The sequence below is a fragment of the Clostridium sp. LY3-2 genome, assembly GCF_024705715.1.
Classification (GTDB): Bacteria; Bacillota; Clostridia; order Clostridiales; family Clostridiaceae; genus Clostridium.
Genome location: NZ_JAMDLQ010000014.1, coordinates 1 through 57671, shown reverse-complemented (window position 1 = coordinate 57671; position 57671 = coordinate 1). Strand labels below are relative to the sequence as shown.

General features: G+C 28.0%; 59 protein-coding genes (1 of these 59 running past the window's edge). 11 read left to right on the top strand and 48 right to left on the bottom strand.

The features are described 5' to 3' along the window. A protein-coding gene (locus tag M4I33_RS04190; protein WP_257915631.1) for a LytTR family DNA-binding domain-containing protein crosses the window boundary here: on the top strand, window positions 1-237 show its final stretch. 489 nt of this gene lie to the left of the window's left edge; 237 of the gene's 726 nt are visible here — the last part of the coding sequence; its start codon lies beyond the left edge, outside the window; it ends in the stop codon at window positions 235-237. A 13-nt stretch (window positions 238-250) separates the two neighbouring features. Here M4I33_RS04190 and M4I33_RS04185 read toward each other — a convergent pair whose 3' ends face one another. From M4I33_RS04185 to M4I33_RS04175, 3 genes are all read right to left on the bottom strand, one after another. Further along, window positions 251-1960 (bottom strand): GHKL domain-containing protein, encoded by a 1710-nt coding sequence (locus M4I33_RS04185; RefSeq protein WP_257915630.1) that lies wholly within the window; start codon window positions 1958-1960, stop codon window positions 251-253. A gap of 259 nt (window positions 1961-2219) precedes the next feature. Beyond that, window positions 2220-2390, bottom strand: a complete 171-nt coding sequence (locus M4I33_RS04180) for a Spo0E family sporulation regulatory protein-aspartic acid phosphatase (RefSeq protein WP_257915629.1) — start codon at window positions 2388-2390, stop codon at window positions 2220-2222. A gap of 18 nt (window positions 2391-2408) precedes the next feature. Next, a complete protein-coding gene (locus M4I33_RS04175) occupies window positions 2409-4379 on the bottom strand; it encodes a GGDEF domain-containing protein (RefSeq protein WP_257915628.1) in 1971 nt (656 codons plus the stop codon). Between the two features lie 321 nt (window positions 4380-4700). Between M4I33_RS04175 and M4I33_RS04170 the strand changes: the two genes are divergently transcribed. Further along, window positions 4701-5834: an NAD/NADP octopine/nopaline dehydrogenase family protein gene (locus M4I33_RS04170; protein WP_257915627.1), complete on the top strand. Its 1134-nt coding sequence runs from the start codon at window positions 4701-4703 to the stop codon at window positions 5832-5834. 48 nt (window positions 5835-5882) lie between these two features. Here M4I33_RS04170 and M4I33_RS04165 read toward each other — a convergent pair whose 3' ends face one another. The 4 genes from M4I33_RS04165 to M4I33_RS04150 all read right to left on the bottom strand — a co-directional run bounded on the left by M4I33_RS04165 (window position 5883) and on the right by M4I33_RS04150 (window position 9971). Next, window positions 5883-6716, bottom strand: a complete 834-nt coding sequence (locus tag M4I33_RS04165; protein ID WP_257915626.1) for a metallophosphoesterase — start codon at window positions 6714-6716, stop codon at window positions 5883-5885. Window positions 6717-6749: 33 nt separating this feature from the next. Further along, entirely contained in the window at window positions 6750-8048 is a 1299-nt protein-coding gene (locus M4I33_RS04160) for an ATP-binding protein (RefSeq protein WP_257915625.1), read from the bottom strand. 82 nt (window positions 8049-8130) lie between these two features. Then, window positions 8131-8772 (bottom strand): response regulator transcription factor, encoded by a 642-nt coding sequence (locus tag M4I33_RS04155; RefSeq protein ID WP_257915624.1) that lies wholly within the window; start codon window positions 8770-8772, stop codon window positions 8131-8133. An 83-nt stretch (window positions 8773-8855) separates the two neighbouring features. Further along, on the bottom strand, window positions 8856-9971 hold the full coding sequence (locus tag M4I33_RS04150) for an NADH:flavin oxidoreductase (protein ID WP_257915623.1): 1116 nt from the start codon (window positions 9969-9971) through the stop codon (window positions 8856-8858). Between the two features lie 145 nt (window positions 9972-10116). On the opposite strand from M4I33_RS04150, the gene M4I33_RS04145 reads away from it, so the two are divergent. Further along, the gene (locus M4I33_RS04145) at window positions 10117-10449 is read left to right on the top strand and encodes a helix-turn-helix domain-containing protein (RefSeq protein ID WP_257915622.1); all 333 of its coding nucleotides are present in this window, start codon (window positions 10117-10119) and stop codon (window positions 10447-10449) included. An 8-nt stretch (window positions 10450-10457) separates the two neighbouring features. Here M4I33_RS04145 and M4I33_RS04140 read toward each other — a convergent pair whose 3' ends face one another. The 7 genes from M4I33_RS04140 to udp all read right to left on the bottom strand — a co-directional run bounded on the left by M4I33_RS04140 (window position 10458) and on the right by udp (window position 15378). After that, window positions 10458-10847: a VOC family protein gene (locus M4I33_RS04140; RefSeq protein ID WP_257915621.1), complete on the bottom strand. Its 390-nt coding sequence runs from the start codon at window positions 10845-10847 to the stop codon at window positions 10458-10460. Window positions 10848-10907: 60 nt separating this feature from the next. After that, on the bottom strand, window positions 10908-11174 hold the full coding sequence (locus M4I33_RS04135; RefSeq protein WP_257915620.1) for a hypothetical protein: 267 nt from the start codon (window positions 11172-11174) through the stop codon (window positions 10908-10910). Next, the gene (locus M4I33_RS04130; RefSeq protein ID WP_257915619.1) at window positions 11171-11503 is read right to left on the bottom strand and encodes a hypothetical protein; all 333 of its coding nucleotides are present in this window, start codon (window positions 11501-11503) and stop codon (window positions 11171-11173) included. Before M4I33_RS04130 ends, M4I33_RS04135 begins: the two co-directional genes overlap by 4 nt. Before the next feature lie 17 nt (window positions 11504-11520). Beyond that, a complete protein-coding gene (locus M4I33_RS04125; RefSeq protein ID WP_257915618.1) occupies window positions 11521-12246 on the bottom strand; it encodes a nitrite reductase in 726 nt (241 codons plus the stop codon). 150 nt (window positions 12247-12396) lie between these two features. Then, the gene (locus M4I33_RS16910) at window positions 12397-13122 is read right to left on the bottom strand and encodes a metalloregulator ArsR/SmtB family transcription factor (protein ID WP_374707688.1); all 726 of its coding nucleotides are present in this window, start codon (window positions 13120-13122) and stop codon (window positions 12397-12399) included. A 232-nt stretch (window positions 13123-13354) separates the two neighbouring features. Then, the gene (locus M4I33_RS04110; RefSeq protein WP_257915617.1) at window positions 13355-14545 is read right to left on the bottom strand and encodes a phosphopentomutase; all 1191 of its coding nucleotides are present in this window, start codon (window positions 14543-14545) and stop codon (window positions 13355-13357) included. Between the two features lie 47 nt (window positions 14546-14592). Next, window positions 14593-15378 carry a uridine phosphorylase gene (udp, locus tag M4I33_RS04105; protein ID WP_257915616.1) on the bottom strand — a complete coding sequence of 262 codons (786 nt, stop codon included), beginning with the start codon at window positions 15376-15378 and terminating at the stop codon, window positions 14593-14595. A gap of 238 nt (window positions 15379-15616) precedes the next feature. Here udp and M4I33_RS04100 point away from each other — a divergent pair, with 238 nt between their 5' ends. Next, complete coding sequence (locus tag M4I33_RS04100) at window positions 15617-16348, top strand: GntR family transcriptional regulator (RefSeq protein WP_257915615.1); 732 nt, start codon at window positions 15617-15619, stop codon at window positions 16346-16348. A gap of 40 nt (window positions 16349-16388) precedes the next feature. On the opposite strand, the gene M4I33_RS04095 is transcribed toward M4I33_RS04100, so the two are convergent. The 8 genes from M4I33_RS04095 to chbG all read right to left on the bottom strand — a co-directional run bounded on the left by M4I33_RS04095 (window position 16389) and on the right by chbG (window position 24270). Continuing rightward, window positions 16389-17702, bottom strand: coding sequence for an amidohydrolase (locus M4I33_RS04095; RefSeq protein ID WP_257915614.1), 1314 nt, complete (start codon window positions 17700-17702; stop codon window positions 16389-16391). 93 nt (window positions 17703-17795) lie between these two features. Continuing rightward, the gene (locus tag M4I33_RS04090) at window positions 17796-18560 is read right to left on the bottom strand and encodes an EFR1 family ferrodoxin (protein ID WP_257915612.1); all 765 of its coding nucleotides are present in this window, start codon (window positions 18558-18560) and stop codon (window positions 17796-17798) included. A 69-nt stretch (window positions 18561-18629) separates the two neighbouring features. After that, window positions 18630-19352: an ABC transporter ATP-binding protein gene (locus tag M4I33_RS04085; protein WP_257915611.1), complete on the bottom strand. Its 723-nt coding sequence runs from the start codon at window positions 19350-19352 to the stop codon at window positions 18630-18632. Window positions 19353-19363: 11 nt separating this feature from the next. Continuing rightward, window positions 19364-20290 (bottom strand): glycine betaine ABC transporter substrate-binding protein, encoded by a 927-nt coding sequence (locus M4I33_RS04080; protein WP_257915610.1) that lies wholly within the window; start codon window positions 20288-20290, stop codon window positions 19364-19366. Further along, window positions 20274-20936: an ABC transporter permease gene (locus M4I33_RS04075; RefSeq protein ID WP_257915609.1), complete on the bottom strand. Its 663-nt coding sequence runs from the start codon at window positions 20934-20936 to the stop codon at window positions 20274-20276. Before M4I33_RS04075 ends, M4I33_RS04080 begins: the two co-directional genes overlap by 17 nt. Window positions 20937-21007: 71 nt before the next feature. Further along, window positions 21008-22222, bottom strand: a complete 1215-nt coding sequence (locus M4I33_RS04070) for an MFS transporter (RefSeq protein WP_257915608.1) — start codon at window positions 22220-22222, stop codon at window positions 21008-21010. A 55-nt stretch (window positions 22223-22277) separates the two neighbouring features. Beyond that, entirely contained in the window at window positions 22278-23459 is a 1182-nt protein-coding gene (locus M4I33_RS04065; RefSeq protein WP_257915607.1) for an MFS transporter, read from the bottom strand. Window positions 23460-23535: 76 nt separating this feature from the next. Beyond that, window positions 23536-24270, bottom strand: a complete 735-nt coding sequence (chbG, locus tag M4I33_RS04060) for a chitin disaccharide deacetylase (protein WP_257915606.1) — start codon at window positions 24268-24270, stop codon at window positions 23536-23538. Window positions 24271-24371: 101 nt separating this feature from the next. Here chbG and M4I33_RS04055 point away from each other — a divergent pair, with 101 nt between their 5' ends. Then, window positions 24372-24836 carry a GreA/GreB family elongation factor gene (locus M4I33_RS04055; protein ID WP_257915605.1) on the top strand — a complete coding sequence of 155 codons (465 nt, stop codon included), beginning with the start codon at window positions 24372-24374 and terminating at the stop codon, window positions 24834-24836. A 12-nt stretch (window positions 24837-24848) separates the two neighbouring features. Here M4I33_RS04055 and M4I33_RS04050 read toward each other — a convergent pair whose 3' ends face one another. The 11 genes from M4I33_RS04050 to M4I33_RS04000 all read right to left on the bottom strand — a co-directional run bounded on the left by M4I33_RS04050 (window position 24849) and on the right by M4I33_RS04000 (window position 36079). Beyond that, window positions 24849-25685 (bottom strand): MurR/RpiR family transcriptional regulator, encoded by an 837-nt coding sequence (locus M4I33_RS04050; protein WP_257915603.1) that lies wholly within the window; start codon window positions 25683-25685, stop codon window positions 24849-24851. 17 nt (window positions 25686-25702) lie between these two features. After that, a complete protein-coding gene (locus M4I33_RS04045) occupies window positions 25703-26368 on the bottom strand; it encodes an N-acetylmannosamine-6-phosphate 2-epimerase (RefSeq protein ID WP_257915602.1) in 666 nt (221 codons plus the stop codon). A gap of 173 nt (window positions 26369-26541) precedes the next feature. Then, window positions 26542-28218, bottom strand: a complete 1677-nt coding sequence (locus M4I33_RS04040) for an immunoglobulin-like domain-containing protein (protein WP_257915601.1) — start codon at window positions 28216-28218, stop codon at window positions 26542-26544. A gap of 124 nt (window positions 28219-28342) precedes the next feature. Beyond that, window positions 28343-29410, bottom strand: a complete 1068-nt coding sequence (locus M4I33_RS04035; protein WP_257915600.1) for a deaminase domain-containing protein — start codon at window positions 29408-29410, stop codon at window positions 28343-28345. An 88-nt stretch (window positions 29411-29498) separates the two neighbouring features. Then, window positions 29499-30848: an MATE family efflux transporter gene (locus tag M4I33_RS04030; RefSeq protein ID WP_257915599.1), complete on the bottom strand. Its 1350-nt coding sequence runs from the start codon at window positions 30846-30848 to the stop codon at window positions 29499-29501. A gap of 4 nt (window positions 30849-30852) precedes the next feature. Beyond that, window positions 30853-31644, bottom strand: a complete 792-nt coding sequence (locus tag M4I33_RS04025) for an ABC transporter ATP-binding protein (RefSeq protein ID WP_257915598.1) — start codon at window positions 31642-31644, stop codon at window positions 30853-30855. 22 nt (window positions 31645-31666) lie between these two features. Continuing rightward, window positions 31667-32674: an iron ABC transporter permease gene (locus M4I33_RS04020; protein ID WP_257915597.1), complete on the bottom strand. Its 1008-nt coding sequence runs from the start codon at window positions 32672-32674 to the stop codon at window positions 31667-31669. Window position 32675: 1 nt separating this feature from the next. After that, window positions 32676-33689, bottom strand: a complete 1014-nt coding sequence (locus M4I33_RS04015; RefSeq protein WP_257915596.1) for an iron ABC transporter permease — start codon at window positions 33687-33689, stop codon at window positions 32676-32678. Between the two features lie 67 nt (window positions 33690-33756). Beyond that, the gene (locus M4I33_RS04010) at window positions 33757-34698 is read right to left on the bottom strand and encodes an iron-hydroxamate ABC transporter substrate-binding protein (protein WP_257915595.1); all 942 of its coding nucleotides are present in this window, start codon (window positions 34696-34698) and stop codon (window positions 33757-33759) included. Between the two features lie 239 nt (window positions 34699-34937). Continuing rightward, window positions 34938-35099 (bottom strand): hypothetical protein, encoded by a 162-nt coding sequence (locus tag M4I33_RS04005; protein ID WP_257915594.1) that lies wholly within the window; start codon window positions 35097-35099, stop codon window positions 34938-34940. A 17-nt stretch (window positions 35100-35116) separates the two neighbouring features. Then, a complete protein-coding gene (locus M4I33_RS04000; RefSeq protein ID WP_257915593.1) occupies window positions 35117-36079 on the bottom strand; it encodes a tRNA-dihydrouridine synthase in 963 nt (320 codons plus the stop codon). Between the two features lie 128 nt (window positions 36080-36207). Between M4I33_RS04000 and M4I33_RS03995 the strand changes: the two genes are divergently transcribed. Next, complete coding sequence (locus M4I33_RS03995; protein WP_257915592.1) at window positions 36208-36528, top strand: DUF3784 domain-containing protein; 321 nt, start codon at window positions 36208-36210, stop codon at window positions 36526-36528. Window positions 36529-36658: 130 nt separating this feature from the next. Here the strand turns inward: M4I33_RS03995 and M4I33_RS03990 are convergent, their stop codons facing one another. From M4I33_RS03990 to M4I33_RS03975, 4 genes are all read right to left on the bottom strand, one after another. Beyond that, a complete protein-coding gene (locus M4I33_RS03990) occupies window positions 36659-38896 on the bottom strand; it encodes a glycoside hydrolase family 3 N-terminal domain-containing protein (protein ID WP_257915591.1) in 2238 nt (745 codons plus the stop codon). Between the two features lie 13 nt (window positions 38897-38909). Further along, on the bottom strand, window positions 38910-39731 hold the full coding sequence (locus M4I33_RS03985) for a MurR/RpiR family transcriptional regulator (RefSeq protein ID WP_257915590.1): 822 nt from the start codon (window positions 39729-39731) through the stop codon (window positions 38910-38912). Between the two features lie 45 nt (window positions 39732-39776). Beyond that, window positions 39777-41087 carry a PTS sugar transporter subunit IIC gene (locus M4I33_RS03980; RefSeq protein ID WP_257915589.1) on the bottom strand — a complete coding sequence of 437 codons (1311 nt, stop codon included), beginning with the start codon at window positions 41085-41087 and terminating at the stop codon, window positions 39777-39779. Between the two features lie 197 nt (window positions 41088-41284). Continuing rightward, a complete protein-coding gene (locus M4I33_RS03975; RefSeq protein WP_257915588.1) occupies window positions 41285-41836 on the bottom strand; it encodes a hypothetical protein in 552 nt (183 codons plus the stop codon). Between the two features lie 208 nt (window positions 41837-42044). On the opposite strand from M4I33_RS03975, the gene M4I33_RS03970 reads away from it, so the two are divergent. The 5 genes from M4I33_RS03970 (at window position 42045) to M4I33_RS03950 (ending at window position 43716) form a co-directional block, all read left to right on the top strand. Further along, entirely contained in the window at window positions 42045-42539 is a 495-nt protein-coding gene (locus tag M4I33_RS03970) for a hypothetical protein (protein ID WP_257915587.1), read from the top strand. A gap of 24 nt (window positions 42540-42563) precedes the next feature. Then, window positions 42564-42821 (top strand): hypothetical protein, encoded by a 258-nt coding sequence (locus M4I33_RS03965; protein WP_257915586.1) that lies wholly within the window; start codon window positions 42564-42566, stop codon window positions 42819-42821. An 86-nt stretch (window positions 42822-42907) separates the two neighbouring features. After that, entirely contained in the window at window positions 42908-43231 is a 324-nt protein-coding gene (locus M4I33_RS03960; RefSeq protein ID WP_257915585.1) for a hypothetical protein, read from the top strand. A gap of 55 nt (window positions 43232-43286) precedes the next feature. Further along, window positions 43287-43430 carry a hypothetical protein gene (locus tag M4I33_RS03955; RefSeq protein WP_257915584.1) on the top strand — a complete coding sequence of 48 codons (144 nt, stop codon included), beginning with the start codon at window positions 43287-43289 and terminating at the stop codon, window positions 43428-43430. Next, window positions 43420-43716, top strand: coding sequence for a hypothetical protein (locus M4I33_RS03950; RefSeq protein ID WP_257915583.1), 297 nt, complete (start codon window positions 43420-43422; stop codon window positions 43714-43716). The genes M4I33_RS03955 and M4I33_RS03950 overlap by 11 nt, the downstream gene beginning before the upstream one ends. Window positions 43717-43730: 14 nt before the next feature. Here M4I33_RS03950 and M4I33_RS03945 read toward each other — a convergent pair whose 3' ends face one another. From M4I33_RS03945 to M4I33_RS03895, 11 genes are all read right to left on the bottom strand, one after another. Then, window positions 43731-44507 (bottom strand): dimethylarginine dimethylaminohydrolase family protein, encoded by a 777-nt coding sequence (locus M4I33_RS03945; RefSeq protein WP_257915582.1) that lies wholly within the window; start codon window positions 44505-44507, stop codon window positions 43731-43733. A 110-nt stretch (window positions 44508-44617) separates the two neighbouring features. Further along, on the bottom strand, window positions 44618-45463 hold the full coding sequence (locus M4I33_RS03940) for a MurR/RpiR family transcriptional regulator (protein ID WP_257915580.1): 846 nt from the start codon (window positions 45461-45463) through the stop codon (window positions 44618-44620). Between the two features lie 12 nt (window positions 45464-45475). Further along, entirely contained in the window at window positions 45476-46555 is a 1080-nt protein-coding gene (locus M4I33_RS03935) for a MupG family TIM beta-alpha barrel fold protein (RefSeq protein ID WP_257915579.1), read from the bottom strand. 66 nt (window positions 46556-46621) lie between these two features. Beyond that, complete coding sequence (locus M4I33_RS03930; RefSeq protein ID WP_257915578.1) at window positions 46622-47986, bottom strand: PTS transporter subunit EIIC; 1365 nt, start codon at window positions 47984-47986, stop codon at window positions 46622-46624. 104 nt (window positions 47987-48090) lie between these two features. Next, a complete protein-coding gene (gene murQ, locus M4I33_RS03925; protein WP_257915577.1) occupies window positions 48091-48996 on the bottom strand; it encodes an N-acetylmuramic acid 6-phosphate etherase in 906 nt (301 codons plus the stop codon). Window positions 48997-49229: 233 nt separating this feature from the next. Further along, window positions 49230-50657, bottom strand: a complete 1428-nt coding sequence (locus M4I33_RS03920) for a glycoside hydrolase family 1 protein (protein WP_257915576.1) — start codon at window positions 50655-50657, stop codon at window positions 49230-49232. 15 nt (window positions 50658-50672) lie between these two features. Beyond that, on the bottom strand, window positions 50673-52532 hold the full coding sequence (locus M4I33_RS03915; protein WP_257915575.1) for a beta-glucoside-specific PTS transporter subunit IIABC: 1860 nt from the start codon (window positions 52530-52532) through the stop codon (window positions 50673-50675). A 2-nt stretch (window positions 52533-52534) separates the two neighbouring features. Further along, entirely contained in the window at window positions 52535-53380 is an 846-nt protein-coding gene (locus M4I33_RS03910) for a PRD domain-containing protein (RefSeq protein ID WP_257915574.1), read from the bottom strand. 189 nt (window positions 53381-53569) lie between these two features. Further along, entirely contained in the window at window positions 53570-55039 is a 1470-nt protein-coding gene (locus tag M4I33_RS03905) for an amino acid permease (RefSeq protein ID WP_257915573.1), read from the bottom strand. A 41-nt stretch (window positions 55040-55080) separates the two neighbouring features. After that, complete coding sequence (gene hdcA, locus M4I33_RS03900) at window positions 55081-56043, bottom strand: histidine decarboxylase, pyruvoyl type (RefSeq protein ID WP_257915572.1); 963 nt, start codon at window positions 56041-56043, stop codon at window positions 55081-55083. A gap of 414 nt (window positions 56044-56457) precedes the next feature. After that, on the bottom strand, window positions 56458-57671 hold a 1214-nt coding region (locus M4I33_RS03895), incomplete at its 5' end, for a DUF11 domain-containing protein (protein ID WP_257915571.1).

Genomic DNA, 57671 nt, shown 5'->3' with positions numbered 1-57671 from the left:
AAAGCAAATGGAGAAACCTTTAGTTTTTATGATAAATTAAATGAAATAGAAGAAATTTTATCTACTAAATCATTTGTAAGATGTCATAAGAGTTACCTTGTAAATATGCATTATATAGACTCTATTAATGGCACTAACATAATTACAACTAAAAATCTTGAAATTCCTATTAGTAGATTTTATTTGAAATCAACTAAAGATTCATTTTTAGATTATTTCTCTAAAAAAGTAAAATGAGATTAAGCAAAATTTATTGCTTAATCTCATTTTTTAATAGTGCCGTTACTTTAAACCATTCATCACTAAATTCAAATTTAATGTTACCATCATATTTTTCTACGCTCTTTTTAACACTTTCTATTCCAAGTCCGTGAATAGCCCCATCTGTTTTAGAAGATACAAATTTCCCCTTTGACTTTACTATATCGTTAGTTTTACTATTTAAAACCTCTATATATAAGTATTTATTCATTACCATACTTTTAACGTTTATATACTTTTCTTTATTTTTTTCATTTAAATTTGCCTCAATAGCATTATCTAAAAGATTTTTAAATATTACACAAAGATCAAAATTATTAATATTTAATGTTTTCGGAACCTTTATATCTAAAATTAAATTTATATCTTTATCGCTACAAATTTTTTGTTTGTTAGCTAATATTGCATCTAATATACTATGCCTAGTAATTGACTTACTTCTGTTTGAATCTATAGTATTAGACATAGATGCTAAATACTTTTTACATTCATCATACTCTCCTTTTTCTATTAATGTATTAAGTAAGTTTGTATGATGCTTCATATCATGCCAAAGCCTTCTTACTTCTTCTTGATACTTTATTATATTGTTGTAATGCTCGTATTGATAGTTAAGTTGATTGCTTAATATATCAATATTTGAAGAAAGCATTTCATTTCTAATTCTTTTATTTCTGTTTGCAATCCCGATTATAATAATTACTAAAATTGAGATTATAATAATTATTGTAACTATATATGTTAAATTCTTGGATTCTAATTCTAATATTTTGTTGTTGTATTTAGTGTTTTGTAATTCTATATCACCTAACGATCCTATAAGGTATTGAGTTCCTTTTAAACTTGATACCTTTCTAATACATTCTCTATATTCATTTATCCAAGATATCATCTCATCCTTTTTCCCTGTTAATCTGCATAATTCTAAAATCTTTTCTAGGTCTAGTAATTGACCTCTATAATCCATAGTCTTGCTTAAATAAGTATATTCTTCTTCCCTAATTTTTAAAGCTTTTTCATAATCCCCTTTAGCTTCTTCTAAATCTCCAATTATTCTATATTTGTAGCTTAATTCGTTTTTATTTAAAGAATTATCTAAATAAGAGTTTAAAATCTTTTCAGCAGCTTTTGGATTGCCTGTATTTATGTATGCTTCTGCAAGGTACATATCATTTAAAAAATAAAGGATTTCTATTTTGTTTCTTTTATCCATCTTACTTTTTAAATCTAATGAAAGTTCTATAACTTTTTTATAATCTTTTTCATAAAGATTATATTTTATTTTACTATTTATAGTATCAAAATAATTAGAAAGACTATATTCTTTTTCTAATTTTTCCGCTTCTTCAAAGTTCTTTTTAGCTAAATCACTTAACCCTAAATCACCTTCTATACTAGCTTGAAGGTATTTAGTTGAAGTTAATAGTTCTAATACATAATTACTTTTATTTTTTGAATACAGTTCACCTGCAAGTTCATTAGCTTTATATATATTTACATAGGATTTATTATAATCATATGTCTGACTATACATAAAAGCTATATAAAAGTAATAATATGAAAGATGAACATACATTTTTTCTTTTACTAAAATTCTTTCTGTTTCATCTGAAACCCTTTTTATTTCATCAAAATCTGGAAAAACTAAGTTGTATACTATATAAGCTACGTAATAACTTCCCTTTTCACGGTCACACATACTATTATCTTTTATTTTTTTTAATAATTCATTTTTGATTCCTTTTTTATCGGTACCATACTCCTGTGCTAAACTTAAAACAATTCCTCTATACTCATCAGTATCGAAAAATTTAGAGTTTTTAAAAGGAACTGTAATTATAAGTGCAATTAAAGAGATACAACTAATAAAAATGCAAATTCTCTTCAGTTTTTTTCCCCACCTTTTATCCTTTTTAAATATAACTTAACATCTTTTTAAGCTTTTTTCTATTAATTATTTAATTATTTTTATTTTTTATTATAAGTGATTTACATTTTCCTAATTGCTTTTTAACTATAAGTTCGTCGATAAGTTGGCTTAAACGCACTACTTCATCAGTTGTACCGTTTTTTACATATAATTCACCTAAAATATCTTGCAATTCCCTCATAATTTTATCATTGATCATAATTTCCTCCTTAAGTATTTAAAAACTAATTTTATTCCTCCCCGTACTTTTAGACTCATATAATTTCCTATCAGATTCTTTAATTAGATTCTCGCCCTCTTCAAAGGAAGTTATACACCCTTTACTAATCCCCATACTTAAAGTAATTCTGTCACTTATACTTGAAAATTCATGTACAATATTTTTTTCATGCAGTCTTTTATTAAAAATTTCTAAATCTCTTATAACAAAATCAAAATTTCTTTCTGAAATTATTGAAAATTCTTCTCCACCATACCTAAATACTAAGTCTTCTTTAAACACATCCCTTAGTAGATTAGAAACTGTAATAAGAGCTTCATCTCCTTGCATATGCCCGTAATTATCGTTATAGCTTTTAAAAAAGTCAATGTCTAACATAACGAAAACTATGTTTTTTCCTATGTTTTTCTCTAAGATTTGATTTAAATATCTCTTATTATAAGCCCCTGTTAAACCGTCTGTGATATTATCTCTCTCTAATTTCTTATTTGATTTGGATATTTTAACATTTATATTATAAATTGTAAACACCACTGCTATAGCTAAAATAAGTAATATTATTAATCCATATATTTTATATTTATCAATATAAGCTTCTCTCTTTTCTACATATGTGTTTAAATCAGCTATAACGCTATCTGTATCAACTGTAATATTTACTTCATTATATATTTCGTAAATTTCTTTAGAATATTTATACAAATATTCATTATCTTTGTTTAAATAACTTAAAGTTGAAATTTCCCAAACTAAATCGTAATATAAATTAAAGCCACTTTCTTTCTTTTTAATTTCATCTATTATATTTTCATATTTTTTAATTGCTTTTTTATAATCTTTATCTTTAGTATACTGTCTTTTTATTTCTAATTTATCTAATAATAATTTAGTATTTATATGAACCTTATTATTATTTTTCGAATATAATTTTTTTGCCATTTTTAAATGATTATCTGAAACTTCAAAGTTTCCAACTAAAAGATTAGAATCAGAATATAATACATGAAGCCACATAACTTCTCTAACCCTTGCATTTGGGTTTAAACTATTTACAGTTTCTAAAAACTTTTCTTTATATTCTTCACCTTTTTCTAAATTACCAGTTTTTAAATTACAATCTATAAGATAACCATATAATTTAAGCTTGTCTTCTGGGTCTTTAACCATATTTCCATCTATAATAGTTTGTAATAAATTTATAGCTTTTCTATATTGCCTTTTTGTATAATAATTTTCTGAAAGGCTAATTAAGCACTTCCCTAGGTATTCATCATTTTTTGAGTCTAATGCTATTCCAATAGCTCTTTGGTCATAAATCAAAGCTTGATTATAGTCTCCCCTTAATCTATTTAAAGTAGCTAAAAGTAAATATGATTTCATAACCCTTTTATGGTCTTGTATTAAATTTAAAGAATTTTCTAACAATTCTATGCAATCTTTAACGTTATAATCTAAATCAATTCGCTTTGAAACTAGTTCATAATAAGCATCTGATACTTCATTTCCAAGTCCATTACTACGCCCAAGTTCTTCTGCCTTTTTAATATATTTATTTGATTCACGTAGATCTCCTATATATGTATAATTCATAGCTAGTTTTACTAATATATCAAACTCTAACTCTTTATCACTTTCTAGACTATAGCCTTCACTTATTTTTAAAAATTCTATTGATTTTTCATAATTCTCATTTAAATACTCAATAACCCCTAATGAATAATTTGAAAGTTTTGTATTCTTTGCTTTTTTTGAATTACCCTTTTCAATTAAAATCTGTTCTTTAAAACTTTTCAAATCATTCTTTTCTAATTTAAAAACCTTTTCTTCTTTAACTAAATTAATAAACCTAGTTGTGTAAACTCTTCCTTTTTCCTTTTGAAAAATAGAAAAAATAAATATTATCATAAGAATTATTGATATACCATAAATGAAGATTTTTATATTTCTAGTTTTAGTTTCTTTAAGCATTTCAAGCACCTCATTTACTCTCAATTTGTACTTTAATACTAACATCAATCTTGAATTAATATCTTCTTTTGTAATTTATTGCAAAATTCATGTCCTTTTTAATCAAATCTTTAACTTTATTATATTTTTTACAAATAACGTAAAATAATGTTATTTTTTAAGTTATAGTATACTCGTTTTTTCTATCAATTTAAATTAATAAAATTTTATAAAATAAAAGCTTATAATAACAAATTTATAATATAATTTTACTATTAATTCTTTACTAAAAAATTATAAATAAGTAAAATTATTTTAATATCTACGAAAGGATGTGCTTAAATGAAAATAGCAATTATAGGCGCTGGAAACATAGGAACCTATTTAGCTACATATATTTCTTTAAAAGAAAATACTGAAGTTTTTTTGCATACTTCAAAAACTGAAAGTTTTTGTGATGAAATAGAACTTATCGAAGAAGAAAAAAATATTGTATCCAATACTAAATTAAAAAAAGTGTCTTCTAGTTTTAAAGAATGCGTTGAAAATGCAGATTATATCTTAATAACTCACCCTTCTTTTATGGCTGAATCTACAATTAAAGAAATTATTAAATATGCAAAAGAAGGTTCTATTGTCGGTACTATTCCAGGCTTTGGCGGAAAAGAATTTTATATAAAAGACCTTTTAGATAAAGGTATAATCTACTTTGGAACACAAAGAGTTCCATCTATAACTAGATTAAATTCTTACGGCAAATCTGTTACTTTAAAACAAAAAAATAATTTTATGAAGATATCAGTAGTACCAAAGGAATATACAAATAAAGTTTGTAACGATATGACAAACTTTATAGATATACCTTGTTTACCTTTAAAAAGTTATCTATCAATAGCACTTTCACCATCTAATCCTACAATGCACCCTTCAAGGCTTTATGAGTTATTTAAAGATTATAAAGACGGTGTATTTTATGATGAAAATCCATTATTTTATGAAACTTGGGGCTATATCGCCTCTAAAACATTACTAGATTTAGATGATGAACTTAAAAATATTTTTGATAAATTTAATGAATATAATGATTTTTACGAATATGATTTTGAAAAAATAAAAATTAGATATAATATAGAGACTCCAGATGAGCTTTCTAAAAAAATAAATACAGCGCCTGGATTTTTAGGGATTTACTCTCCTATGATAAAGGTTGATGATAAATATATCCCAGACCTAAATTCAAGATATTTTACAGAAGATATAGATTTTGGGCTTTGCATTTTAAAATCCTTTGCTGAAATATTAGAAGTAGATACCCCTACTATAGATAAATTAATTATTTGGGCACAAAACCTTTTTAATAAAGAATTTATTGTAGATGGTAAATTAATTGGAAAAGATGCAAAAAAATTAGTTACACCTATAACTTTAGGCATAACTAATAAAAAAGATTTAATAAGCTTTTATAAAAATTTATAATATGGCCCTAGAATAAAAACATACCTCCGTTTTTATTCTAGGGGATTTTTATATAGTTAAATCAAAACATACTACTTGCGGTACGTTATTAAACCTATATGGTAGTTTAGTATTTCCAAGTCCACTGCTTACATATAATTTAGTATTGAATTTATTTCCTAAATCGTATAAGCCTTTAGTATATTTTTCTGATAAAACATTTTTAACTACAGGTCCATAAAAAGGTAAGTCTATCTGCCCTCCGTGACTATGCCCAGATAATATAAGGTCTACTTTATAATTTAAGAATTTTTCACTTAAATCTGGTTCATGTAATAATAAGATATTTATATCATCTTTATTTATTTTACTCATAGTTAGCCTTGAATTAAAACTACCCATAAGACCATCATCTGCACCTAAAATCCTAATATTTTTACCTTTTACTTTTATTAAATGGGAATCATTTTTTAATAATTCAAAACCTGATTTATTCATTATTCTACTATAATATCTTACGGCGCCTCCCCCGTAATCGTGATTTCCATAAATAGCGTATTTTCCGTATTTACTATTTATTTTAGTTAAAACTTTAGATACTTTATCTATATCTTTATATTTAGCTGCATTATCTATTAAATCACCTGTAAAAACAACTATATCAGGATTTAATTTATTTATTTTTTCTACTGCTTTTTCTAAATTTTCTAAGGTATAAAACTCACCTAATTGAGTGTCTGTAAACTGAACTACTCTAAGCTTTTCTGATCCTTTATCATTAAAATCTAAACTAATCTTTTTTACTGTAAGTAATTCTCTTTCTATGTATTTTGTATAGATAAAAAGAGAAACTGGAATAATTATAAATATTATAAATATAATTATTGGAAATTTCTTTTTCATAGTATCACCTTTTCTTTAGTCTTTAGTGATACTTTATATTTTCTTTGTTACACCATTGTTACATATATCAAAATAAACAATAAATTCTATATTATTATCTTTTGAAATAATTTCAAGGCTAAACCTGTGTGCTTTGCAGATATTATTAACTATAGTAAGTCCAAGCCCCGTTCCTGAAAGTTCTTTATTTCTAGATTTATTTAATACATAAAATGGCTTTATTAAATCATCTGTATTTGAAATTTCGTATTTGTTCCCATTTTTTATTTTTAAATACTTTTCATCTTTATTTAAATAGATATCAATTTTATTATTATCTGTATATTTTATCCCATTAGATAAAAGGTTTGATATTAATAGATTAATTAAAGACTTATCTCCCTTTATATTTAAACTTTCTAAATTTTTATAAATCTCTATATTATTATCTTTAATTAATGCACTGTATTTATTTAAAGTTTCTAATATGATTTCTTTTAAATTTAAATCTTCAAAATCTAAATCTTTAGTTTCTGTTTTAGCCCAAACTAAAAGCTCGCTTACAAGGTTATTTAAATCATCAACCTCTTCTTCTATAGTATCTAGATAAGTCCCATCATCAAGTCCGTCTTTTATTCCTCTACTGTAAATTTTAATTAAAGATAATGGAGTTTTAAATTCGTGAGAAATACCTGAAATTACTCCTTTTAACATCTCGTTTTTATAGTTTATTTTCTTATTTGCACTTTCTAGGTTTTCACTCATAGTATTTATAGCTATAGATAATTCTTCTATTTCATCACCTGTTTTAATCTCTTCTTTTCTAAAGTTTAAATTAGATATATCTTTAGCTAAATCTTTTAGGTTTTCTAAAGGTTTTACAAGCCTTTTTGAGAAGAAGTAAATTAAAATAGTTATTATTATAATAGATAATATAAGTAATATAATATTAAATTTATTTACTATCCCTAAAGTTTCATTTACAAATTCCATAGGAACTCCAATTACAAATATATAATCTTCTTTTATAAATACACTTGCAAATACTTTATATTTTGATTCGTTTTGATAATATATTTTATTTACTTTGCTATCTTTAGACTTTAAAAGGGTATCTTCTGTTATCCAAAACTTATTTAACTTTATTCCCTTATTGAAAAATTGATCTTTAATCTTTTCATTTATATCATCAATGTTTTTACTATGCTTAGTGTATGCTATTTTAACTCCGTATTTATCTTCTAAAAACTTTATATCATCTACAGTTTCCTTTAGAGTAAGCTTTGATATATTTTCATATACTTTATTTATAACTTTACTTTTTTCATATATGTAATATTTAGAAACAAACATAGTATTAATTAGAGATGAGAATCCTAAAACAAAAATAATTACTAAAGATACAACTAAAGATATCTTTTTATTTATCTTAATTTTAATCCACCTCCAAAGAATAACCGATTCCTCTATATGTCTTAATTAAGTCTTCGTATGTCTTGCTTCTAAGCCTTCTTATGTGAGTATCTACAGTTCTATAATCACCTTCGTACCCTATTCCCCAAACTATCTCAATAATCTTATCTCTTGATAAAATTATTCCTTTGTTTTTTATAAACATATTAAGTAAATCATATTCTATTTTAGTTAGTTTTAATACTTCGCCTCCTTTATAGGCTTTCATTTCTTCAGTATTTATAACTATATCTTTTACTTCTAACTTTTCTTTTTCATTTAATAGCTTTTTAGCTCTTAAAATTAAAATCCTAGGGTCAAATGGTTTTTTTATATATTCATCAGCACCTGAATTTAATGCTTTAAATTCGTCATCTAAATCATCTTTTGCAGTTAGCATTAAAACCTTTGTGCTACTATTTTCTTTTATATATTTACATACTTCTATCCCATCAATTTTAGGCATCATCCAATCTAAAATAGCTAAACTTATGTTAAATTCAAAAAATTTATCTAAAGCTTCTTGTCCGTCATATGCTTCAATTACATTAAATCCTTCATTTTTAAAGTATGCTTTTAAAATTTTAACCATTTTTTCTTCATCATCAGCTATAAGGATATTCATATTGCACCTCCAAATTCTATATCATAAATAATAACACAAATATATAAAGGGATGTTTACTAGAAAATTAAACATCCCTTTATATTATAATCTTTTTGCACCGTTTAATATGCATCTTTTACCGTAGGTACTATAACACCCGTTACAAGATACGCATCTTGGTTCTTTTAAGTTTCCGCTTTCCCAAATATTAATTAAATTAGGCTCGCAAGTTAAAGGTCTAGACATACTAAAATATTCTATGTTTGAATTATTTAATATATCTTCCATAACATCTAAATGCCTGTTTCCTCCAATTAAAATTACTTTCGTATCTACTTCTTTACTTAATCTAATTGCATAATCTTTAAAGTATGATTCATTATCTTTTGATAATTTAACCTTAGTTCTAGCTGCCCCTAAATTATTTTTAGCTACCTCTGTTATAGATTCATTTCCTCCTGTAACTTCAATTGCATCAATTCCAAGTCTACTTAGCTTTTTAGCGACGTATAAACTGTCTTCTATAGTTAAACCACCTTCTTTTACGTAATCAGAAGAATTTAATTTTATTAAAACTCTAAAGTCGTCTCCTACCTTTTTTCTTATACTTTCATAAACCTCAAATATTATTCTACCTCTATTTTCTATAGAACCACCGTACTCATCCTCTCTCTTATTATAATAAGGAGATAAGAATTGACTTAATAAATATCCGTGCCCTGCGTGTATTTCAACTCCATCAAATCCTGATTTTTTAACTCTAAGTGCAGCTTCAGAAAATGCATTAACTATATATTTTATATCTTCTTTAGTCATTTCTTTTGCAAAAGTTTTTGTTTGTTCGTTTTGAATGCTTGAAGGGCCAAATATAACTCTATCTTCTGTATTAAAATTTGTCATAAATCCGCCGTAAACTATTTGCATTATTATATTAGAGCCTAAACTGTGAATTCTATCTGTGAATTTTTTATATTCTTCTATAAATGAATCATTATATATTCCCATCATCCTAGGATTTGGCTGTTCTTCTTCTGTTATAAATGCATATCCTGTAATGATAGTTGAAACTCCACCTTTTGCAAGTTCTTCATATACATTTATAAGTTCATCTGTTAAATGCCCTTTGCTATCTGCAAGTTCTTCCCACAAAGCACCCCTTATAAATCTATTTTTCATACTCATTCCATTTAAACTTGTTTTATCAAATAAACTTTTCATATTATCTATCTCCTTAAAAATTCTTATGTGTTTAGTATAGTTCTATTAATAGATTTATATAAGTACGCACTTTTTAGTAACCATATAATTTTAATTTTTTTCTGTTATTATATAATATAAGAAAAGATTTTTAGGAGATATTTTTATGATAAATTATAAAGATAAAAGTTATGTTTGTTTATTAGATTTAGCTATGGAACTTATACGCGGCAAATGGAAAGCTGTTATTTTATGCCACCTAGATAACGGTGAAAAAAGATTTTTAGAACTTCAAAGAATAACACCATCTATAAGCCACAAGGTTTTAACAGAAAAGTTAAAAGAACTTGAAGAAGATGATTTAATAGAAAAGATTGATTACCTAGAAAATCCTCCAAGGGTAGAATATTTACTAACTCCTAAAGGAAAAGATTTAGCTAAAGTATTACACTCTTTAGAGGATTGGTCAAAAAAGTATTTCAGTAAAATAAAAGAATAAGGCTATCCTTATTCTTTTATTTCATATAACTCTAAAGGTAATCCGTCTGGATCGCTAAAGAAAGTGAATTTTTTTCCTGTAAACTCATCAATCCTTATATCTTCTACAGCTATATCATTATTTTTTAAAAATTCAACTTCTCTTTCTATATCAGAAACTTCAAATGCTAAATGTCTAAGGCCTAAAGCTTCAGGGTAGCTAGGTCTTTTCGGTGAATCTTTAAAAGAAAATAATTCTATTTTATTATCATAAAGTTCTAAATCTAGCTTATAAGATTCCCTTTCTTTTCTATAAGCTTCGTGAACTATTTTAAATCCTAATATATTTACATAAAAGTCTTTAGACCTTTCATAATCTTTGCAAATTATAGCTATGTGATGTATTTTTTTAATTCTCATATATGTACCTCTTTTTAAAATAATATAATTATTATAACAAAAATAGCCTAGAAAAAATATCTAGACTATTTTATACCAAAGCTTATTGCTTCTTGGAAATTCTATTTTTTGAATATCTTTTAAATACTTTTTTACTTCTTTATAATCTAAGTTTTCAAAAGTCGTATCTCTAAAACCTTTTTCTACAATAGTAAAGCCTTCTTTAAGTTTAATTATTTCAACCTTTCTATCTTTTTTAAAAGTTTTAAATTGAACCTTAGAGTTTTCACTAATCCTTTTTAATGAAGTCATAGCTACATTTATAAATTCTAAATTACTAACCATCATTTAGATACACCTCTTGACTTACTTAACTCTTTTAAAAACTCATTTTTAATTAAAACATTAGATATAAAAAATATAGCTATCTCATCTTCATCATAGATATATGCTACTCTCCAAGCTAAAAATTTATTATATATTAATTTAAATTCAAATATAGTTTTCCCAAAGAATTTTAGTCCTCTACAAGTTTTAATCTTGTAGGGCTTTTCTTCTATAAGTTTTATAGTATCATTTTTTATTTTATCTCTTATAAAATTTTCATATTCTTTATTTTTATTAAAAAATTTATCTAATTCTTTAGTTTCTTTTATAACTACTTCTTTATATTTCATCTTTAACACATCTCTTTTTATATTTCATCTTTAAATTTTTTAATTATCTCATCTTCTACCTTGTTTTCCCCAAGTCTTTCTATAACTTCTGCAAATCTTTCTTTTTTTATAGCATTTTCATTGAAAAACTCTATAGTTTTATCTAAAAGTCTAATTAAATCTTCCTCTTTAAACTTCTTTTTCATAGGGCTAGCTTTTCTAGACTTCCTTCCAGCTCTTCCCCCTAAAAATACTAAAAAGTCCATTTCGTTCATAGCTATATTAAACTTTGGAATCACAGCAAAATCATTGCTTTGAGCTTTCCCGTAACTATTCATACAACCAAATATACCTATCTTAAATTTAGATGGGACTTCTCTTCCTAAAAACTCATCTTCTATTTCTTTAGAAAGCTTTCTAGTATCTATCATTCCATGCTTACAAACAGTCCCCTTACAAGAAACTATTGCACGAACTGTATTACCTGCACCACCAATTCTTAAATTTTCTTCTTTTGCTCTATCTATAACTTTATTTATATTTTCTTCTTTTATAAACGGAATCTCTATAGTTAATCTACTAGTTAAGCTTATTTCACCTTTTCCAAAGTCTTTTGCTATCTTAGCTAAAGCTTCTATTTGCTCTGCTTTAAAATAGCCAACATCACTTAAAAATCTGACTGAATAATACTCTTCTTGTTTTTGATTAATAATTCCAATCTTTTTTAAATTTGCTTTTTCTTCACTTGTTAGTTTGTTACCCATTTTAAAATCTCCCTATAATTAACTTTAATTTAATTATATACCTAATCCGCTTATAAATAATATATATTGTTTTTATAATAATAATAAGCTTTTACTTATAAATAAAAAAAATCCTAAAAGTTATATATAACTTTTAGGATTTTTTTAAATTTAATGAGTGCAGTTATGACTACAAGTATGAGTACTTGAAAACTCTTGTAACTCGTTTAATTCTAAAGCTTTAATATTTGATTCAATATCACCTGATACTGCTTTATAAACCTTTATTCCCATTGAATTTAATTTAGTTATAGCACCAGCACCAATACCACCTACTATAACAGCATCTATATCTTCTCCGCCTAAGGCTTTCATAGGTTGACACTTTCCGTGTTCATGACCTAAATCTCCATTATTAATAGTTCTAACCTCTTTCTTTTCTAAATCACAAATTACAAAAAGAGGTGCAGTACCAAAGTGTCCATAAGGCATACTGCTCATTCCTTCATTTTCTTTAACTGGAAAACATACTCTCACAATAATTTCCTCCTCTATTTTATTATTTAAACATTTAATATGTTTACAATCACTAATACATAATTTACTAACTGATTCTTTTTTGTGCTTTTTATCTAAATTAACTATGCTACGAATCATATTTGATGCTTTCTCTAAAACGTCTATATTTAAATCATAGATAATATGATATCCGATTTTATATCCTACTATTAAATTAGATTCTTTTAAAACTTTAATATGCTGGGATACCGCAGATTCAGTTAGTTTCACTTCTCTTGCAATGCCTTTTGCGCACATGCTCTTTTTTGAAATTAGGAGCAAAATCTTAACCCTAGTTTCATCACTTAGCGCTTTAAAAACTTTAATTTCTTCTATCATAGCCCCTCCAGATTTAATTAAGTAATTACTTAATTAAATTATACTACTACAATTTACCTTTTTCAATAAAAATAAAAACGAGCCAAAATGGCTCGCTCTTAAAAAACTACAATTATTTATCTTTCGTTCTAATTAAATCTTATCTTTTGTTTCTTTAAATTCATCCTTTGTTTTTAGTTATTTTATCTTTTGTGTATTTTAAATTTTTCTTTAGTTATTTATCTTAATGTAATTATTTAAGCTTTTCTAATACTGATGAACCTATAGTTCCTTTTGGCATTTGAACTTCGAAGTTATCAGCGATTGTTGCACCTATATCTGCAAATGTTTTTCTTTCTTCTAATTCACCTGAATCTTTCATTGAAGGTGAGTAAGCTAAGAAAGGTACTCTTTCACGAGTGTGGTCTGATCCTTTATAAGTAGGGTCATTACCGTGGTCTGCTGTTATTATTAATAAATCATCATCATTTAGTTTTTCTAATACTTTACCTAAGTTAACGTCGAATTTTTCTAATTCTTCAGCATATCCTTTAGGGTTTCTTCTGTGTCCCCATAAAGCATCAAAATCAACTAGATTTACAAAGCAAAGACCTTCAAAGTCTCTATCCATAATTTCTAAAGTTTGTTCCATACCATGAACTGAACTTTTTGATTTATTTCCTTCTGTTATTCCTTCTGAATCAAATATATCTTTGATTTTACCTACTGAAATAACTTCAAGACCTTTATCTTTTAAAGCGTTTAAAGCTGTTTCTCCGTATGGTTTAAGAGCGTAATCGTGTCTGTTACTAGTACGTTTAAACTCACCTTTTTTGTTTCCAAGGTAAGGCCTTGCTATAATTCTACCAACTTTCCATTCATCTTTTAAAGTTAGTTCTCTTGCTATCTCGCAGCATCTATATAATTCATCTAATCCAAAAGTTTCTTCGTGTCCACATATTTGTAAAACTGAGTCTGCAGAAGTATAAACTATCATATCTCCAGTTTTCATTTGGTGCTCACCAAGTTCATCTAAGATCTCTGTTCCACTTGCACTTTTATTTCCAACTATTTTATGACCAGTTCTAGCTTCTAATTCATCTAATAATTCTTTTGGAAACCCTGTGTCAGTAAATGTTTTAAAAGGTTTAGTTATATGAAGGCCCATCATCTCCCAGTGACCTGTCATAGTATCTTTACCTACACTAGCTTCGTTTAATTTAGTTCTGTATCCAATAGGTTTTTTTACAGAGTCTACGTGCTTAACTTTGTGTAAGTTTCCAATCCCCATCTTTTGAAGGTTTGGGATATTAAAACTATCAACTGATTCTGAAATATGTCCTAAAGTATCTACATTTATATCTCCATATTCTTCTGAATCGTTCATTGCACCTACTCCTAAAGAGTCAATAACGATTGTAAAAATTCTTTTATATTTTTTCATAATGTTACTCCTTATAGTCTTTAAAAATATATCTTACTAATGATATATTATATTACACCATTTGCTTTGTCTAATTTGATTAGGTTTCTTATTCCTTCAATACCTACTTTTATTGCACTTTCAGTATCGTGAACTTGAGCGTTTTCCATTCCTCTTTTTTCTCTTTCTTGGTTTGCAACAACTAAGAATGCTGCACCAACTCTAACTCTTAAGTAGCTTCCTACTATAAATAAAGCAGCACCTTCCATCTCTGAAGCTAAGCATCCCATTTTGCACCAAGCATCCCATTTGTTTTGAAGTTCATAACTTACTGGTTTAGTTTCTGGTGAATGTTGTCCATAAAATGAATCTTTTGCTTGAACTACACCTGCGTGATAAGGTAGTTTTAATTCTTTAGCTCCTTCTACAAGAGCGTTTATAACATCTAAGTTTGCAACTGCTGGGAATTCTATAGGAGCGTACTCTCTTGAAGTTCCTTCTGCTCTTATAGCACCTGTAGCTACTACTATATCTCCACCTTTAACGTCTAAGTCCATTCCACCACAAGTACCTACTCTGATGAAAGTATCAGCTCCACATTTAACTAATTCTTCTAAAGCTATTGCAGCTGAAGGACCACCGATACCAGTTGAAGTAACACTTACTTTTACTCCATCTAAATATCCAGTATAAGTTACATATTCTCTCTTATCTGCAACTAACTCTGCATTATCTAAGTATTTAGCTATTTTTTCGCATCTTTTAGGATCTCCAGGCATGATAACATATTTACCAACCTCTCCTTTTGCTACATCTATGTGATATTCTTTTGCTGAACCTTGTGAATAAATCATTTTATTTCCTCCTAATCTCTCGTTAAAAATTAATTGTACAACCACAACTTGTCTGCTTAGTTGTATGTTCTTTATGAATATATAATATCATACTTTTATCTTATTATCAAACGTTTACATATAATTTTTTATAAATTTATTTGTATTTATTAGAAAATCTCTTATAATTTAAATGTAGAGTTGTACTATTTAAAGCATAACTTGTCTACAACTTGTCTACTTTAGAAAGGTGATTAATATGGATACACTTATACCAAATAAAAGCAAAGAGCTTTTATATGTAACAGTTTATGATAAATTATTTAAAATGATAACTGAAGGAACTTTCCCTAAAAATTCAAGGCTTCCATCAGAACCTGATTTAGCTAAAAGGCTTGGGGTTAGTCGTAGTACCCTTCGTCAATCTTTAGCTCTTCTTCAAGATGATGGACTTATAAAAAACATACGAGGAAAAGGGAACTTCATCACAAATGATAATTTTAAAAGTTCAAATGGATTAGAAAAGTTTGGACATCCAGTTTATAAATGTTTAAATGAAGAACCAGATGATTTAGAGATGGAATTTAAAATTGATCCTCCTTCTGATTATTATTTAAAGGTTTTAAATAGCGCTTCTGTAGCTACAGTTTGCATAGATAGATGGTATTTAAAAAATAAATCTTCTCTTGCGTATTCCTATACGATAATACCTATAGAAGAAATTTCTAAATTAAACTTAAATTTAAATGACAAAGAAGAATTTAAGAAATTTATAGAAGAAGATATCTATAACGATTGTACTAAGATAGAAATAAAAATAAAAATATCTAAGTCTGGAAATTTTGTAACAAAGAATCATCCTATAGCAGGTGAAGATACTTTTTATTTATTAGAAGAATCTATTTATAAGTCTTCAAATTCTCCTATAATACTAAATAAACATTACTTACCAGTAAAAACTAGTACAATTAAAATCAATCCTACTAGATAGATTTTAAAAGGGATATTAAAAATTTAATATCCCTTAATTTTTAACTTATTTTTTTGTAGTTTTTAGATAATTCATCTACTATGTTTAAATATGTTTTTATTGCTTTAAACATATCTTCTTCATTAAAATCAAATCTTACAGAGTGATGCTCTCCTTTTAATTCTGTTCCAAACATCATATAAAGAGCTTTTCCTCCGTTATCTTGAACTCTTTTCATCATATAACAGATATCTTCACTAGCACCAAAGCTTGCTTTTTTTATAACTTTATCGAACTCTTTCATGTTTTTTGCAATATTTACTGCAAAATCTATAAGTTCTTTATCACTATCTGCATTAATAGATTTTCCTACACATTTTATTTCAACATCAGTGTCATGCATCATTGCAGATGATTCTAGTATCCTGTTTGCGTAATCTTCCATATATTTGTTAAGTTCAGTTGTTTCACCTCTAGTTTCTATTTCCATAAAAGCTCGTCCAGGGACTACATTTCTTCCGCTTCCAGCTACAAGTTTACCTACGTTTATTCTAGTTACGCCCTCACTATTTCTAGGGATAGCATCTAAATTCAATACTGCTGTAGATGCAGAAAGTAAGGCGTTATGCCCTTTTTCAGGTGCAACTCCAGCGTGAGCTGACTTCCCTTTAAATTCAGCGTTGATTTTTGAAGTTGCAAAGAATCCGTCTGTTCCACAGATAATTTCTCCAGACTTTCTAGCTTTTATTCCTATATGTCCACTAACAATATAATCTACATCATCTAAAACCCCGGATTCTGCTATAGACCTTGCACCGCTAACCCCTTCTTCTGCTGCTTGAAAAATGATTTTTATAGTTCCTTTAAAATTTTTAAACCTTGAAATTATTTCTGAAACTCCAAGCCCTATAGAGATATGACCATCGTGACCACAGCCGTGCATTATTCCTTTATTAACTGAAGAAAATCCAAATTTAAAAGGCTTATGATCTTCTTCTTCACATTCGTTATTTTTAACAGCATCTATATCGAATCTTAAAGCTATAGTTGGGCCTTCTCCATTTTTTAAAATCCCACAAACTGCAGTGAATCCGCCTTTCATTTTTTCCATAAATTCTGGTATTCCACCTTGTTCTAATGCCCTTTTATAATTTTGTTTAAGTTCTTTTTTTGAAGGTAAATTCATTCTGTATTTTTCATTTATTATATCTTTTCCATATAAAACTTGAAAACCTAATTCTTTTAATCTTTTAATAATTAAAGATGCAGTTCTAAATTCTCCCCAAGCAGCTTCAGGGTATTTATGAAAATCTCTTCTAAAATTAATAATCTCCTCTTTAATACCTTCTAGTGCCTTGTCTACGTTCGTATCCATATTCTTTTGTTTCCTCCAAAAGTCCTTAATTGGCCTTATTTATATCTATATTTTACCACTCTTTTTTTCTTCTATTCCTATTTAAACTTATTACTAATTTAAATAATATTCTATCTCTCTTCTTTTTAAGTAATTGGCCTCAAGATATTCTTTTATCTTAGAGTCATCAAAATCTCTAGCGTGACTTTTGCAAACTTTAACGCATCTCATACAATTTATACAAAGAGATTTATCGATCTCTCTATTTTCACTTATTGCTGAAACTGGGCAAAGCTTAATACAAACTTTGCAATTATTGCATTTATCTTCTTTGAAGCTTTTTAAAATATTACTTCCTGGTTTTTCTTTTAAAGTTTCTATATCCCTGTTTCCTGGGAGATTAACTTCACTTAAATCATTATTTTCTAATTTTTTTAATATTTTATCTCTAAATTCTAAAATAATTTTTGAGTCTTCAATGTCTGGCCTGTTTGCACCTAACTTTTTAGAATATATATGAGGAATTATAGGTGCTATCCCTCCAATTACTTTAAATCCTCTTTTAGATAGTATAGTTTTTAATTGAATTAAAGCATCATCATAATGCCTATTTCCGTAAGTTGCCATAACTATCAAAGGAGTATTATCTCCTTTTAAATTAGAAAATAAATCTGTAACCATAGGAATTCTTCCAGCATAAACTGGCGCTGCTACAACTACTAAATCACCCTTTTTAAAAACATAGTCTTTCTCTCTATTATCTTTAACTGTTAAGTCAATTTCTGTATAATTTTCATCTATGTTTTTAAGAAGAACATCTAAAGCTTTTTTAGTTCCTCCTGTAGGACTAAAAAACACACCATAACTTTCTATTTTCATAAATAAATCACATCCCCTTAATTCTTTTTTAATTAATTATATCATTAAAAATCCCCTAGAAATTTCTTTCTAGGAGATTAATTCTTTTACAAATTCATTTTTAGGATTATTTTTTATATCAGAGCTAGTCCCACTTTGAACTATTTTACCTTCATTCATAACAATAACTCTAGTTCCAAGCTTTAGAGCCTCTTTTATATCGTGAGTTACAAAAATAATAGTTACATCTAACTCTTTATAAATATTTAAAATCTCTTCTTGAAGCATTTTTCTAGTTATTTCATCTACAGCCCCAAAAGGTTCATCCATCAAAAGTATTTTAGGCTTTGAAGCTAAAGCTCTAGCTATCCCGACTCTTTGCCTTTGTCCTCCTGATAATTCGTTTGGATACTTTTTTAACATTTCCTTTTTAAGTCCTACTTTTTCTATAAGTTCTAAACTTCTTAAAGACATAACCTTTTTATCTTCTTTTTTTAAGTTTAGAACATACTCTATATTCTTTTTAATACTCATATGAGGAAAAAGTCCTATCCCTTGTATTACATACCCTATATTTCTTCTTAAATTAATTTTATCTATAGTTTTTATATTTTCACCGCACACAAAAATTTCTCCACCATTAGACTCTAAAAGTCCGTTTATAAGCTTTAAGACTGTCGTCTTACCTGAACCCGATGTGCCTATTATAGTTAAAAACTCTCCGTATTTTATATCTAAATTAAAATTTTCTAATACTTTTTCATCTCCATAGAATTTATTTATATTTTTAAAACTAACAATATTTTCGCACATTTTTAATACCTTTAATCCTTTTTAATAAGTCCCTTTTCCTTTAAAAAGTTAATTGCAATTTCTTTTTCATCTTTTCCATTTGATTCAACTTCATTATTAAGCTTAGACATTTCTTCCTCTGTTATGATGTTATTCATTTTTAATAAGACACCTTCTAGATCTTTATATTTTTTTAAAGTATCTTCACGAACTACAGTCCCTGAGTAGTATGTTTGATAAAAATTCTTATCATCTTTTAAAACAACTATATCAGATGTAGAAAGCTGTCCATCTGTTGTAAATATATTCATTACATCTATCTCTTTTGAATTTATAGCTTTATGTTTTAGCCCTATATCTAAATCTACTGCTTCTTTAAATTTGAAGTTATATTTTTTGCATAAAGCATCATAACCGTCATCTCTTTCATAAAAATCATATTCTGCACCGAATTTTAGATCTTTTGAATACTTTTGTAAATCAGAATAAGTTTTTAAATTATATTTTTTTGCTATATCTTTTCTTACAGCTAAGCCAAATGTATTATTAAATCCATAAAGTCCAACCCACTTTAATTTATAATTTTCCATATATTTTTTATTTAAATCTTCAAAAAGTGTCTTATCGTCTGGTATATGTTTTTCTTTTAAAACAAAGCTCCATCCAGTTCCTGTATATTCAGGATACATATCAAACTCACCCTTTACTATAGCCGGGTGGATGTTACTAGTTCCCCCTCCGATTCCTTTAGTTATCTCAACATTAAGATTTGTATTTTCTTCTATTAAAGCTTTAAGCATTTCACTTAATATAAATTGTTCTGTCATAGGTTTTGTTGCAATCTTTATAGTTCCTCCACTTTTTTCTTCTACTTTTTTTGAATCATTATTACATGAAATAAAAGTAAAAGGTATTCCTATAGTTAAAGCTAAAAGTGCTATTTTAATAAACTTTTTCATTATTTAACCTCCATTTTCTATTAATAATTTTCCATATTCCCCCTGCTAAAAAATCTCCTAAAAGAGCTAGTAATGCTATAAGCAAACTACCAACTAAAGTCATAGCAGCATTGTTTGTAGTAATTCCCCTATATATAGCTACTCCAAGGCCTCCGGCCCCTATAAATGATGCTATACCTGAAAGTGCTATTGTCATAACTATCATATTTTTAAACCCTGAAAGTATTATTCCTGTTGCAAGAGGCAATTTAATCTTAAATAGTATCTCTGACCTTTTACTTCCCATCCCCTTTGCAGCTTCAATAATTGAACTATCTATACTCTCTATTCCTGTATATGTATTTCTAATCATAGGCAAAAGCCCATATACAGTTAAAGCTATTATTGCTGTCTTGTTACCTATTCCAGATAGGGGTATTAAAAATCCAAGTAACGATATTGATGGTATTGTGTAGATAAAATTTGTAATGCTAATTACTATTTTTGAGGATTTTTTATATTCACTAATTAAAACTCCTAAAGTTATTCCTATAACTCCAGCTAAAAGTATAGCTATACAAGATATTTTTAAATGCTCTATAGTTAGTTTTAAGAAAAAATCCCACCTATCTATAAGTAAATTAAACGCTTCTCTTATATAAATCACCTTCCTTAAAATTAATATCTTTACAATAATATTCTTAAATACAAAAAAAATTCTCTAAATCTTAGAGAATTTTAATAAAAAGCTTTTTTATGTAATTTTAGATATATTAAAAAGATAAAAATAGAAAATATTAAAAGTCCAAAAAACAAAAAGTTTTTATTTATTTTATATATGTTTGAAGAAATTATAGGTCCTATTGCATAGCCTATAGATTCTGACGCTCCGACTACTCCAAACACAAAACCTTTTATATCTTTAATTTTTGAAAACCCTAATAGTGAATTTTGAAGTGCAGCATTTAAAAAGGTTGCACCTAAAAAATATATAGTTATAACTACAGCAAAAATTATTTTTCCTCTAACTACTCCTAAAGTAAATAAAGCTACTATCATAACTAAAAAAGAAATAAACATTTGCCTATCTATCCCTATTTTGTCACTTACTATTCCAGCGATTGGTGCAAATATCCCAAAAACAAATAGATAAATCGATATTATAGTAGATGTATAAAAGGAAGTGGCATGTAAAACTTCAAGCCCGTAAAAAGGGAAAATAGACCCGACGCACCCGTAAATAAAATCACCAAGTAGCGCAACAAAGCAAAGTAAAATAACTTTACTTAAAAGCTTCTTTTCTGTAAGGTTGTTTTTTATAACTTTGAGCCTACATAGTATAGGTTCTTTTGATTTCTCACATTTTTTTGATTTGTTCGTATCTTTTTTTATTTTAAAAATAATAAAAACTACTGTTATTAAAATTGAAATAAATGAGATCGAAAATACAATATTAAAATTATTAGTTAAAGATAGTATATATCCTCCTATAAAGGCTCCAATTCCTCCACCTAAAGTAAATACAGCTGATGCAAATCCTGTAGATTCTCCTATATGTTTCCCGTCTAAAGATCTTCCTAAAATCGAGAAAACTGCAGGAGCTGCAAGACCTAATATAGCTCCTTGAACTATATATAAAGAGCCACAAAGTATGTTGTTATTTATAAATATATAAGTTATAGGAACTAAAGCTAAAAGCGTTGTAGATATAACTAAAACTATCTTATCTCCTAAAGTATCTGTAATAATTCCAGAAGGGACTTGAACTAAAGCTTTAGAAAGTCCGTAAAGAGACATAAAACAACCTATTATAATAGTATCTAAACCAATATTATCAAAAAATAAAGGTAACACAGGAATAGTAAAACTATAGCTTATTCCAAAAATCAATCTATAAAAACAAAAGTTTCTAAGGTCCTTATTTTTAAATAATACACTTTCTTTTAAATTCATATAGTTTCTCCTTATGTTTTTCTAAGGTTATTTTTAGCCAAAAACTTAATAACTATTACTTCTTTAGATTTAAAAAATAAAATAAAGAAACTATTAGAGTTACAAAAAACAAACTTAAAAATAAAAGGTCTTTACTATAACTGTATAAATATGATGATATTAAGGGTCCTACAGCAAACCCTAAAGATTCAGCCCCTCCAACTAGCCCAAACACAAATCCTTTAGTAGATTCGTTTTTTGAGGCTTTAGATAATTCACTTTGAAGGGATGCGTTTAAAAAGGTTGCACCTAAAAAATATATTATTATAATTATTAAAAAAATTATTTTATTTCTTATAAAGTACAAACCTAGTAAGCTTAAACTCATCACAAAAAAAGATAAATTTAAATTCTTTTTATTTCCTATCTTATCTGAGACCATTCCAGCTATTGGCGCTCCTATTCCAAAAACTAAAAGATAAACTGATATTATAAATGAAGTGTAAGCTGTTGTTCCTTTTAAAACATCTGTACCATAAAAATGTATTAAAGATAAAATGCACCCATATATATAATCTCCTAAAAAAGCAATAGATGCTAAAACTAATGTTTTTCTAATAATTTTTTCTTTTTTTAATTCTTTTATTATAGACCTATTTTTAATTTTCTCACTTGAAGTCCTATAATTATTTTTAGGAACTAAAAATAAAAGGTAAATAAAAGATATAAATATTCCAAAAGAAGCTATATAAAAGACTAAGTCAAAATTGTTTAATCTGTTTACTATGACCCCAGAAATCAAGGCTCCGATTCCTCCACCTAAAGTAAATACTGCAGATGCAAAACCAGTACTTTCTCCTCTTCTTTTAGTATCTAAAACTCTAGCTAATATAGAGTAAGTTGCAGGGGCTGCCATCCCTAGTATTCCGCCTTGCAGTACATATAAACTTGCTGCAATAAAAGAATTTTTACTATAAACATATCCTATAGGTAAGATAGACATTAAAATAAGTGCAAACTTCAAACTTTTTTTATCTCCAAGTGTATTTGTAACTACACCAAAAGGGAGCTGAGTTATTGTTTTACTTATTCCATAAAAAGAAGCTATAGTACCAATTAAAATAGTATCAAAACCAATCTCTTTAAAGTATAGTGGGATTATAGGTAATATCATAGTATAGCTTATTCCAAATATTAATCTATAAACGCAAAAATTTCTTAAATCTCTATTTTTAACTATCAAATTATCTTTAAACATAAAAATCTCCTAAAATAAAATTTACTTAAAATACTTTAATTAATCTTATTCTGGGAGATTACATATTATAATCTTTTTAAATGTTTTTATAACTTATAAGTTCTATATTATTTGATTTTATAAACTCTTTTATTTCTTTAGATGTTAGTATTCTTAGCTCCTCTGCCCTTTTAATATTATAACTACTACCATTTAATAAAATAGAATCTACGTAAGCTGGATGTGTCATAATTTCAATCAAATCTTTATCTTTATTATTTTTAAATATCTCTTTTAGATTTTTTAAAGATACACCTTCATCATAAAAATCTACTATAAAGTTTTTAGAATGTTTAACCCCTTCTTTTTCTAAAAGCTTTTCGTAAAATTCGTTCATCCCTCTAAGCGGAATATTAAATTCTTTTGCTATTTCTATAGCTATTAAATATTGATTATATGTTGCACCAACGTGAAAATCTATATGAGTTGGTTTAAATCCTGTATCTAAAAATTTATTTATTTGAGCCGTGTACTCCCTTTTAATTTCTAAAACATCTGCTTTTTCTATAATATTCATATCTCTTATAAAAAAGCCATTTTTATCTACTATAGTTTTATGCCCTTTTATAATAGGTTTAGAAGCAGTCATAACTAAATGTATACCAACACTTAAATCACTGTTTTCTTTCATTAATTTTATTGCATGTTCAAAGCCTTCCATATTTACCATAAGTGACGTTGAACTTACAATCCCATCTTTAAATGATTCTAGTATTCCAATATTTTGTCCCTTGCTATACCCGAAATCATCTGCGTTTACAATCGCTTTCATCTTATCCCCTCCAAACATATTTTAACATATTCTCATTAAGTTCACTTTAATATCTTTATTATGCTATAATATTTTAGTAGAAATTTGTGGAGGTAATACTTATGCATAATACACTTACTAGAGAAAACATGGAAAAATTAAAAGAAGAATTAGAATATAGAATGACAGTTAAGAGAGCTGAAATAGCTAAAGAAAAACTTGTAGCTGCAGCTCATGGTGATAGATCTGAAAATGCTGAATACAAAGAAGCTTGCGCTAACTATAGAGAAAATGATAACAGAATACAATATCTTTTTACTATGATTTCAACAGCTACTGTAGTTGATGAACCTGTAGATAAATCACAGCTTGGAATTAATTCTAAAGCTAGAATTAGGTTTGTTGAAGATGATGATGAAACTGAAATAACTTTAGTTACTACTATGGATTTAGACCCTGAAAATATGCTAATTAGTATAGAGTCTGATTTAGGTAAAGCTTTATTAAATAAAAAAGCTGGCGATATAGTAGAAGTTTTAGCACCTGGTTACAATTACACAGTAGAAATAATAGAGCTTTTAGATTAAAAGCTCTATTTTTTATCTTTCTATAGAGTTTGTAGTTTTGATTTTATTTTCTATAGCTTCTTCGTATACTTCTTTTATTACTTCTGCATAGATTAATTCAACTAAAAACCCTTGAGGTAATTTTGACATAATAGACCCTGTCTCAAACTTTGTTTCTACTCCTACATAGCTTAAATTTACATCTGACATATCCATAATTGTATTTCTAACATTTGAAGTTATCGATATAATTTTACCTTTATTTTCTTTAACTAAATTTAAAGCTTCTATAAGTTCTTTAGTTTCACCTGTATGTGAAATACAAAAAACTAAATCATTTCTTGAAATTAAAGAGGACATCATAAGCATAGTGTGATTGTCAGTAACAGTAGTGGTATTTAAACCTATTCTCATAAATTTATAATTTGCATCCATAGCGGAAATTCCAGAGTTTCCAATTCCAAAGAAAAGTATTCTTTTAGAACTTAAAATCAATTCTCTAATTTCTACTATTTTATTAAAATCAAGTTCTTCAAAAGTCTTATCTAAAACCATTTTATTGCTCTCTAAAATAGTTTTTGAAGTGTTTTGAATACTTTCGTTTTTATCTACAGCTGCGCTTATTATACTTTTACCTTTTTCTTTTGAAATAACTTTAGCAAGGGTTACTTTAAATTCTTGAAACCCACTAAATCCAAGCTTTTTTGTAAACCTAGTAATAGTAGCTTCTGAAGTTTTTGCACCCTTTGCTATCTCTGAAATAGATTTATATACGCACTCACTTCCCTTTTCTTCTATGTATTCTTCTAATAATATATCGTTTTTACTTTTCTTATAATCATTTTTCTTTATTCTATCTATTATTCCCAAAGTCTTCCCCCTTAAACTTAATTCAAAGCATCTACAAATCTTTTTGTAATTTCTTGAGGTCTAGTTATAGCACCACCAACAACTGCTGAAAATGCTCCGCTTTTATAAGCATCTTCTAAATCTTTTGGACTATGTATTCTTCCCTCTGCAATTACTGGAATTTTTAAATTTTTATTTAATTTACTAATTAACTCTAAATCAACTCCTTTATTTTTATTTGAATAATCTGTATATCCTGAAAGTGTTGTTGAGACACAATTTGCGCCTAATTTTTCAGCTAAAATCCCTTCTTCAAAGTTTGCTATATCCGCCATGACTAAAACACCTTTTGAATGAATTAAATCTATTAAATCTTTAAGTTTTTCACCATTTGGCCTCTTTCTATTTGTACAATCTAAAGCTATCATCTCGCAGCCTGTACTTAATAACTCCATAACTTCTTTTTTAGTTGGAGTTATATAAATATCAGAATCATCATAAGCTCTTTTTATTATTCCAATTACAGGTAAGTTAACATTTTTCTTTATTTCTAGAATATCTTCTACACCTTGCGCTCTTATACAAACTGCGCCTCCCATTTCTGCTGCAATTGCCATCCTTCCCATTATCATAGGACTATGCAAAGGCTCCTCTTTAAGGGCCTGACAAGATACTATTAAACCACCTTTTATTTTATCTAACATAACCTCTCACCTACTTTACATTTTATACTTACATAATAAACGTAAACATTTTCATTTGCAACTATTTTTGAAAATATATTTTCATTTTTATCTTATTATGAAATTTATTTTCATATGTTTTATAATTTTCTGTATATAAAAAGATGCTACAAAAATTGTAGCACCTTTTTAATCTATCCTATTAACTTCCACGAACTATCACTTCCTGGAACAGAAGTTGTCCACCACAAAGCTTCATAAACCTTTCCTTCATACCTCACTTTCATTCCTGAGGTGCAGACCATTCCGTCTTTATAATCTACAGTACCGTCTGGATTTTGTGAGTTTACTTTTTCCCATGCAGCTGATGTATCTGGGGCTTCTCCTTTAACCCACCATTTGCAAACATACTCTTCTCCTTTAAATATAACTTTATCTCCTGTGTTATAGATTTTATTTGGATCGTAATTATCTTTGCTTGGGTCTGGTTTTGCTTTTACTTCTATAGTAATTTTCAAAGTTGTTTCAAGACCTTTACTATCAGATACTTTATAAACTATATCATAATATCCAGCTTTCCCTGTATCAACCTTTCCTGTAATTTGAATCTTTGAAGTTAAATCCCCATCTTCTTTATCTATAGCCTTAACCCCGTCTAGAGGATTAAAATTATCTCCTACATATATAGTTTTACTTTGAGCTCCACTTATAACAGGTTTATTATTAACTTCTACAGAGCCTCCATCTGTAAACTCTTTGCAGATATTAGTAAACTCATATTGATTTTTTACTCCACTGTTATTATCAAGTTTAGCATCTCTATTTAATGACCAAAATGAAACCATTCCAAGTCCATTTAATTTTGCATGATCTACTACTAGCTTTGTCCAATCTGTAGTAAATACTGGGTGAGCTGAACCTTCAAAACCTATAGATGGTGTAGTACCAATCTTTCTATAACTCTCTGCATCTGTTAAATCTATATTTGCATACTTTCTAAAGTAATTTTTTAATTGATCTTTAGTAGAATCAACAGCTCTTAAAGATGCAGTTCCATAGTTTTCTCCAGGGTTTAAAGAACTTGAGCCGTAGCACATAGTCATAATATTTACAAGTTCAATTTGTACTCCTTGACTTAAGTAAGCTTCTAAAACATCTAACTGTACGCTTGTTAAACCGCTAGGTAAAACTGGCAAAGTTAAAACTATATCTACTCCTGTCTCAGCTTGAACTTTCTTTATAGCTTTTGCATTTGCTATATTTTTCGTTTTATCTTGCGCTCCACCTTCTATATCTAAATCTAATCTAGTTAATCCATATCCTTTAACTAATTCCATATAAGTATTATATAAAACATCTACATCTTGAGTAACTTCCCAAAAAGGAGTTCCGTTTAATCCCCCGAAAGATACAGTAACATCTCCGCCTACATCTCTAAGTTCTTTTATAGACTTTTTAATTCCATTATATTGGCTGTTTTCTCCCCCGCTTTCACTTAAAACAGAGTATCCACCCCATCCCCAGTTTACTTTTCCATTTTGTACTCCTGAAGTCCCTTGAATAAATCCTAAATTAAAAAATTTTACTCCAGTGTCTTCGTATATTTTTTTCAAATTAACAGTTCCGTTATTTGAGTAATCAGGATTGTTAATCCAAGATACCATATCAACATAAGGCGAATAAACCTGACTTGGCCACTCTATACCTTGTCCCACACCAAAGCTTTTGTAAGCTTCAGCTTTTTCTAGTGAATAAGCTTGCTTATCTTCTGCATAAGCCTTGTCCTTTTCTAATACTGGTAAAATTCCTGTAAAAACAACTGAAGTCACAATAGTTACGGCAATGATCTTTTTTAATTTTTCTTTTTTCATTTAAATCCCTCCATAATTATTCTAAAGTAAACCTTTCCATTTAATTATAATATAGTAAATTTTTCCATTCAATGGTTTTTTCAAATATAATTTAATTTATAAAAAAAAAACTATGGTTTAGGGTTTACTTTTCACCATAGCTTTTTTGATATTTTATATTTACTTTTATTTTAGGATATCTTTCTTTAAATTGACTTATAACATAAAGGCAGCTAGGACAAGGCTCCCATTTACTATATAAATCTATCACTCCAAAGTCTTCTAATTCCTTTTTATCTATTTTTTTAGAAATAGCTTCAAAAATCTTTTTTTCACTATCATTTATCCTTCTATAACCTACTCCTAATTCCCCAAGCTTATTTACCTTAGAACTAAAAAATATAGCGTTTTCTTTAGATACTACTTTGCAATAAGACTCTATATCGTTTTTTCCACTAACTGCTTTAAATTCTTTATCATTAAATTTTGCAACAGCAATATTTATAGAATCACCTAAGGTTTTACTTTGATTTATCTCATGATATTTTTCTTTTTTTATAATATATTTATCTAAAGATTTTATAAGCCTTTTGATTCTAGGAATATCAGATTTTAAACTGTTATGATATTCTACTGTTCCTAAATCTGATTTTATGTAATTTTCATTTAAATCTTCTAAAATATTTATTTTAACTGTATTTATCTCTTTTTCTTTATCATATAAAGATTCTTTAAAAGAAGTTTTAGGAATCATTTTTTTTATAAGTTCTATATCTTTTGAGTAAATATAATCTTTATCAATTTCTCTTTCTAAATCTCTTATAATTAAAAAATCTTCTTTTAGAGTCATCTTTTCAGTAGAACTTTTTATAATTTCTATTTTACTTAAAATCTTTGATACATCTTCTCTTTTTGAAATTTTTCTCTCAAACTCTACTCTATTTATATTTAAAATATCTATATCTTTAAATATTTTATTTAATTTTTTATGTTCTTTTTCAAAAATCAATATATTATTTATATATAAGAAAAAATCTTTTATATCATCTACTTTGTAAGTTATACCTTTTTTAAAGTCTTTATAAATTCTTTTTATAACTTCCTCTTCTAAAGTAAAATCTTCTTTAAACTTTTCTAAAGTATAGCCGCACCTTTTTATATCTTCTAAGCTACCTATCTTTATCCTATTTCTTTTTTTATTTATCTTTTCCATAAGCTTTACTATCTTTCTTTAATTTTCTTTTGCAAAACAAAAAGCCCTCTAAAATTATAGGGCTTTTTAATTATATATTATTTTCTTTTTAATTTATACAATTTAAATTATTTTTTCTATCTTTTATTATCATAATTAAAACTGTAACCATAGCTAATATATCTGCTAAAGGCTGAGATGCAAATATACCAAAAATATTAAATACCTTAGGCATAAAATATAATATAGGTAATAAATAAATCACACTTCTTGTAAGACTTAAAAACATTGCCCTTTTTGAATAACCGATAGTTTGAAAATACACAGTTCCTAAAATAACTATTCCGATAGTTGGTAAAGTTATTAAATTAATGCTTATCCCATATTTAGCTAAGTTTATTAAAGCTACATCATCTGAAAATAGCCCTATAAAAAATCCTTTAAAATTCAATATAATTATAAGCCCAATGCTTAAAAATCCTGTAGAGAATGTAATTGCTAAATAAAGAGCTTTTTTAGCTCTATTATAAAGCTTTGCTCCTATATTATAGGCTATTATAGTTTGCATACCTTGGCTTAACCCGTAAACTGGCATTAAGAAAAGAAGCCCTATAGAAGTTATAGCAGTCATTGCACCTATAGCTAAATCTCCCCCGTAGCTTTTTAAAATTATATTTGTTACTACAAATATAAATCCAGTTGCAATTTCCATTAAAAATGGAGTTATTCCAATTTTAATAATATCTTTAACTAATCTTTTATCGAATTTAATATTAGATAATTTTAACTTAATTTTAGATTTTCCAAATGTAAAATAATAAGAAGACCAAAGAAATATTAAAACTTGACATATAACAGTTCCAATTGCAGCACCTGCTATTTTTAAATCAAATACAAAAATAAATATTGGGTCTAAAATCATATTTAATATGCAACCTAAAACCATCATATTTGCAGCGAGCTTTGGATTTCCTTCTGACCTTATAGCACCGTTTAAAGCAAAACCTGGCAAATTAAGTATAGAAAATAATAAAATTATTATCATATAATCTTTTGCTAAAGGAACAGTTAAATCACTTCCTCCAAAAAAATATAAAATCTGATCTAAAAAAGTAATATTTATAACTATTATAAATATAGCTGCTAAGATTTCTAAAAATACAGTAGTTCCTAGATACTTTTCTGCTAAATCATTATTATCTTCACCGAGTTTTATAGATATATTTGTATTTCCTCCAATAGCTATAGCAACGCAAAAAGCCCCTATTATTGTAAATAAAGGCATAGCGACACCTAAAGCAGATAAAGCTTCAGCCCCGCCACTTTTTATAGATCCAACAAAAGCTCTATCTATAGTGTTATATAAAGATGTTACAAGCATAGCTACAATAGATGGAATAGAATATTTAATTAATAAGCTTATTATTTTATCTTCTTTTAAGTTTATTTCCTTTTTCATAAGACTAACTTTCCAATGCCATATCATATGTAATTAAAACAGGTCTATTATTTCTAGGGTCATTTACTATCTCTCCATCTATATTAAATAATTCTTTTAAGTTATCTTTAGTCATAACGTCAAAAGGAGTACCACAACAAGAAACCTTACCTTTTTTTACTCCTATCATATAGTCTGCAAATCTTGAAGCGTTATTTAACTCATGAATTACCATAACTATAGTAGTTTGATGTTTTTCGTTAAGTTCTTTTAAAAGTTCTAATATTTCTAATTGGTGAGCTAAATCTAAGTAAGTTGTAGGCTCGTCTAAAACTAATATATCTGTTCTTTGTGCAAGAGCCATAGCAATCCAAGCTCTCTGTCTTTGTCCTCCAGATAAAGCTTCTAAAGGTCTATCTCTAAATCCTTCTATCTTTGTTGCTTTAAGTGCCCAGTCTATAATCTTTTCGTCATCACTTTTCATTTTAGAAAATCCACTTTGGTGAGGAAATCTACCGTATGAAATAAGTTCTTCTACAGTTAATCCTTTAGGTGCTTTAGGTCCTTGAGGCAAAACTGCCATTTCTTTTGCTATATCTTTAGAACTGCTTTTATTTATACTTTTTCCGTTTATTAATACGTCTCCACTTTTGGCTTTTATGATTCTTGCTATTGTTTTTAAAATAGTTGATTTACCAGAACCATTTGCCCCTATTATAGTTGTTATCTTTCCTTTTGGAATCTCTATATTTAAATTCTTTACTATATCAATATCGCCGTAAGATATGTTTAAATCTTTTGTTATTATAGAATTCATCTCTTTTACCTTTTCCTTTCTATTATTCTTTAACCATTAAATATATAAAGTATGGTACTCCAACTACAGCAACAACTATCCCAACTGGAATTTCTAAAGGTGCTATTAAGTTTCTTGAAATAGTATCACTAAATACTAATAATAAAGCTCCTATAAGTGCTGAAACTGGTATTAACTTTTTATGGTTAGGTCCAACAAGTTTTCTTCCTATATGAGGAGAAATAAGTCCTAAAAATCCAATACTTCCAGCAACGGATGTAGAAACCCCAGCTAAAATTACTGCATATATAATAAGTTTTCTTCTCTCTTTTTCTACGTTTACTCCAAGCCCTATAGAAATATCATCTCCAAGGTTTAAAACATTTAAATACCTACTTTTATAAAATATAAGGCCTAAACAAACTACTATAAAAGGTAGTATTGCTATAACGTATTTGTAATTTGCACCCCATATACTTCCTGTAGTCCAAGCCATTACTCTGTTAAATTCTTGAGTTGTAAATCTTAGTTGGAATATTGTTAAAATTGATGTAAATGCTATGTTTATTCCAATACCTATAAGTAATAGCCTTGATGAGTCTATACCGTCTTTATAAGCTAATATATAAACTAAGAAAGCTCCAAATATAGCACCTAAAAGTGCTACTATAGGCATTGTAAATATAGTTAAATTACTTACGCCTTCATATACATTTCCATTCATAAAGTATATATAAATAACAACAAAAAGAGCTGCACCTGAATTTATTCCAAGAATACCTGAGTCTGCAAGTTCATTTTTAGTTACTCCTTGAAGTACTGTTCCTGAAACTGCTAACGCGATTCCAACTAAAATACCAATAATAATCCTTGGTAGCCTTAAATTGAATATAACTATATTTTGACTCTTACTTCCAAAGCCAAACAAAGTTTTTATAACATCTGTAGGGGTAAGGTTTAATGAACCTAAGTTTAAACTAACTACAACCGAAACAAATATTAACCCTAATAAAACTAAAAGAGTTATTATAAATCTTTTATCTTTTTTCATTTTACTTATCCCCCTTTCTAACTAAATATATAAATACAGGAACACCTATAATCGCTGTAATAGACCCGATTGGAGTTTCGTAGGGCTGATTTATCATTCTAGCTATAATATCACTAAATACTAATAAAACTCCTCCATAAACCATAGATAAAGGTATTATAAATTTATAATCCGCTCCTATTATTTTCTTTATTATCTGTGGAACTATAAGTCCTACAAATACAATATTTCCAGCTACTGCAACTGATGCTCCAGTTAAGACTATAACTATTAAAATAGATAAAAATCTTATTTTGTTAGTATTTTCTCCAAGCCCTATAGCAACTTCTTCTCCTAGGCTTAAAATTGTTATTTTCTTAGATAAAAGCATAGCAAAAACAAATGCTATTCCCCCAAGTATAACTAGCATTTTAACGCCTTCAAAATTTGCACTAACTAATCCTCCTTGAATCCAAAAGCTTAATTCCTTTGATAAATTAAAATACATAGAAATTCCCATAGCTAATGAAATTAAAAGAGTTCCAAGTGCAGTCCCTGCAAGAGCTAATTTAACTGGATCTACTTTTTTTCTTGATCGGCTACTAAAAAAGTAAACTAAAATACCACTTATACTAGCCCCTAAAAATGCAAATACCATAAGGCTAAAGCTACTTATAACTAAGTCTTTATAAACTCTTTGAAGAACGAAAGCTATAGCTATTGCAAAAGTAGCTCCTTGAGTAATCCCTAAAACTGAAGGCTCTGCAATAGGGTTTCTAGTTACCCCTTGCATAATAGCCCCAGCTACTGATAAAAATCCTCCAACTAAAAGTGCAGCTAACGCTCTTGGGACTCTTACGTCTCTAATTATTTTAGTATTTATATCATCACTGTTATTAACTAAGCTGTGAATTACTGTATTAAAATTTATATCCTTTGCACCTAAAGAAATGGAAATGAATATCCCAAAACCTAAAAGTATTAAGCCAACTATTAATAAAATAATTACTTTAGATTTTTTATTTTGTTTACCCAAAACTCCTTAACCTCCTAAATAGTAAATTAATAAAGGAGTAATTATTTAATTACTCCCCTAAATCTTATTATTTTTTTATAATCTCTTCTTTTAAGTTATCTAGTAAAATTTCTCTACCTATAGGATTATAAGCTTGACTAAAGTATGGACTTGCAGGTAATTCTGTAACTTTAGAATTTTTAACTGCTTTTATCTTATTCCAAACTGAATTTGATTTTAAAGAATCTAATTCTGATTTTGTTCCTATAACTATTAAGTTATCAGCATCTATTTTTGTTAACCCCTCTAATGAAACTGTAGGCAGTGTAATACTATCTTGCTTTGGCATATTTTTAGGTTGTTTTAATCCCATATCTTCTTTTAAAACAGTTCCTATTCCACCTTCTGTAAATACCATAAATTGTCCTGATGTTGCTAAAACTGCTAAATACGTTTCGTCGCCATTTGCTTTTTTAATTTCATCACCAACATTTTTAGCTTTTTTATAGTATTCATCTAACCATTTTTGAGCTTCATTTTCTTTATCAAATAATTTTGCTACATCTTTAAACTTAGCTTCCCAGTCGTTTGATTTATCTTCAAGCATAACTACTGGTGCAACAGATTTTAATTGATCATAAATTTTTTCTTGTCTTGGAGACATAATTATTAAATCTGGCTGCAATTCTATTATAGATTCAACGTCCATAGTATCCATCATAGAATGACCTACTACTTTTGAACTTCCTAATTTATCTTTAACGTAAGCTGGAACTTTATCAGTTTCGTATGAATCAACATTTGCTGTTCCAACAGGTGTATATCCTAATAAAACTAATTCTTCACTGCTTCCTGAAATATCTACTATCTTTTTTGGATCTTTTGGAATTTCAACTTCACCTTTAACTGTTTGAACTTTTCTAGTTTCGCTTCCTTCACTCTTAGAATCTCCACCTTGTGAACATCCAACAAAAACCCCTAAAGTTAAAACTACTGTACATGCTAATAAAATGTTTTTTATCTTTTTCATTTTCCCTCTCCCGTTTCTTCTTTTGATATTTATTTACCGTTGTTATTGATAATTAATATCATATTATGTTTGTATAATATCTTATTCCTATACATTTAGTCAACATTTTTTTATCAATTTATCATAAAAATTTTGTTTTATCTTTGTTTTTATAATATTTTTACTATTTTTATTGTATTTTTTAATATAAATTATCTTTTTTAAAATAAAAAAGCTAGTATTTTCATACTAGCTTTTTCCTAATCATCGCTACAAACACAAAATGAATGTTGTAATTTTACGTATTCTTCATTTGAAAGACTTTTTAAATATTTATCGTAGTGATCTTCTGTGCAAAACTCTCCGATTTTGTTTTTAAATGAGTTTTCATTAAGTTCTTTATTACAATATTTACACTTCAAAGGTTTCACCTCCTAGTTTATTCATTATAAAAAAGTCCAGCTCCCTTAATTATTTCACTTTCTCTAAAAAGACTATTAACGGCTTCTAAATAATCTGAAAGCTTTTGTGACTTTTTAATTTTTTTTGCGTATTTCTTATTATCACTAAAAATATAAATCATATATCCCCAAAGTTCTTTCATTCTAAAAATTGCATTTCTATCCTCATTAAAAACTTCTCTATATGAGTTAAATATCTCATCGTGAAACTCTTTTAAAACTTTTTTATCTATAACTTCCCCGTCTTTTATTTCTTTAAGTAATCCTGGATTTGCTAAAATCCCTCTTCCTATCATAACTTTATCTACGCCTTCAAATTCTTCTTTAAACTTTTCTATATCATTCTTTGTAAAGATATCACCGTTATAGCAAACCTCAGCTTTACTAAGCTTTAATGCATCTTTAAATACTTTTAAATTAGGAGTGTTTCCATAAAAATCTTTTTGAGTTCTAGGGTGAATTATAAGCTCGTATACAGGATATTTGTTAAATATTTTTATAAGCTCATAAAACTCTTCTGGGCTATCTTTTCCAAGCCTTATTTTTAAAGATATTTTCATATCTTCTATTTTATATATCTCTTCTAAAAATTTATCAAGTTCTTCTCTTTTAGCTAAAAACCCTGAACCTCTTCCTTTAGCTACAACAGTTCCTGAAGGGCACCCTAAATTTAAATTAACTTCCTCGTATCCAAGCTTTTTTAACTTTTTACAAGTTTCTATAAAACCTTCACTATCGTTAGTCAAAATCTGTGGAATCACCTTTATCCCCTTATTATTTTCTGGTAAAACATCTCTAAGTTCTCTAGTTTTTAGGCTTCTGCTTTTGTTTGGTACTATAAATGGCATAAAATATTTATCAATATTATCAAAATATTTTTTGTATGCATTTCTATATATAAATCCAGTTATACCTTCCATAGGTGCTAAATAGTATTTCATTTATTATCTCCTTTGTTTATCTATTTACTAAAGTCATTATATCAATGTTTTTTTTACTTATCTATAGCATTACTTTTTACCAAATATATGGTAAAATTGTATTAATATTATTTTAAGGAGACATCTTTATGGGATTTGAGGTTTTAATTCCAATACTAATAATACTTTTATTTATAACTATAGGGATATTTTTATCAAAAGGAAAAGGGATATTTCTTATAGCTGGCTTTAATACTATGAGTAAAGAAGAAAGAGAACAATATAACCTATTAAATGTTTGCAAATTTATGAGTAAATTTTGTTTTTCTATAGCTTTTTATATTCTTCTACTAATAATAAATACTTACTACGAAATTAAAGGTATGTCTGTACTTGTACCTTTTTTAATTATTGGAACAACACTTTATTCAGTAATCTATCTTAACGTATCTAAAAAGTTTAAAAAATAAAGCTTGAATTCAATTCAAGCTTTATTTTTATATTCGCTCTATAAAAGCTAAAGTATAATCACTTATAGATTCTTTATTAATCTTTTCTGATACAACGTTACTTATAACTTTTGCTTTTATTATATCTAATTTATATTAATTCAAAAGTCCTTTCTAAATAGTCCTTTGAATTTTTACCTACCATAATTTTTATATTTCCACTCTCTGCTTTATTTTCTAAATTTATATCCCAAATTTTAAAGTCATCTATAGTTAAATAAAAGTCAACTTGAATTTTTGACCTACTCTTTACTAAAACTTTTTTAAATCCTTTAAGTTCTTTTGTTCTTCTTGTGATAGATGCTTCTAAATCCTTAATATATAACTGTACAACTTCAAATCCATCAAAATCACTATCATTATATAAATCTACAGTAACTTTTAATTTTTCACCTTTTTCCATACTTTTAATAGACATCTTTTCAGCACTTAATTTTAAGTTACTATATAAAAACTTTGAATAGCTAAGCCCAAACCCAAAATGATAAAGAGCTTCCCCCTCCATATCTATATAATCCTCTTTTTGTCCACTATCTTTCCCATTATAATAACAAGGTAATTGCATTGAGGATATCGGTATTGAAACAGATAGCTTGCCACTTGGATTGTTAAGTCCAAAAATAGTTTCTGCTATAGCTTTCCCTCCGTAACTTCCAGGATACCAAGCACAAATTATAGAATCACTATACTTAACTATATCTTTTATGCTATGAGGTCTTCCTTGAATTAATACAGTAATTACTTTAGTCCCGGTACTTTTTATCTCTTTTATTAAATCAACTTGATTTTTTTCTAAATCTAAATTTGCTAAATCAACGTTTTCTCCGCAATTCATATCAAACTTATCATAAGAAGTTACTACTGCCCCATTACTTTCAAAAGACATCTTAAAGTTTCTAGAACTTGAGCCTCCTAAAACAACTATAGCTACATCTGATTTAGCGGCTAAGCTAGCTGCATTATTTATTCCATTTTCTATAAATGACCTTATATTACAACCTTTTTCATAGAAAACTTCTATATCTTTAGAAACTATATTTTTTACTCCTTCTAAAACAGTTATTATATTTTTTTCATCTTGTGGCGAAGTATAATCTCCTAATTGATTATATTTGTTATCTGCATTAGGTCCTACAACTGCTATCTTTTTTACTTTCTTAAGAGGTAATAAATCATTATTATTTTTTAATAAAATTAAGCTTTCCTTTGAAATAGTCTCGTTTAATGTACTATTTTCAAACTTTAAATCTATATCTTTCTCTTTATTAAAAAGTCCTAGTTTATTCTTTAAATCTAAAATCCTATAAACTGCTCTATCAACATATTTAATATCTAAAACTCCGCTATCTACAGCTTTTTCTATAGAAGTATATATATCATCCCATAAACTTAAATCTACTCCAGCTTCTAATGCTAGCTTTGCAGCTAATTCTACATTTCCACTTAAAAGAAGCAGTCTATCTAAAGCACAACCATCTGCCATTACAACGCCTTCAAACTTATATTCATCCCTTAAAGTATCAGTAAGTAACTTTTTGTTGATATGGCAAGGTACTCCATCTATTTCGTTATATGCTGCCATAAAACCTAAAGCACCACTTGATACGCCACTTTTTACAGGTGGTAGAAATATTTCTCTAAGTTCTCTTTCTCCTATACTTGCAGCTCCTGAGTTATGTCCTCCTACAGGTTCCCCTTGCGCACAAAGGTGCTTTAATACGACTGTAACTCCATTTTCGTTAGTTTTATTATTAACTCCTTTAACTATAGCCTCAGTATATTTTGAAGATAAATAAGGGTCTTCACTATAACACTCTTCTGCTCTTCCCCACCTTGGATCTCTTAACACATCTAGAGAAGATACTAATGCTAAATTTACTCCTTTAACTGCTATTTCATTAGATATTTCTTTAAATACATCCTTTACAAGTTCATCATTCCAAGATGATCCCATCCCTAAACTACAAGGATACATTTCTCCGTTTAAACCTTGATGTCCGTGAGTGCACTCTTCACTAAATAAAACAGGTATTTTTAATCTAGTATTATTAGAAACATACTCACGTATCATATCTATAACTTTCTTACTATCCTCTTTGCTTATTCCGTTTGGAAAGCTTATTCCTGACCATGCATCAGCTCTTAGTACTCCATATATAGCACCTATTCCACCTCCCCACTTTACGTGTTCTTTAAACTCATCAGTTAACTCAAATTTATCTCCTGTTTTCTTATAAACATTCCATCCATATAACTTTTGATTTAACTGACCGACCTTTTCTTTTAATGTCATACTTTTTATTAAGTCTTTAATATATCTATTTCCCATATATATCTCCTAATCAAATTTCTTCTTTATTTATATAATTAGAAACCTTACTATTTATAAATTTAATTCTCTCAACATCAATTTCATGTAGCCTATTAAAAATTTGCTCTAAAACAAATAATTGAGACATCTCTGTTATTAGAGTACTTCCTTCTTCACCTAAATCTTTTCCTGCAGTATATAAAGTTATATCACTAATTTCTGTTATTAAAGATTTTTTGTTATTAGTTATTCCTATTATTTTTGCACCATTTTTCTTTGCAATTTTAAGGTTTTCTACAGTTTGTTTAGTTTTTCCTGAAATACTTAATCCTATTGCTATATCATTTTTTGAAGCTACAGATGCAGATAAAACTTGCGTATAATTATCTGAACTTGAAAAAGCTTTATGTCCCATAGAATTTAACCTTATTTGAGCTCCTGTTGCTGATAGTCCTGAAAAGCCAACTCCAAAAATAAAAATTGTTTCACTACCCTTTATAAGACTTGCAACTCTATTTATATCATTATAAGTTGATAGATTTAATGTATCTTTTAGCATTTCTGAGATATCTCCAAATGCATTTGATATACAATTTTCATCTTTAATATCTTTTTCGCTTTTTATTTCTTTTGAGAGATTTTTCTTGAATTCATAGTAGCCACTATATCCAATTCTTTTACAAAACCTTAAAATAGTTGTCTCTCCCACCTCTAAAGTATCTGATAGATCTTTTATACTCATATAAGATACTTCTCTATAATTTTTTATTATATAAATACCAACTATTTTTTCTTTTTTAGATAAAATTGAAAATAAACTCTTTATATTTGTGACTATACTAACTTCTTTCATTTTTAATCTCCTTAATTTGATATTTAATAATCTTAAACAGAGTAATTATTTTTTATTCTCTAATTCCTGCTCTCTATTTGCCATAAGTACAAATGGAATATAAATAATTACAGAAAGCACTAAAAGAATAGTACTTAAAATTGCTGCCCTATAATCGCCTCCTGTTGCTAAAAATGCAGATATAACTGGAGGAGTTGTCCAAGGAACTAATGCTACAGTTTTTGAAACAAATCCAAGAGCCGTTACATAATAAGCTATTATAAGATTAAGTGCTGGTACTAATACTACTGGAAGAATAAATATAGGATTTAATACTACTGGCAAGCCAAACATTATAGGCTCACTAATATTAAAAACACTAGGAAGTGCAGCTAGTTTACCTATTTCTCTGTGGTCTGACCTTTTAGATGCAATAAATATTGCTATTACTAAAGAAAGCATGCATCCGCCACCACCGATTAAACTATATGAGTTTATAAAAGGTTCTGTAACAATATTTGGCACAGCTAGTCCCGCATTAAATGCATTCATATTTTCTTGTATTGCTGCTAAAAGTGTAGGACTAGTTATAGGGCTTAATATACTAGAGCCATGTATTCCAAATGCCCATAATAAGTTTGAAATAAATGTTATAAAAATCATTCCACCAGGGTTTTGCACTAAACTTTGTAAGGGAGCTTGTATTAATTTACTTATTAATTCAGGTATACTAACGCTAGAGATTTGATTTATAAAAAATACAAGTACAGAAAATACAGTTAGTGTTATTATTGAAGGAATCATAACATTAAATGATTTTGAAACACCGTATGGAACAGCATCTGGTAATTTTATTTTTAATTTTTCATTTCTAGATAATTTGATAAATAGCTCTGTTCCTAATAAACCAGCTATAATTGCTAAGAATAAACCTGATGATGATATATTAACGCTACTTATAACTCCAGAAACAGTTATACTATCTTTTAACCCTTCAGGAACTATAGTAATCGCTTGTGGAATCATAGTTGCCATAACAGATACTCCTATAACTCCTGCATTAACTCCATCTTCATCATACGATTTTGCAAGATTATAAGATAAAGTAAATGCAAATAAAATAGCTAATATTCCAAGTGTTGCATTATTTGCTATTACTCCTATTTCTTTATATTTATCCAAATTTACAAAAGACTTTAAAATACCATTATTTGAATCTAAAACTACATTATTTAATAAAACGAAAATTGATGCACCTATAATCAATGGCATAAGTACAATAAATCCATCTCTTATAGCACATAAATGCCTTTGCCCTGCGATTTTACCTACTACTGGCATAATTTTATCTACAAATTTATCAATCTTTGAACTCATAATTAACCTCCACTTTTTATTGATGTACATCGTTTACATCTACAGTTTAAGATTCTCTTAACCTATAGTCAATAAAAACTCCTATTTTTTTATTTATGTGGAATATTTATTCCTTTTTTGCATCTGAAATTTTTATTATTTCAATTCCATATACAATTTAGAAACTTTTTTTCCATAAAAAAAAGGCTTATTAAAGCCTATTTATAATAACTTATCCACTCTTCGCATATTGAAATATTTAAATCTATAAGTTTCTGATACATTATTAATTCACTATCATAATATTGATTTTTTATGTTTGATTTTTTTTCTAGCCAATCACTTTGAGATTCACTAAAACTTTCTATTTCTTCATTCAAAGTTTCTTCTTTTAATTTATTAAAGAGTCCATTTAAAAGTTCTTCACTTAAATTATAAACGACCTTTGCACTTTGAACTTCATTTATGTTATAGGAATTTAAGGTTTCTAAAAGAAGCTTATAACATTTATATAATCCCTTATCTTCCAAGCTTATTTCTTTAGCTTCATTTACTTTATCATAATAATCTTTTTGTATATTTTCATAAATATCTACTGCCTTGACTTTGTTTGCAGCTACTTGTAAGTTTTTTTCATTATCATGATAAAATAAGCTAATTAATGTAACTATTCCAACAGTTGCTACAAATATAGAAGCTAACATATAAACACTAAAAACTTTCCCATAACTTTTTTTAAATTCTTTAATAAACCCGCACTTTTTTTTCATATACATATCTCCAAATGTAAAAAGATATTAATTTAACATCTTGCATTAATAAATATTATACACTGGTTCAATAAGTTTTTTCTACAATTTTTTATTTATTTAGACAAAACCATAAAAATGAACATTTCAACATAATTATTCATATATTAATACTATATAATTATATTTTTTATAATTATTTTTCACTAAAAAAAAAAGGATGATCTTTATGAGTGAAATAACAAAATTTATCACTACTTTTAGCATTGACGAAACAGGCTATATGTATAATATAACGCAGCCTACCCCTCCAGAAACCTATACTGGCAAAGGGACTCTGACTGATTTTTTATCCGGTTTCATATATAAGATAGAAACATTACCTATATCAAACATTGACCCTCCTTCTATAATTTTAGATAAAAAAAGAGAAGGAAGTAGATTCTATCCATATGAAACACATATTCTTAATTCTAAAAGAGGTTGTAACTATAATCTAAATTTCAAATATAAAAAAAATACAAGAGTTTTAATTAAGGGACTTATAAGTTTAAATTTACCACCACCTCATTATATAAAAGTAGAACTTTATGAAATTATTTCAGAAAGTGAAAAAATTTTTATAGGCTCTTCTTTTACTAATGAATTAGGTGAGTATTATTTTAATTTACCTATTAAAACTAATTGTAACTATGAAATGTTAGCAAGTTATACTGACTTTTAAATATAATAGGGAAGAGTAAATTTTATGAAAAATTGTGTGAATAAAAATGGCAAAAGGCTTATAAGTGGTTATGTTTCAGACTCAAACAATAATCCTGTTTATGACTCAGTTGTTATACTTTATGTAAACTATATAAACAAAAGAAATATAGAAATAACTGAAAAATTAGCTTACACTACTACTAATTTATTTGGAGAATTTAGCTTTATAATAAATCTTTCAGATTATCCGGAAAGTACTTTTATAATTGAAGCTAACAATCCATTTAAAGAAATATATTAAATTATTATGTAACAAATTTTAAGTATTTCCATATTATATTATTGGGAATAAAATTTTTCCCAAATATTTTTAGAGGTGAAATTTAAATGGCAACTATTAACGTACAAAAATATACTACTGATGCTGCTATATCTGTAGCTAATCTTGGATATTATTATGATGTAACTGGAATGACAGCTCAAAACAAACCAACTCCAGATGGATCTACAGTATTTAATGTAACTATCCCAGCTGGATACACTTACAACGAAGGATTCCAATTCTTCTTAACAGCTGCTCCTAATACTCCTGTTAGTAATGTTACAGTAGATGATACTACAACTCCTGGAACATTAATAGTAACTTGTGCATCTACTTCTAATTTAACAGCTTCAACTGCTTATACAATGAGCTTTAATTTAGCTGCTTAATATAAAGTTTTAATATAGGAGTAGCTTTTTGCTACTCCACCTTTTAGGAGGTAAAATGGATACTAATATGAATTCCTTTATTATAGATTATCTTATTATTGATGATAAAAAATATGAATATCTTGATTATGAATACATTAAAAAATACAAGAAAATAACTATGAATATAGTTTTAAGAGGTAATGAAAATGAAGCATAGTATAGCTAGAGTCCCATCTTCTTACTTCTATGAGCATAAAACTGCAAATGTTTGTTTAAAGGTTAATAATTTTGAAAGTACCTTAATAGATGGAATAGTTTTAGACCCATTTGGAGTTCCTGTTCCAAATGCTGGAATAGAAGTAATTAGAGTTTCTAAGGATAATAATGAAGAAGAAACTATAGGCTGTATTTTTGCAAATGAATTCGGTAAATATGCTTTTACTCTTAAAATACTAAAAGGTTACTTTTATAAATTTAAATTATATACAAAACTGGAACAATAAAAAAAGAGAATTTTTCAATTCTCTTTTTTTATTAGTAAAGGTAAAGTTGTACAGTTGAAACTCCCTCCACCTTTTATAAACTCTGAATAATTTAGATATATAGTATTTAGTTTTTCTTTTAGTAAAGTTTTATGCATTTCCTTGTTTGAAGTTAAGATTAGATTATCATTTATAGTAATAAAATTCGTACCTAAATCTAATGTTTCTTTTTTATTTATAATAATAACTTTATTAAATATTTTTTTAATTTCCTCTATATTATAAACATATTCTGATACAACACAAGTTTCTTCATCTATTATGTTAAATACACAATCTAAATGAATTAGCTTATCTTTTTCAAATTCGATTTTAATAATATCAATATCCTTTTTTAAAAGTTTTAGATAATTTTGAAGTTCTTCTACTGCATCTTTTGTTGTTCTATTACTCATTCCAACTAATAATTTGTTTTTGTAGTGGATAACATCTCCACCTTCAATATTATTTTTCATTTTATAATATTTTAAATTCTTTTCTTTAAAATACTTTTCTATAGTTTTTACTACTTGTCTTCTGTTTTCCCTTTTCATATTACTAATGAAAAATGCATCTTCTATTTGAAATGCTAAATCCCTAGTATAAACTTGAGACTCACCGTATATAGGATCTAAAAATCTTATATTAACTTTATTCTTTATTAAAAGATTTATTAGAGAATTATACTGAGAATACATAAGTTTTTTGTCTATATTTTTAGATTCAATATTATAATTTACAGGATAACATAAGAGAATTTCTTTAAAAAACATAATAATACTCCTTTATTAATTACTCCTATTTTAGTTATTCCTTTATATAATATAAAATATCCCTTAATTTAAAATGACTTCATAATCTAAATCATTATGAAGTCATTTCCTTATTCTTTTAAATATTCTATTGCACTTCTTGTTTCTATAAGCTTTTCTTCTACAGACTTTACATCACTTCTTGCGATTCCAAGATAAAGCATATCTATAATCGCAAGCTGAGATATTCTTGAACTTATAGCACCTTCTCTTAAAGAACGCTCTCTAAACGGAACTTTTAAAGTTATGTCTGAGAGTCCTTCAAGTTTGTTGTTTACAGCTGCCCTTGTAATTGAAATTACAGGTGCTCCCTTTTTCTTTGCGTTTTCTGTGCACTTTAATATTTCACGAGTTTCACCTGAATATGATATAGCTACTGCTACATCCCCTTCTTCCATTAAGACTGAAGAGGTTATTTGAAGGTGAGTATCTGAGTGGACGATACATCTTTTATTTATTCTACTTAATTTATAATAAAGGTCTAACCCTACTAGATGAGAACTCCCTATACTAAATACGTATATGTTTTTAGCATTTACTAGTAGTTTGATAGCTTTATCTAATTCTTCTTCTGAAATTAAATCAACAGTACTATCTACAGCTTGATGGATAGAATTTTTTATTCCATAGATTATGCTTTTAGTTTCTAAGCTTTTATCTAAATATTCAAATCCATTAGGCTCTTCTTTTTTTTCTAAAGAAATAGATAACTTTAGTTTCATTTCATTTAAACTACTAAAACCTAACTTTTTAGAAAACCTAACTACAGTAGGTGCAGAAGTATCAGTTTTATCAGCTATTTCTTTTGCTGATAGTTCTATAATACTTTCTTTAGTTTTTATTAAATAATCTGCTATCTTTTTTTCTCTTTCAGTAAAATTATCATAATTTTGTTTTATAAATTCGATTACGTCCATCTAATCACCCTTTTAATCTACTATATTTAAATAAAATTTCTTTCCGTTTCTTATATATTTTAATAGATAATAGTCTTCCTGTAAAACTTCCCCTACTACGTTTATTCTATCATCTCTTTCTAAATCCCTTTTTAAAATCTGTAAGTCTCCCATATATCTTTTATAATCTTCATTATCTATAGTTATATAAAAAGCTTTCCTTTCTATAGTATTTAAAGGTTTTATTACTCCTCCATTTAATAAAAGTCTGCTTTCAGAAGCTCTTATAGCATCCCTTGCGTCGTCTGTTCTTGAACTATAAGTTTCTTTTAAAAGTCTTTTTGAAACTTCGTCTAATTCTACTTTTAATTTTATATCTATTTTAACTGCATCTTCTCTTAATGAAGCTAAATCCTCTAATTCTTTTAAGCTTGGCAAAGAATCTCCTATAAATATAGATTTGTTATCTAAAGCTACTAAGTGGTTTGAAGCTTTAATTATATGGACTCCTCTATGGTCTTCTAAAGTCGGAAGGCCATCTTTTAAAGGGCTTCTCTTTCTATAGCTTGACTCTACAAAAGCTGACGGAGATATGCCTCTATCTAATAATATTTCATTTTTTTCAATCATACATTCTTCTGAAATACCAGTACCGATTCTTGGATAAAAATTATGAAGAGCATCAACATTTTCGTAGTTTGGATTAAATTTATCTAATCTTCTAAAAAAATCTTTAGTTATAGTAGATGCATTTAATTGAATCTTAACTCCAAAATCATTTTTACTCATCTTAGCTATCTCTTCTTCTGTGTATCCAAAGTCTATTCTTATAGTTTTAACCCCTAAGTCTCTAAGTCCTTTTATATCCATATCTTCTAGTTCTAAAAACTTAAAAGTATTAGGTGAAATATCACTTATAATATCCATATCAAATTTTCTTGCAAGGCTATAAAACTCTTTAACTTCTTTTTTTAATACTTTATAATTTGCTTCTGGAATATGAAGTGATGTAAATATTCTAGTAAATCCTAAAGTATTTGCACGCTTTAAAAGCTCCATATTTTCTTCTTTAGTGTTATCTAACCCAAAATAAACTGAAAAACCTAAACTCATAAAAAAATCTCCTTATCTACTTATAGGGGATGCTTAAATTTAGCATCCCCTTAATTTATATTTTAATTATTCTACAGGATCTTCAAATCCTAACATATTTGTAAATACATATCCTCCGATATAAGAAGCTAAAACTCCTAGTAAGAATTGAAGCATTTTTCCGTTTGCTATAAGTAATGCTAAAGGTAAACCTGAAACTCCTAGTGCTACTGCACCTACGTTAAAGGCTGCCATAACAGCTCCACCTATTGCAGCTCCAAGGCAAGCTCCTAAAAATGGTTTTCCAAGAGGAAGTGTAACTCCGTATATTAAAGGTTCTCCTATTCCAAGAACCCCTGGAACTAATCCGTTTTTAGCTGTCTTTTTAAGTCTTTCGTTTTTAGTTCTCTTAAGTACTGCAACTGTTGCGCCTACTTGAGCCATTCCAGCTGTAGCTAAGATTGGTAATAAAACTGTAAATCCTACTGTTGCAATTAAATCTGCATGTATTGGAGTTAAAGCTTGGTGCATTCCTGTCATAACTAAAGGTAAGAATAACCCTCCAGATACTGCACCTGAAATTATTGCTACTATTTTATTATCTGATGCTACTGTTTGGGCTACTATCATCCCTATACCATCTGATATAAACCCTCCGATTGGTTGAAGTATAAATAATGCTATAAGAACTGAAATAGTTAAAGTAACTAATGGAGTGATAAATAAATCTAAAACTTCAGGAACAAACTTTCTGCAAATTTTTTCTATATAAACTGAAAGTACTACAACTAAGATTACTGAAATAATTCCGCCACGACCTGGAGTCAATTTTTCACCAAATAAAGTTATGTTAGCTAGTGCTGGTGCTGATAAAATACCACCTAAAACACCACCCATCATAGGCATTTGTGAACCGAATTCTTTAGCTGCATTTACACCAACTAATACTGATAAAACTGAGAATACTCCGTTTCCGATTAAGCCTATAATTTGAGAAACGTTAGTAGCTTTATAAGCTTCACCAAAGTATACGTTAGCAATATTATTAACAGCTAAAACTAATCCGCAAGCAACGAATAAAGGAATAAGTGGAATAAATACATTACCTAATTTCTTTAATATGTTTTTAAATTTAGTATTATTTTTTTCTTTTAGTTTTGCTTTAGTTTGTGCTACTGCGTCTTCCCCTAAAGCTATCTTTTTATCACCTAAAAGTTTTTGTACTTCTTCTGTTACTTTATTAACCTTACCTGGTCCATAAATAACTTGAAGTTGACCTTCTGCTTCTACTACCCCTAAAGCACCTTCTGATTTTTTTAACCCTTCGATATCAGCTTTACTAAAATCAAAAAGTTCTAGTCTGCATCTAGTCATACAGTTTTGTGCACTTTTAATGTTATCTTTTCCCCCAACTAATTGGACTAAATTTTTTGCAATCTCTGCATTTGTCATAATAATAGCCTCCCTTTAATTATAATCGTTTACATGATTCCTATAATACCTTTAAATAATTTTTATTTAATTATTTGGGAGATTTAAAATCTCCCAAATATAAATTACTTATCTTCTAAAGCTTTAGCTATATAACCTTTGTTTTTATCTAGCTTTTCTTTAGCTTTATCTAAATCTAATCCTGATAAAATCATAAATATTGCAAGTTTTACATCGAAATCTGTTTTCTTTAATGCTTCTTCTGCTTCTTTTAAAGTAACACCTGTTGCTTCACTTACTATTCTCTTTGCTCTTTCAACTAACTTTTCATTAGTAGATTGAACGTCTACCATAAGGTTTCCAAAAACTTTTCCAAGTTTAATCATACTTCCTGTTGATAACATATTTAAAACTAACTTTTGGGCTGTTCCTGATTTTAATCTAGTTGACCCTGTAACTACTTCTGCTCCAACTACTGGAGATATTTTTATCTTAGAAGCTTTTGAAACTTCTGAATCACTATTACAAGTTACTGAAACAGTTAAAGCGCCTATAGAATTTGCATACTCTAAACCTCCTATTACATAAGGAGTTCTTCCTGATGCTGCTAAACCTACTATAGTATCATTTTCTGTTATATTTTTATCTTTTAAATCTCCTATTGCAAGTTCTTTAGAGTCTTCTGCCCCTTCTTTTGCTTTAAATATAGCTGTTTTTCCTCCAGCTATAATCCCTTGAACTAATTCTTCTGAAACTCCGTAAGTTGGAGGACACTCAGATGCATCTAAAATTCCAAGTCTTCCTGACGTTCCAGCACCTATATAAATAAGTCTTCCCCCTTTATTTATTCTATCAACTATTCCGTCTATAGCTTCTGCTATAGCTGGAAGTTCCTTTTCTACCGCTTCTGCAACTTTTTTATCTTCGTTATTTATCATTTTAACCATTTCTAAAGTTGATACTTTATCTATATTTAATGTGTTTGAATTTCTGCTTTCAGTTGTTAATTTTCCTAAATTTAATCTATCCATATCCTTAAACCACCTTTAATTAAATTTTCTTTTGAAATCATTTTCATTTGTTGATTATATATTAACATCTTTGAAACAACGTTTCAAGTATTTATTTAAAATATTTTATTTTATTTCACTAGTAATTTATTCCATAGTATTTTTATTCCCTAAAAGTCTTCTTTTAATAAAAAAAATAGATACTAATTCACCGATTTAGTATCTATTTAAAATCTCTATATTATAAATTTTTATTAAGTTAAACTTTCTCCATTTGTCTTTATTACTTCTTTATACCAATAAAACGATTTTTTCTTTTCTCTTTTATAGTCACCTGTTAAATCATCGTGTTTGTTAACATAAATAAAACCATATCTTTTTTTCATTTCACCAGTAGTTGCACTTACTAAATCAATCGGCCCCCACATAAGATAACCAAAGCAATCTACATAATCTTCTTCGATTGTTTTTTTAAGCTCTATTAAATGCCTATTTAGATATTCTATCCTATAATCATCTTGGATTTTTCCGTTTTCATCCTTTTTATCAATAGCTCCTAAGCCGTTTTCAGTTACTATTATAGGTAATTCATATCTTCTATATACATAATTTAATAAATACCTTAACCCTAAAGGATCTATCGCCCAGCCCCATTTACTTTTTTCAAGATACTGGTTTTGTATTCCACCAAACAAAGTTTCTTCTTCATTACAATCTTTATCGTGATGCGCTACACTTGAAGAATAATAATTGATTCCAATAAAATCTATTTTTCCTCTTTTAAAAGCTTCCTTATCTTCTTCAGTTATATCTAAAACAATCCCTAAATCTTTGTATTGTTTTAGCTTATATTCTGGGAATTTCCCGTTACACATAGCATCTATCTGATAAAATTCTCTATCCATCTCCTTAAAAGCATTTAAAACATTTTTAGGGTTACAATCTATAGGATATACCGGTGTTAATCCGAAAACACATCCTATCTTATAAGAACTATCTATTTTATGTCCTAACTCAACTGCCTTCACACCTGCTAAAGTCATATTGTAGCTAATACTCGCTAATGTTTTCTTTTTTTCTTTCATTGTAGTATATTTAAGTCCTGCAATAATATACGTAAATATATCAGATGCTTCTGTTTGTGGGTCTATATGATTCATCTCGTTAAATGTAACCCAATATTTCACCTTTCCTTTTAAAAAGGTAAACATTGTTTCACAGTATTTTAAATATAAATCTACCACCTTTTTATTATTAAAAGAGCCATATTTATTTACTAAATTTATAGGCATCTCAAAATGGTATAAAGTAACTATAGGCTCAATATTATTCTTAATTAACTCTTCTATAAGATTTTTATAATATTCTAATCCTTTTAAATTTGGAGTTTCATCATCCCCATTTGGATAAATTCTTGACCAATCTATAGATATCCTTAAAGCCTTAAATCCCATTTCTTTAAATAATTTTATATCTTCTTTATATCTATTATAAAAATCTATCCCTGTATGAGATGGATAAAACTTATTATCATCTATTTCAGTACATATTTCCCTTGGTTTTTCATAGCTTCCACTAGTTACTAAATCCATTATCCCGATACCCTTACCATCTTTATCAAAAGAACCTTCGCATTGGTGAGCTGCTATGCTTCCTCCCCATAAAAAATCTTCTCTAATCATAAAACCCTCCGTAATTTATAAAATAACTTTTAAACATTCATTTTTCTCATCAATTTTATTCGCTTCACTAGGTATTACGTCCATAAATTCATAAGAGTTAGTTACAACCATAACTACTGTAGTATCATAACCTTGCTCCTTTATCTTATTAAAATCTACTTTAACTAAAGGAGTACCTACTTCAACTTTATCTGAAACCTTTGCTAAAAGTTCAAAGTTTTCTCCATCTAGTTCAACTGTATTTATACCGATATGAATTAATAATTCTACTCCATCTTTGCTTTTTAAACCAAAAGCATGTTTTGTTGGAAAAATGCTAACTATTTCCCCTTCTATAGGTGAAACTATAAGATTAGAATTCGCACTAATCCCAACTCCCTTACCAAGTGCACCACTAGAGAAAGCCTTATCTTTTATATCTGAAAGTTTTATTAACTCACCAGATGTACAGCCATAAACTACTGACCTTTTAATAAGTGATTTAGTTTCATTAGTTTCATTTAAATTATCTACTTTTTCTATTTTATTTTCTTCTGAATCATCCTCTTTTGGTATTCCAATTAAATACCCAACAACACAAGCTACTACAAAACCAATAACTACTGCAATTATCATTGAATAAAAGTTCTTATAATCATTATTACCTATATATGAAGGTAACCCTGCAAGTCCCCAAGCCATAGCATATGTTTTAACCTGTGCTATCCCAGCAAAGAGACCTCCTACTCCACCACCAATCATAACTGCTATAAAAGGTCTTCTAAATTTTACGAATGCACCATAGATTGCAGGTTCTGTAACCCCCATCAAAGCACTAAAACTAAATGTACCGAAAAGTTGCTTTTGTTTTTTATCTTTAGATCTTAAGAAGTATCCTAGCATAGCACCTGCTACTGCTATATCTGAAATTGTACATGCTGCATAAAAAATAGGATCGTATCCTAATTCAGAATGGAATTGTACTACTATCGGAATAATGAAGTTTCCAGCTCCTAGCATTATTAAGAAAGGTTGTAATGCTGCATATAAAGCTATAACGCTCCAATTTCCTAGTTTGTCCATTAAGAATAAACAAACATAACTCATACCATCGCCTATCCAAGCTCCTATAGGCCCAAATAACATAAGAGTTATTGGAAGACATATTATTAGTGTAAATACTGGATTAAGGAAATATTGCAAAAACTGTGGAACTACTTTCTTTAAAGCCTTTTGCACATATCCCATAAACCATACTGCTAAAATTATTGGAATAAATGAATTTGAATATGTAGTTGTTGGAAGTGATATTCCAAAAATACTAAGCCCACTTACACCATTTATACCTGTTGATAATAACGTAGCTGCAAGTGCTACTGCTAAATACGGACTAGCATTAAGCCTCTTTGCACAAGACATAGCCATAAATATTGGTAAAAAGAAAAATATAGCTGACCTAATGTTATCTAACAGTAAAAACGTAGGACTTTCAGCTGATATTATTCCTGTAAGAGTTAAAAGTGATAAAACTCCAGCTAGCATACCAGCTGCTATAATCGGCTCTAAAATAGGTGTCATTGATTCAGAAAGTAAATCTAATACCGCTTTTACTGGATTTTTTTTACCCTTCTTAACCTCTTCATTTTCACTTAGTTCTAACATATTTATAAGTTCGCTATGAACTTCGCTTACATGAGTTCCGATTATTATCTGATATGCAACATCGTTTGATACGACATCTACTACCCCATCTAATTTTCTTATTTCATCACCTTTAGCTTTTGATCTATCTTTTAATGTGAATCTTAATCTAGTCATGCAGTGTACAACTGCTTGAATATTATCTTTTCCACCTACTAATTCAATAATCATATTATTAAATTCTTTATACTTCATTTCTATTCCTCTCTCTCATTTCTATTTGTCACTCTGTGAATATGAAGCATTAAATAAGTTTCCTCATCAATTGATATATCTGTATCGTATTGTTCCTTTATATAAATTCCTATTTTATTTACGCATTCGTAAGCTCTACTATAAAGTTTTTTAACTTGATTATTTAGTTCTACATCATTATCGTTATAGATTTGACCCTTATTAATTCTATAAAGAAAATATTGAAGATGAGTTATTAACCTCATATAATTTAAGGATGTTTCATCAATATTAACTGAATATGAAAATTGAATTATAGAAATTATATCTCTAAGGGACTCCATAGCCTTTATAGTTACTTTTATGTTGTTTCTATTTTCTTGTAAGTTTACAAAATGTAATGCAATTGATACAGCTTCATCTTCTGGAAATTCTATATTATATTTCTTATTAATCTTATTTAACGCATACAGTCCTATTTCAAAATGCTTAGGATAAAATCTTTTTACCTCCCAAGTCAAAGGACTACTAATAAATTGATTTTTTTTAGCACGATTTAAAGCAAAATTAATATGATCTAATAATGTCAGAGTTAAATAGCTATTTGCCTTTTGATTTAATAATTTTTCACCAAAATCAATTATTTCATTTGTTAAGACAATTTGATTTTCATCGGTGTTAGATAAAAGATAACTAAAGTGTTCTAACATATCATTAGAGTCTAAAACATAAGTTTTTTCAATTTCATTTTCTGTTATTGTTTGCCCTGCTTTTTTCTTAAATGATATTCCTTTAGAATACACGATCACCTCGTTATCCCCTCTTTTTACAACAGCTACATTATTATTTAGAATCTGACTTATTTTCATTATAAAATCCTCCTTTCCAGAAAAAAAACTCAGACTATGCTAGGAACGCAAAAATTCCTATATAGTCTGAGTTCTGCCTGCTTACCAGTTACATACTCAAGTAATAACTACCTCGCTATTACTAGTTTCTTTTCTACCTAGAGTATATTATATTATTTTTTATATGTCAACGGTTACATATATTTTTTTCTACATAAATTTTAATAAATAAATTACACCTATTATCCCAAGAATAACAAGTCCTATAGCTACGTATCTTTCAACCTTTGTAAACTCTTTACTGTTTGGTTCTGATTCTCTTCTAGCTTTTTTAAATACTGGAATACCTAAAGCGTATATTACAAGTGCAATAAGTAAGTATTCAAGTCCTGCTGCATAGATTAACCAAAGTCCATATATCGTACCTAATAAACCTGTAACAACAGCGTATTTACGGCTTGCAAATATCTTAGGGAAATTATCATTTTTCTTAGCTATTTTATATAGATATAATGTTGATGCTATATAACAAGGTAGTGCCATTACACTTGTAATACTAAGCATCATATTCCATGCATTCCCTGCAAAGTGAACACAAATTAATATAACTTGCATTACTATAGTTGAAATAAGAAGTGAAAATGATGGTGCTTCATTCTTATTTTCTTTTCTAAATTCTTTTGGGAAAGTTCCGTCTTTAGCTGCTGCAAATGGAAGTTCTGAAAGCATAACTGTCCAAACAAGCCAAGAACTTAAAATAGCTATAATTACACCTATATTCATAATTATACTTCCCCATTTACCCATAACAGTCATTAGTACTGCTGCTGTAGAAGGTGGTGCCATTTTAGAAACTGCACCTTGAGGAACTACACCAAGTGGTAATAATGAAAGTGCTGTATATAAAATCAAGCAAGTTAAAAATCCTAAAAATGTTGCTTTCCCAACATCCTTTTGAGATTTAGCTCTACCTGATACAACTACTGCACCTTCTATTCCTGTAAATACCCACAAAGTTACAAGCATTGTACTTTTAATTTGTGGTAATAATCCACCTAACGCAGTATCGTGTACAGAAACTACTGTTTTTAATCCCCAAAAATCTGTAAAGAATAAAGATGCTTTAAATGAAATAACTAATGCTAGTAAAAATATTGCAAGAGGTACTAGTTTACCTATGGTACCTATTACATTTATAAAAGTAGCTTGTTTTACGCCTCTTAATACTACAAAGTAAATTATCCAAAGTACAACGGAGCCGCAAGCTATTGATAACCAGTCGTTACCACCTTTAAAGTATCCTGGGAAAAAGTAATTTAAAGAATCCATCAATAGTACTGCATATCCTACGTTTGCAAAAGAGTTACAAATCCAGTAACCCCAAGCCATTAAGAATCCTGTAAACTTACCAAACCCTAGTTCACCGTAAGCGTATATACCTGTTGTTGCGTCTGGTCTTGCTGCTGCAAGTATTCTAAATGTGTTTGCAATAAACCACATACCTACACCAGTTATAACCCACGCAATTAAAATTGCACCAGCTGAAGCGTTTTGAGCCATATTTTGTGGAAGGTTATAAACTCCTCCACCTAGCATAGCACTTATAACAACACCTGCTAAAGCTACAACTCCTAGCTTTTTAGTGCTTCCATTATCTCCTTGACTATTATTATCAGCCATAACAATACCTCCTAAATCTTATTTGATTTTTTTAGATAATGTTATTTCTCATTACATTTAGTTAATGGTTTAAATTCCATTTCTTCTAACCATTCAGGTAATGTAGTATAATTTAAACTTCCAAAACCTGTTTCAGGTACTGCGTCTCTTGCTAAAGTTACATAAGGAGCGCAAGTTAAAGCATTACCTATTTCACCTGGTTTCATTATTGTGTATGCAAATCCAACATAAGTTCTTTCAAATAAAACATGAGAATCTCTTCCGCATTCTTCTACTGACCAAACTACTGATTTTCTATGTTCTTCTAAGAATTTTTTAAGATCCTCTTCATTATCATTTTTAGTCCAAAGCCCTGCATCTTCAATAAATAAATCTGCGCAGTGGTCTCTATCGTTTGAAAGAGAAATAGCTATAAATGACCAAACTCCGTAAGCTTCTCCGTCTTTTAAAGGTCTATCTTCTTTAGGTCTAAATGAAGTTACACTCTTATTTGCACAAATTACGTGGGCACCTGGTGCTGTTGTAAAACGTCTTTCTTTTTCTGTACCAAATAATTCTATACCTGCTTCTAATAAAGGTTTTGCATCAAATACCTTAAGTGGAGTTCCGTCAAATTGTTCCACTTCAAATAAAGGTTTTATTTCATCTTTTGCAATTGAATCATGAACTGCTAAATCATGACCCCAAACTTGTCCTGCTATACCACAAAAGGATGAAGCTGTAAGCATATTGATTTGTCCTACGTAAGCATCATTAATTTCTGCTCTATCATATGAAACTATTCCATCTAATAAAAAGTCATCAGTCTTTTTAACTGTACCTACTGACACTGTAAGAACTGATACATACCCGTTTCCGTATGCACCTGGCATACCGTATCCATCACAATACCTGTCATAAGGACTTATTGCAGTCTTATCTACCTTAGGTGCCCTTATCCTTCTTTCTTTATTAATACCAACCCCTAAAGTTCTGTTTCTTTTTTCTTCAAGATTTTTATTCATCTTAAAAACGCCTCCTCAAAATTTACAATAAAATTTGCATCTTAGAGATATAAGGTTATATCAAACTTTAACCCTTTATATTTGCTACAATCTTCTATGTCTAAGACCATTTAAAGGTATTATACACCTTTATAAAACTTCATCCATTTTTTACATTTAAAGGTTTTCTTATAAATAAGTGTTTACAAGAAGACTTACCTTCTCTTTTTTCAAAATAAGTTTAATTTATCAATTTATATAATAAAAATTTAGTAATTTTATATTTTGAAGCCTATTAATACTCTCTATTTTAAAATATCAATTTAATATTTCTTTTACAGATTTATATTATTTAAAACTAACTATTCATATTGTTAATACTTTTATATAAAAAGGCGTATGAACTTTTATTCATACGCCTAAAATCATTTTACTTTAACACAAATCTATTACTTGAACTTTATAAACTACAGTAATAATTTGACCTGGTGTCATTGTATTTAAATCAAATCCTGCTGATGGGTTATAGCTAGGATATGCTACTCCATTAATAGTAACAGAACCTATAACAAATATTGAATTACGAGGTGTAGGATCTTTAAATACTACATTAGTTGCATTGATATTTCCAATATTAACAATAGTAATTGTATAAGTTATTTCTTCTCCTATTGTTGCATACTTTTTATTAACTGCTTTTGTAACACTTAAATTTCCATAAGCTATATTAGTTGTTACTGTATTTGAAGTTGAAGTTCCTGTATAAGATGCTTCTTTAGGGTCTACTACATATTTAAAAGTAGTAATTGAATTGTTCGTTACTTTATTAGAACTTGGAACTGATGTTACTGTAACTGTAAATGTTACTATAACAACGTTACCTATTCCAATACTTCCTAAACTAAATCCTGTTATAGGACTATACGACCCTTGCGTTACTCCATTTACAGTTACACTTCCTGGATTAAATGTTACGCCAGTACTAGGGATGTCTTGGAAGAATACATTATCATCACTTACATTTCCTACGTTTGTTAAAGTAATAGTGTAAGTTAAGATATCATTTAAAGTTGCTATCTCTTTATCTACTATTTTAATTGAATTAAGCTGCCCTAGAACTACATTAGTTGTAACTAAGTTACTGCTTTGATCTTTATTTATAGTAGAGCCGTTTGGATCTATCTTATAATTAAAGTTTACGTTAGAAATGTTAGTTACATATGCAGGTATAGGAAGAGAATTTATTTTTGCAGTAAATCTAACTGTAACAGTTTGAGCTACTCCTAGATTTGAAAGTGAGAAGCCTATAGTTGGATCGTAGTTTGGATAGACTACTCCATTAATACTAACTGTTCCCCCTACAAATCCTAATTCTCCTTGTAAATTATCTGTAAAATAAAGATTTGTTAAGGTTACATTTCCTGTATTTGTTATAGTTGAAGTATAGTTAATAGTATCATTAACCCTTGCATACATCTTATCTACAGTTTTTGTATTTGTTAAAGTTCCAATATTTATATTAGTAGTTACCGTATTAGAAGTAGCTGTTATAGGATAACTTGCACCTAACGGATCTACATAATACACTCCATTTGAAACTGAATAGTTAGTAATTTGTGGAGGCGATGGAACTTGAGTTACAGTTACTT

Bases quoted from the DNA above. Each gene is read 5' to 3' on its own strand.
- M4I33_RS04145 (WP_257915622.1), top strand. From the start codon at position 10,117: ATGATAAATTATAAAGATAAAAGTTATGTTTGTTTATTAGATTTAGCT.
- M4I33_RS03990 (WP_257915591.1), bottom strand. From the start codon at position 38,896: ATGGGAAATAGATATATTAAAGACTTAATAAAAAGTATGACATTAAAA.
- M4I33_RS04030 (WP_257915599.1), bottom strand. From the start codon at position 30,848: ATGAAAAAGGAAATAAACTTAAAAGAAGATAAAATAATAAGCTTATTA.
- M4I33_RS04090 (WP_257915612.1), bottom strand. From the start codon at position 18,560: ATGAAAATAGAAAGTTATGGTGTGTTTTTTAGTCCTACAGGAGGAACT.
- M4I33_RS03905 (WP_257915573.1), bottom strand. From the start codon at position 55,039: ATGGCTGATAATAATAGTCAAGGAGATAATGGAAGCACTAAAAAGCTA.
- M4I33_RS04130 (WP_257915619.1), bottom strand. From the start codon at position 11,503: ATGAAATATAAAGAAGTAGTTATAAAAGAAACTAAAGAATTAGATAAA.
- M4I33_RS16910 (WP_374707688.1), bottom strand. From the start codon at position 13,122: ATGATAGAAGAAATTAAAGTTTTTAAAGCGCTAAGTGATGAAACTAGG.
- M4I33_RS04110 (WP_257915617.1), bottom strand. From the start codon at position 14,545: ATGAAAAAATATAAAAGAATTTTTACAATCGTTATTGACTCTTTAGGA.
- M4I33_RS03930 (WP_257915578.1), bottom strand. From the start codon at position 47,986: ATGACAAATGCAGAGATTGCAAAAAATTTAGTCCAATTAGTTGGGGGA.
- M4I33_RS04085 (WP_257915611.1), bottom strand. From the start codon at position 19,352: ATGTGCGAAAATATTGTTAGTTTTAAAAATATAAATAAATTCTATGGA.
- M4I33_RS04055 (WP_257915605.1), top strand. From the start codon at position 24,372: ATGCATAATACACTTACTAGAGAAAACATGGAAAAATTAAAAGAAGAA.
- M4I33_RS03960 (WP_257915585.1), top strand. From the start codon at position 42,908: ATGGCAACTATTAACGTACAAAAATATACTACTGATGCTGCTATATCT.
- M4I33_RS03935 (WP_257915579.1), bottom strand. From the start codon at position 46,555: ATGAGTTTAGGTTTTTCAGTTTATTTTGGGTTAGATAACACTAAAGAA.
- hdcA (WP_257915572.1), bottom strand. From the start codon at position 56,043: ATGAATAAAAATCTTGAAGAAAAAAGAAACAGAACTTTAGGGGTTGGT.
- M4I33_RS04040 (WP_257915601.1), bottom strand. From the start codon at position 28,218: ATGAAAAAAGAAAAATTAAAAAAGATCATTGCCGTAACTATTGTGACT.
- udp (WP_257915616.1), bottom strand. From the start codon at position 15,378: ATGATTTATTCACAAGGTTCAGCAAAAGAATATCACATAGATGTAGCA.
- M4I33_RS03955 (WP_257915584.1), top strand. From the start codon at position 43,287: ATGGATACTAATATGAATTCCTTTATTATAGATTATCTTATTATTGAT.
- M4I33_RS03945 (WP_257915582.1), bottom strand. From the start codon at position 44,507: ATGTTTTTTAAAGAAATTCTCTTATGTTATCCTGTAAATTATAATATT.
- M4I33_RS04020 (WP_257915597.1), bottom strand. From the start codon at position 32,674: ATGAAAAAAGATAAAAGATTTATAATAACTCTTTTAGTTTTATTAGGG.
- M4I33_RS04080 (WP_257915610.1), bottom strand. From the start codon at position 20,290: ATGAAAAAGTTTATTAAAATAGCACTTTTAGCTTTAACTATAGGAATA.
- M4I33_RS03995 (WP_257915592.1), top strand. From the start codon at position 36,208: ATGGGATTTGAGGTTTTAATTCCAATACTAATAATACTTTTATTTATA.
- M4I33_RS04150 (WP_257915623.1), bottom strand. From the start codon at position 9,971: ATGAAAAGTTTATTTGATAAAACAAGTTTAAATGGAATGAGTATGAAA.
- M4I33_RS04065 (WP_257915607.1), bottom strand. From the start codon at position 23,459: ATGTTTAAAGATAATTTGATAGTTAAAAATAGAGATTTAAGAAATTTT.
- M4I33_RS03985 (WP_257915590.1), bottom strand. From the start codon at position 39,731: ATGAAAGAAGTTAGTATAGTCACAAATATAAAGAGTTTATTTTCAATT.
- chbG (WP_257915606.1), bottom strand. From the start codon at position 24,270: ATGAAAGCGATTGTAAACGCAGATGATTTCGGGTATAGCAAGGGACAA.
- M4I33_RS04125 (WP_257915618.1), bottom strand. From the start codon at position 12,246: ATGGGTAACAAACTAACAAGTGAAGAAAAAGCAAATTTAAAAAAGATT.
- M4I33_RS04135 (WP_257915620.1), bottom strand. From the start codon at position 11,174: ATGATGGTTAGTAATTTAGAATTTATAAATGTAGCTATGACTTCATTA.
- murQ (WP_257915577.1), bottom strand. From the start codon at position 48,996: ATGGATAGATTAAATTTAGGAAAATTAACAACTGAAAGCAGAAATTCA.
- M4I33_RS03970 (WP_257915587.1), top strand. From the start codon at position 42,045: ATGAGTGAAATAACAAAATTTATCACTACTTTTAGCATTGACGAAACA.
- M4I33_RS04170 (WP_257915627.1), top strand. From the start codon at position 4,701: ATGAAAATAGCAATTATAGGCGCTGGAAACATAGGAACCTATTTAGCT.
- M4I33_RS03965 (WP_257915586.1), top strand. From the start codon at position 42,564: ATGAAAAATTGTGTGAATAAAAATGGCAAAAGGCTTATAAGTGGTTAT.
- M4I33_RS04185 (WP_257915630.1), bottom strand. From the start codon at position 1,960: ATGTGTGACCGTGAAAAGGGAAGTTATTACGTAGCTTATATAGTATAC.
- M4I33_RS04010 (WP_257915595.1), bottom strand. From the start codon at position 34,698: ATGAAAAAGATAAAAAACATTTTATTAGCATGTACAGTAGTTTTAACT.
- M4I33_RS04165 (WP_257915626.1), bottom strand. From the start codon at position 6,716: ATGAAAAAGAAATTTCCAATAATTATATTTATAATATTTATAATTATT.
- M4I33_RS03950 (WP_257915583.1), top strand. From the start codon at position 43,420: ATGAAGCATAGTATAGCTAGAGTCCCATCTTCTTACTTCTATGAGCAT.
- M4I33_RS03980 (WP_257915589.1), bottom strand. From the start codon at position 41,087: ATGAGTTCAAAGATTGATAAATTTGTAGATAAAATTATGCCAGTAGTA.
- M4I33_RS04155 (WP_257915624.1), bottom strand. From the start codon at position 8,772: ATGAATATCCTTATAGCTGATGATGAAGAAAAAATGGTTAAAATTTTA.
- M4I33_RS04100 (WP_257915615.1), top strand. From the start codon at position 15,617: ATGGATACACTTATACCAAATAAAAGCAAAGAGCTTTTATATGTAACA.
- M4I33_RS04175 (WP_257915628.1), bottom strand. From the start codon at position 4,379: ATGCTTAAAGAAACTAAAACTAGAAATATAAAAATCTTCATTTATGGT.
- M4I33_RS04095 (WP_257915614.1), bottom strand. From the start codon at position 17,702: ATGGATACGAACGTAGACAAGGCACTAGAAGGTATTAAAGAGGAGATT.
- M4I33_RS04000 (WP_257915593.1), bottom strand. From the start codon at position 36,079: ATGAAATACTATTTAGCACCTATGGAAGGTATAACTGGATTTATATAT.
- M4I33_RS04045 (WP_257915602.1), bottom strand. From the start codon at position 26,368: ATGTTAGATAAAATAAAAGGTGGTTTAATAGTATCTTGTCAGGCCCTT.
- M4I33_RS03910 (WP_257915574.1), bottom strand. From the start codon at position 53,380: ATGAAAATAAGTCAGATTCTAAATAATAATGTAGCTGTTGTAAAAAGA.
- M4I33_RS04025 (WP_257915598.1), bottom strand. From the start codon at position 31,644: ATGAATTCTATAATAACAAAAGATTTAAACATATCTTACGGCGATATT.
- M4I33_RS04140 (WP_257915621.1), bottom strand. From the start codon at position 10,847: ATGAGAATTAAAAAAATACATCACATAGCTATAATTTGCAAAGATTAT.
- M4I33_RS03915 (WP_257915575.1), bottom strand. From the start codon at position 52,532: ATGAAGTATAAAGAATTTAATAATATGATTATTGAATTAGTAGGTGGA.
- M4I33_RS04070 (WP_257915608.1), bottom strand. From the start codon at position 22,222: ATGAATTTAAAAGAAAGTGTATTATTTAAAAATAAGGACCTTAGAAAC.
- M4I33_RS04160 (WP_257915625.1), bottom strand. From the start codon at position 8,048: ATGTTTGTTTCTAAATATTACATATATGAAAAAAGTAAAGTTATAAAT.
- M4I33_RS04180 (WP_257915629.1), bottom strand. From the start codon at position 2,390: ATGATCAATGATAAAATTATGAGGGAATTGCAAGATATTTTAGGTGAA.
- M4I33_RS03975 (WP_257915588.1), bottom strand. From the start codon at position 41,836: ATGAAAAAAAAGTGCGGGTTTATTAAAGAATTTAAAAAAAGTTATGGG.
- M4I33_RS03920 (WP_257915576.1), bottom strand. From the start codon at position 50,657: ATGATTAGAGAAGATTTTTTATGGGGAGGAAGCATAGCAGCTCACCAA.
- M4I33_RS03940 (WP_257915580.1), bottom strand. From the start codon at position 45,463: ATGGACGTAATCGAATTTATAAAACAAAATTATGATAATTTTACTGAA.
- M4I33_RS04035 (WP_257915600.1), bottom strand. From the start codon at position 29,410: ATGGAAAAGATAAATAAAAAAAGAAATAGGATAAAGATAGGTAGCTTA.